Genomic DNA, 57,671 nt, shown 5'->3' with positions numbered 1-57,671 from the left:
TGGTGTTTCGCGTTTTTCAACCAAGGAACTCCAACAGGAACTGGAAGATCTAGGCATAGAGACCATCGCCTGCGACCTGCTGAATGAGGAAGAACTCAAAAAGATTCCGCAGGTTCCGAATGTCATTTACCTCGCAGGACATAAGTTCGGCACCACAGGAAATGAAGATTTCACCTGGGCAATGAACACCTATCTTCCCGGAATGGTAGCTTCTCATTTTCGAGACTCCAACATTGTTGCTTTTTCTTCGGGTAACGTACTGCCCTTTGTGCCGATAAGCAATGGCGGCGTTTCCGAGGAAAGAACGCCCGAGCCTGTCGGTGAATACGCGCAATCCTGTTTGGGTAGAGAGCGCATATTCGAGTATTTTTCGAAGAAAAATGGTACACCTACCCTGATCTACCGATTGAATTATGCGGTGGATTTTCGCTACGGTGTCCTCGTAGAAATTGCCAAATCGGTCAAAGGGCAGCTCCCAATAGATTTGACAACCGAAAACGTCAATGTCATCTGGCAGGGAGATGCCAACGAAATTGCCTTAAGATCATTATTGCACTGTCAGTCTCCGGCCAAAATACTGAATGTCACGGGGCCTGAAATTCTTTCTACACGATGGATCGCAGAGCGCTTTGCTGAGCATTTCAACACTAGGCCCATCTTTGTGAATGAGCCCGCCGGAACTGCTTTACTAAACAACGCTTCCGAATGCCATCGTTTATTTGGCTACCCGAAGACAACCATACGGGAAGCGATAGACATTACAGCCAAATGGTTGATCCAAGGTGGCGAACTATGGAACAAAGACACGCACTTTCAAGAACGAAAAGGAAAATTCTAATGAAAACTTTAGACAACAAATTACAACAGTTGCTTTGGGAAGGGACGGTTATTCCGGCGCACCCCCTCGCCCTCAATGAGGACCGCAGCATTGACGAAGCACATCAACGACTCCTGACCCAGTATTACATAGCCAGTGGAGCGGGCGGAATCGCTGTCGCTGTACATTCAACCCAGTTTGAAATCCGGGACCCTGAGATCAATCTTTTTGAAACCGTATTGAGATGGGCTAGCGAAGAAGTCGATAAAGCTGAGCTCCAACGACCATTTATCAAAATTGCGGGCATCTGCGGCGCCACAGAACAAGCGGTACAGGAGGCAAACACGGCACTTCAATACGGTTATGATATCGGACTTTTGAGTATGGGCGGACTCCAAAGCTGGACTGAAAATGCAATATTAGATCGAGTCAGAGCAATAGCAGCTATTATTCCTGTTTTTGGTTTCTATCTTCAACCTGCCGTTGGTGGCCGTATTTTCTCTTATTCCTTTTGGCAGCAGTTTGCCGAAATCGACAACGTCGTCGCCATCAAGTGCGCCTCCTTCAACCGCTACCAGACATTAGACGTTATGCGTGCTATAGCCAACTCCAGCCGGCGAGATCAAATTGCCATGTACACGGGCAATGATGACAATATTGTCAACGATCTGATGAGCGTGTATAATTTCCCTGTAGCTGGAGAAAACGTCTCCATAGAATTTAAAGGTGGCTTACTAGGTCATTGGGCCGTTTGGACGGCAAAGGCCGTTGAGCTCCTTCGGGAAATAAAATCATACAAACAGAACCCCAATAACCTCCATGCGAGCCATCTCCTAAGCAAAGCAATTGCTGTCACAGACAGTAATGCCGCATTTTTTGACCCAGCAAATGCATTCCATGGCTGTATACCAGGCTTACATGAGGCGCTCCGTAGACAAGGTTTGATGAAAGGTATCTGGTGTCTGAACCCCGACGAAAATCTTTCCATCGGACAGCAAGAAGAAATTGATCGTGTATATAAAGACTACCCTGACTTAAACGACGATGAATTTGTCAAGGAGTTTCTTAAATCTAGATCCCAATAGTCGCTTCCTTTTATAATAATCGGTTCCCTCTCAAAGGTCTCATCACCCGGGCTAGCCATAGCTAACGAGGTGATGGGACCTTCCTTTTTGCTCCAGTTCATATTTTACCAATCAATGACTGACCGGGAGGAATCTCGCGCAGAACAAAAGGTTTGATTTTTATAACTTTGCGTCATGACAACTTCTGAAAATATAATTGATTTCTATCAACGGGTATTTCGAGAATCCAATTACCCAATAGGCTCCTCGCCAGAACAAATTTCTCATTTTAACGTATTTTCTCGTGAGCATTGCCCCTTAAAATCACCGTACAATAGAAAAGATTATTTCAAAATATCCCTTATGATCGGCGTGGGTCAACTGCATTATGGCGATCAATGGATCCCTATTGACCGTCCAGCGCTTGTATTTTCAAGTCCGCTTGTTCCCTACTCTTGGGAAACAGACAATCCCGATCAAAAAGGATGGTTCTGTCTTTTTACGCAAAAATTCATTCAGGAGGACAAACATTACAACCACAACATCCTCGAAAGCCATTTTTTCAATCCGAGTGGTAGCCCCGTCTATTTCTTAACGGACGAACAGGTCGATCTTTTCGATCACATTTTTCAGCGCATCAATGTGGAACTGCTATCTGATTTTTCGTTCAAATATGAAATTATCCGGAATCAGTTGCAGTTACTCGTTTTAGAAACATTAAAACTAGCGCCAAATGAGGGAATATCACCTTACCAAAACGCCAATCAGCGCATTTCCCATCTTTTCTTAGAGCTACTGGAACGCCAATTTCCGATTGACACCGAAAATTTGCTTCGTTTTAAAAATGCAACGGATTATGCACAGCAGCTCAACATCCATGTCAATTCGCTAAACAGGGCTTTGAAACAAAATACAGGAAAAACCACACAAGAACTCATCGCGCTACGCATCACACAGGAAGCAAAAGCCCTCCTCCAACATAGCAGCTGGAATATCAATGAAATCGCTTATGCCCTGGGTTTTGAGGAACCCGCAAACTTCAGTAATTATTTCAAAAAACATGCGGGCATACCGCCTTTAGCTTTTCGCAACAGGCCTGTTTGATTTTCACAATAATTTGTTTGAATTCTATATCTTTTGAAACAGGCAATGGAGCTACTTTTGTCCACATCATATTTAGCAGGTCAAAGAGAAAAAAGTGGCTGGCTGCATGAACGTCCATAGAGACGCGAAATTTAAAAAATTACAGGATGGAAAAAAACACTAAACCACAGCAATCTTTTATCCCGACGATACTAGCATTTGCACTTGTTCCGATTACGGGACTTGCCACCGATATTTATCTTCCGTCGATGCCACAAATGGCCCAGGAGCTTGGCTTGAATGAAAGCAAAATCCAGCTAACACTTTCGCTTTTTCTAATCAGCTATGGTGTTGCTCAGTTCTTTACAGGAGCATTGGTTGACGCTTGGGGAAGATATCGCATCAACCTGATATCACTTTTCCTTTTCATTGTCAGTTTCTGGATTACAGCAAGCACGCAAGATATTTGGGTTATTTACCTGATGCGTATCCTACAGGGCATCTTATCGGCATTTGTGGTCATCTCAAAAAGAGCCTATTTTGTGGATGTCTACGAAGGTGAACAGCGCAAGCACTACCTCAGCATTATGACCATCGTCTGGTCGATCGGTCCGATTGTCGCTCCTTTTATTGGCGGCTACCTTCAGACACAATTTGGTTGGCGTTCTAACTTTATAGTTCTGGCCGTTTACAGTGCTGTACTTTTCATCCTTGAACTGATCTTTTCTGGCGAAACAATCAAACAGAAGAAACCTCTCCATATCAACTACCTGATTGGCGAATTTAAAATGATGCTTAAAAGCAATGATTTTACCTTCGGTATAGTCATGTGCGGTATATCCTACGGTCTTGTCATGTTCTACAACCTCAGTGGTCCCTTTTTTATTGAACACCAGCTGGGCTATAGCGCAATCACAACCGGTTATACCTCGCTAATTATGGGCTTAGCTTGGATGTGTGGTGGTTTTATTGGTAAAGCCCTTATTAAAAGAGCCTTGGTTCCGAAGTTGAGAATCGCCAACTTCATTCAGATCAGCCTGATTGTAGGTATGCTCTTGGTTTCACCTTACCTGTCAAATCTCTATACATTGACATTTTTCGCATTTGCTGTACATTGTACAGCAGGGTTTATTTTTAACAATTATTTCAGCTACTGTTTAGGGAGGTTTCCATTGTCGGCAGGTATCGCCGGCGGATTGGTTGGCGGAATTACCTACCTGCTGACCTCTTCACTCAGTTACATCACGGTAAGCTTGGTAAACCCTTCTTCGCAGTTTCAGATTGGATTAGGTTATGGCATATTTGCACTGTTGGGATTGACTACTTTATACGTTATTCATAAGTTGGTCAAAAGCGTATAAGCTATGGGCAGGTTCTTCCAGCGACAGGGCAACATTAACCTGTAGCTGGACAGCTACAAAACTATACTTAAAAGTTGAATTATTTTTAAAATAGTATTAAAAACAACTATATTTGTTGCATCATAATTTAGGTTTATAATTGGTTATTGAAGGTTTTCATTCTCCCCGTTTGAAAACCTTTTTTTTTGACCGAAAAAAAATTCAGTCTGCTGTCCTCGCTGCTGCTGACCAAATCACGAAAACCCTTGCTTATTTTTCTAAATTACTACTTTCCTTTACACCGAATTTTTCAACATAGGTACGTGGACTCTCCTTATAGAATTTCTTAAATGATTTGCTAAAATACTTTGGATCATTGAACCCGACCTGATAAGCCACCTCGCTGATACTCAAACCTGTATCGTTCACCAAAATATAGGCTGCTTTCTTGAGACGGACCATATTAATAAATTCAACCAGATTCAGTCCCGTTTGCTGCTTAATCTTGCGGTACAAAACAGAGCGGCTCACACCGATGGCTTTTGTAAGATCAAGCACGCCAAAATCTTCGCAGCCCAGATTTTCTTCAACAATCTTCAATACCTGATCCAAGAAACGAGTTCTTTCGGGCAGATCTGTTCCCTGCGCTCCAAGAAGATAATGCTGTACAAATTTTTCCTCCAACCTTTTCCGCGTCTGTAAGATGTTAGAAATTTTCTGAATGAGGTGCGGCATACTGAAGGGCTTGGTAATGTAATCATCTGTACCGATTTCAAATGCCTCTGTGATATAAGGATCAGCTGTGCGGGCTGTCAAAAGAATCACCGGAATATGATTTGAACTGCTATCATTTTTAATCTGCTGCAAAAGTGTGATTCCGTCACAGTTGGGCATCGTTACATCCGAAATGATAATATCGGGCTGTTTTGTTTGCACCAATTCCAAGGCCTCAATACCATCGTTGGCTTCCAAAACAATATATTTTTTTCGTAAATTTTCACATAGAAAACAACGTAGCTCCACATTGTCCTCGGCAACAAGTATGATGGGTTTATCTTCCTCCGCCGCAGGACGCTCAATTGCTGTTTTTGTAATATCCACATAGGGCATATCGGCATCTGCTGGGTCAGCGCATATCATCCCTGGAGTATCCGTTAAGACCGGTAGCTCTTCGATGACGACAGCGCTCTGGGGCAGGCTGATCCGAAATACCGTATTGTAGTCTGTCGTTTCCTGTGCCATATTGCTTTCAACAGTGAGTTTCCCGCCGTGCAACTGGACAATGGAGCGGCAAAGTGCCAAACCTATTCCACCGTTGGTAGCCGACAAGCCTTTTGTATTGGCCTGATAAAATTGTTCAAATACAAAAGGAATATCTTTTGGTGGGATTCCACGCCCGGAATCCCAAACGGAAACAAGCAATTTCTCCAACTCACCTTCCACTTCTAGCTCAACCTGTATCTTTATTTTACCCCCCTTATCCGTAAATTTAAACGCATTATAAATTAAATTGACAAGGACTTTTTCAAATTGTTCCGGATCGAAACCTGCAACGTAATTAAGACTTACCTTATTATCCAGAAAAAACTGAATATTATTTTTTTCGGCAATAAAGTGAAAATTCTGGCGAATGTTTTCCAAATACGTAGCAAGATGAACCTTTTGGCAAAACAATTTCATCTTTCCGCCTTCATGTTTTCTGAAATCAAGCAGCTGATTAACCAGATTCATCAACCGATCGGCATTTCTCGTCGCATAACCAAGGTGCTCCTGTGCATATGCTGAAAGCGATCGATCGCCTTTTAATTGATTTAAGGGGCCGATAATTAATGACAATGGCGTACGGAATTCATGGGAGATATTGGTAAAGAAATTCAGTTTTGCTTCATGGAGCTCCTCCTGTTTTTCCGAATCTATTTGCCGAATCAAAAGGTCCTGTTTCAATTTATTCCGGCCGTGGAAAAATCGGATAACCAAAAAACCGGCCGCAGCAAAGAGAAGAAAATAGCCGCTATAGGCCCACCATGTCTTCCAGGGTGCTGGCAGCACTTTAATCTTCAAAACCGTTGCCTTTTCGTTCCATACCCCATCGTTGTTGGCCCCCTTTACCCAAAGCTCGTAGGTACCAGGGTCTAAATTGGTATACGTAGCCACGGGATTGCTCACATAATTCCAGTCTTGATCAAAACCTTTCAGATAATACGCGTATTGATTTTTCTCCGGATGGACATAATTCAACACACTGAATTCGAGACTAAAAACATTTTGATTGTGATCAAGTATCAATTCATCCATCATGGATATATCTTTGGGAATAACAGCATCAATACCTGGGAGAACTGTTTTATTGAATAATTTCAGCTCTGTAAACTGAATGGGGGGAATATAATTATTGACACTTAAACTATCCGGATTAAATAGGGTGAAGCCGGAGAAACTTCCAAAGGCAAGTTTTCCGTCCCGCAACATTGCTGCTGCATTTTGAATATATTCGTTGCCAGGAAGACCATCGGTCTTCGTATAGGTGCGTACATGACCCGATAGGGGGTCGAAACAAGAAATCCCTGTATTTGTACTCAACCACAATTTGTTTTTCAGATCGCTCAGCATCGCAAAAACATTGTTGATCGGCAATCCATTTCGTTCATTGAACCTTTTGAATGCTTTCTTCTCCGGAAGATAGCGATTGAGCCCGCCCATATAGGTACCGATCCAAATCTGTCCTTTTCGATCTTCATGGATACTCACAATATCATTTCCGCTAATTGAAAGAGAATCTTTCTTGTCATTTAGAAAGGAAACAAATTTATCGGTACCGGCTAGTTTTAGATTTAACCCATTGGAAGTACCGATCCATAGATTACCTTTTGAATCCTCTAGCAAAGCACGCACCATATTGGAGCTCAATTGCTTTCCTGCAACATCAAATGTCTGGAAAGATCCCACTTTCTGGTTTTTACGAAGCACCTGTAGTCCGCCACCGAACGTGCCAATCCAAATATCGCCATTGCGATCCTCTAAGATTGCATAGACATTATTGTTTGCCAGGCCATTACTTACATTGGGATCGAAACGAAAATGTTCATAGCCTTGTTGCCCCTTTCGTCTTAAATTCAATCCACCGTCATAGGTACCTACCCATAAGTTCCCTCCCTTATCTAGACAGATGGACTTCACATTGTTATGACTTAGGCCATTCAGGTTATTTTTATCGTGACGTTCACTAAAAAACGAATTCGTACGCCGATTAAAATAATTCAATCCTCCACCCTCAGTTCCAATTACAAGTTCTCCCATTCCATTTTCAACAAAAGCGCTCACCACATTGTAACTTAAGCTATTGCGTTTAGCTTGATGGGTAAAATTCTGAAAATTGGGAATATCCTTGTCATAGATATTGACCCCTCCAAAATAGGTTCCGATCCAAATAGATCCCCTCTTATCTTGAAATATAGGACGAATGGAATTATTGCTTAAGCTATTGGGATTTCCATCGTCTGCCTGAATAAAAAGCAGTTTTCCATTTTGATAAACATATAGGCCATTGAATGTTCCGATCCAAATCTTTCCATCAACTGTTTTTTTTAAGGACCGTACATCTTGACTGGCCAAACCTGTATGATTGCCCGCTTCAGTTAACGAGGATATTTCGCCTGTATGCTCATTGATAATCCGAATCCCATTATATTTCGTGCCTACCCAGAATATACCTGGACTAACCTCCAATACGGCCTGAAACCGTTGATTAACTTTATTATCTACTGATTTCTCTTTGAAGTAAGTTCGTAGAACCTTTAAGCTATTTCCATCTTTCGATGCGGCCTGCATGAGTACAATGGCATCATCAGTACAAAACCACAATCGCTTTCTGCGATCCTCATACACGGTTCGAAAATTACGATAGTATTCTTTTCCCTGGCTTCTTTCAACGGTAATCTCATTGAAGACCAATTCCGCTTCGAGATGCCGGCCCTCTTTAATCTTATACAAGCCTATATTTGTCGCAATCCAAATCTTGCCGTTGGAATCCTGAAAAATCTGATGAACGTTGACATCCATTTTTCCACTGCTACTCTCCACGGTAGGTAAGGGTATACGGATGAAATTGTCTGACGCACGATTGTATAAATTCAGTCCTGTCATTGTCCCTATCCAAAGCCGCCTTTTGTTATCTTCCGTAATCGCTTGAATAAAGTTGTGCTCTAAGGAAAGGCTATCTTGCGGATTGCTGCGGTAAATCGTAAACTTTCTGGCGTCGTACTTATTTAAGCCATCACGGGTACCGATCCACATAAAACCCAAATAATCTTGAGCAATAGCGAAAACGCTGCCCTGAGACAAACCTTCATTGACATCCAAGTGTAAAAAACGATAGTTTTTTTCCTGCGCATGCAAAACAGAAATTAACGCTAAGGCACAGCAAAAACAGCGCACAAAAACACGTAGTGGCATCATAAGGTATATAATTGAAATGGATGATAAAAATAATCATTCCATTGAATAAACACGAACAAGAATCACTTTAATCGATCTTTTAATTGTTGCTCATAAAGCGAGCCGATCGAAATTATCCGGTTTTGATTTTCCCAATAACCAGCGTTTCTATTTTTCAATCTTCCAGCTACTTTTTCTCCCTTTACGCCTATGGCAAAATTTTGCCCAGAAGCCCAGGGCTGTTGTACTGCAGCACTTTTGACCGTACAATTCCATAAGACTTGTGTCACCCCAGCCCAACCGTGTCCACTCCCCCAGTTACCCCGATCCTGCACATTAATTTCACCATCGGTTACGATTTGATCGTATAAGGTTCCAACAGCCCATCGATGATGTGGACCAATATCCGCATGTGTTCGTTCCGCGCTAGAAAGGCTAAAAACGTTCGGACCGAGGGTCCTGGCCCCCGTTACGTAATCATGACGACCTTCCGTCGTATAAAGTTCTTTAAATAAATTAAGCTGACCGTCATTATTGAACGAATACCTCCGCCCGCCTGTAATTTGAGATTTTCCATCCAGACACCGCGACTTCATTACTGTAATCTGTTTGGCAAAAGCACCAAGACTCACCGCCGCATAGCCAAAATAACGCGCGGTGATATTGCGCACCCAACCATTCGTTATTTTATCCATATCAATTGCAATCCAGCCGTGATTTTCGTCCGTATCACTTACAAAATCAGACTCGAACCGTATATTTTCGATCCCAACTTCACTTATACGCCCGTCGAAGGTGTAGGGAATGACGGCCACTTTTCCGTACCTCGGATCTATCGCCATCACCAGAGGATTATCAAAAAATACAGAGTCACCTCGAATGGCTAAAATCGTACGTTCAAAATTTAGCTTGTATTCCCGCGCTGTCCACTGTTTCGTCCCTTCTCTTTTTTCAATCTGGTCCATGTGAAGCGCTTCAATCCAGGCATCGTTCATTTCATACGAGAGCAGGACCTGCTCGCCCACTCTCCATTCGTTCGTATGATCGACCAGAACATAGTTAGCCCCTACAGGTCCATAACCAGGCTTAACAAACTGTTGTCTAGCCTGGTCCACTGTATAATTACCCGTACCGGAAACTTTCAATAAGCTCCGTTGGTGCTGGCCTGCTGCTTTAAGCAGGGTTTGTCCTTCAGCATCCCCCTCACCTCTCAACACGACACCGCTGGCATGAATTTCCAAACTCCCAGGTATAGTGTACAGGCCTTTTTTTAACAAAACAGCACCTCTATAACCGTTTTTATCAGGTGGTTTTGCTGCTACGGCATCGATAGCCTGCTGTATAATTTGCTGATCATCGCCATTTACGCTGGGTTTTACCGTAACCACGACAGGAACATTGGGCAGCTTTTGATCACCTTGATGATAGCCCACCCGACTAAAGTCGGGGATGACGTTTCCTTGTGCATCCGGAAAATAGATCAATTGTCCCGCTGGATTTTTCCGGACCAGATCCGATTGCACTTTTCCGGACTGCAGCTCTTCTTGTCGATGCAGTGCTTCCAAGAAATAATAATCGGCATAACTCAAAGGTTTATCCACTTCGGTATTGGAAGGTTTCGATCCCGTACTGTGTAATAATATAAAACCGCGATTTTTATTTGGTGGCGACATGTAATGGTCTATCAGGTTAGCCAATATGGTCTGTGCTTTTGCACGATAATCTTTCCCTTGGTTGCTATACGTGCTTAATTCCAACAGCCCCGATGCAATGACTGTCGCTGCCGACACATCCCGTGGTTCATTTGGTATATGAGGTGCATCGAAATCCCAATAAGGGATCAAGTCTTTCGGCATATTGCGATGTGCAAACAGCCAATGTGCAACTTTTTCGGCTTGCTGCAGATATTTCGGATCGCCGGTTTCTCTGTAACACATCGTATAGCCATACAGTGCCCAGGCCTCACCCCGCGACCAGGTCGATTCATCACTTAAGCCCTGATGGGTGTTTTTATGCTGCACTGCTCCTGTTTTCGGGTTGTAGTCTATCACATGATAGGTACTGTAATCCGGTCTAAAATGATTTTTTAGCGTTGTGTTGGCGTGGCTCACCGCAATCTGATAATAAGTAGAGTCTCCAGTGAGTTTGGTTGCTTCAAACAGCAATTCTAGATTGAGCATGTTATCAATGATAACCGGAAAGTCCCAGCGGTGGCTATTGTGGTCCCACGAACGTATACAGCCGACTGTTGGATTGAAGCGGGTTGCCAGCGTTTTGGCTGCCTGTATAAGCACCTCCCGGTACTGTGGATTTGCGGTTAAGCGATAACCATTTCCAACACTACAGTAGATCTTAAAGCCCATATCATGGGTCTTACCATTAAATTGCTCCGCTTCGATCGACCTTGTTGCTTCTGAAGCGAGATCCTTCCATTGTTGTTTTCCCGACTTTTCGTAGAGAAACCATAGGACGCCAGGAAAAAAACCACTGGTCCAGTCCCCCCTTTTCACAGCAACCAGTTCGTTATCTGTGGAAAGCGTACGTGGCGAAACCAAGGATGAATCCCTTTTTTTCAAGAGCTGCAATTCTTTATAAAGTAGTTGAGCTTGTTGATCTGCAAGGCCCCACGCTTTTTGCAGCTGCCTGGTACTCTGTGCCTCAACGTGTTGAAAAGCGCACAGAATTCCCGTCAAAAATAGTGCTTTGGCAATGGATGGCCTTTTTAAATTTCGAAAGCGCAAAAAGAGGGTATATCTTCGCAAAGACGTCGCATTAACATTCATGTTATCTGTAGGTTTTTAAGGTGAAATGGTTAAGTTATTTTATAAAGAGCCAGGAAAATCAAAGCCATATAATCGGGTTGCGAATGGGTAAATTTCGAACAACCTCTTCTTGTTCAGGTGCATGATCAAGCTTTTTCCAAAGCTGCAGATAGTCTTTATTCTGGAAAGCTTCTGCCGAAAATACGAGTGCCGGATGCGCAATTGGCCACTGATCCCAATACATGACATCTTTCGGATACGGCCATTTTTCTTTATCTGCAATATAAGGGACCATAAAATCAACACCCGTTTTTATTGTCCGCCCATCAGACAATGTATACTGCCAAAGGGAGGTGTTGGTCTTGGACAAAATCTGGCAGATCATGGTCATCGCATCCAGATTAAACAACGCGTATCCATAAGGTTTTGTCCGCTGCAATTCTCTCGGAAAACTGCCATTAGACTCCATTTGATTCGGCAATAACACGTGCGCATAGCGATCTGCACATCTGTTGAGTAATACCGTGTCTTGCACTAAACTCGAAAATGCAGCGACCTGCATCACCCAACAGGTACCATGGTTATTGGCAGAATTCATTTCATCGATTCCATATTGATGCGTTGTAAGCCAGCGTAGATAGATTGCAAACCAGCGATGTATGGCATCCTTAGTAGCCTGTGGAAAATTGGGGTCGTCTTCAAATATCTTTACGCCCTGTGCAACTTCCATCAGATGAATGGTATCAATAATGCCTATTCCTCGCCCTGTAAAACGCCCTTGTATAGCCTGAGCATAAAGAAGATTCGGATTCATCATCGTCTCTGCATCCACGAACCAAGCCTTTAAATGGCGAAGGGCCTGCTGTACGTATTTTTTATCCGGATTCAAACGATAGGCTGAGGCCAGTGCCCCCACAATTCGGCTGAAGCGGATCATCGCTTTACGATGTTCAACGAAATTGGCCGGATTAGTCATGCCATCCCGTTGAATATAGGGCGCAGCGGGATCTTTGGGATCGGGCCACCAATAATCACCTTCAGAATAAAAATCATGAATACCCCCGGCACTCCGAACTGCCTTATAAGCTGTCACAGTCACTGGTTTCTGCTTCATCGCCCATTTGGACTGCTTTAGGATAACAGGGCGCAGCGTCTGGATGATCTCCTGCTCAAAAATACCTTCCTTCATTTTTGCCCTCAAGAATAAGGGGAAAATTACGATCCCAAGGAGACAGCCCATGACGCGAACAATTGATGTAGATTTCATTTTTCCTGGTTTTTGAATTACATTGGAACAATACGGTACCGTTTACCTTTTATGGTCTCAAATTGAACTTCGAATGTTTTTGTAGATGCTAACGATGGCAATTTGGACGGATCAGCTACCGTATATGGAAGTTGTTCCGGTTTATATAATAGCGCATTGTCTGTGACAGCTGCCTGATTTGATTCGACACCGACAACTTTAACGGGTAAAGGTGTACGCAAACGACAAACACCACCAATATTGGACACGATCATTGCTTCGGTCAATACGTTATTTTTCCAGGCAATATCTACGGTAAAGTTTCCTCTGGCCTTAATTCCTTTTATCGTCCCAGCAGACCATTCATCAGGTAGGGCCGGTAACAAGTGGATGGCTCCATCATGACTCTGCAGCAACATTTCAGTCATTCCCGCCGTAGCACCAAAATTCCCATCTATTTGAAAAGGTGGATGTGCATCAAATAGATTCGGATAGGCTCCGCCACCGCTCATCTGCGCACGGTCCAATTTGGGATCAATAAAATTTAAGGCATCCTTGAGGATTTTATAGGCATGATTTCCATCCTGAAGCCTCGCCCACCAATTTGTCTTCCAGGCCATCGACCAGCCGGTACTCACATCGCCCCTTAAAAGCAATGAACGCTTGGAGGCCGCAGCCAAAGCCTTGTTTTCTGCAAGGCTGATCTGATTGCCCGGGTATAATCCAAATAGGTGGGAAATATGCCGATGCTGGTCCTTTGGATCATCCCAATCTTTAAACCATTCCTGCAATTGCCCATATTGCCCCACCTGATAGGGATAAAGCTTTTCCTTCGCTTGTTCTAGTGCTGATTTAAATTCAGGATCAACGTTCAGTATAGTACAGGAGTGAATAACAGCTGTGAAAAGCTCCCGAATGATCGCCATGTCCATGGTAGAGGCCATGGTCAATTGATATTCCTTACCTGCTATTTTAATTGTATTTTCAGGTGAAGTGGACGGATTGGTGACGAGATATTTATTTCCGGGATCCGCAATCAGCCATTGCAACATAAATTGGGCTGCCCCTTTCATCAAGGGGTAGGCCTTCTCCTTCAAGAACGTTTTGTCGCCCGTAAAACGGTAGTGTTCCCATAGATGTGTGCTCAACCAGGCACCGGCCATAGGCCATGCCGACCAGCGCGGCATTCCTTTGGGATCCCAATCGTAGCCGCCCGGAGGGGAAGTTTTGGCCCATAGATCGGAATTATGATGAACAACCCAGCCCTTATCGATATTGTAATTTATCGATGCTGTTTTGGCCCCATTGATAGCCAGCTCATCCATAAAATCAAACAAGGGTTGATGACATTCTGCAAGATTGGTATTTTCCGCGAGCCAATAATTCATTTCTGTATTGATATTGGTCGTGTAATTACTTCCCCAGGGCGGCTGCACATGATCATTCCAGATCCCCTGTAAATTAGCTGGTCTCCCTCCTTGTCTGGAACTGGCAATCAACAAGTACCGTCCAAAATGATAATACAGTGTCAGCAGCCCCAAATCGGCCGGTCCTTTGGAAAACTGTATGATACGTTGATCTGTAGGCAATTTATCATGCGCAGAGGTACCAGCCAGCTCAAAGGCTACTCGATTGAATAGTGCTTGATAATCTTTTTGATGATCGGAGAGTATGGTCTGAAAATTCTTTTTGGAGACAGTATGCATGCGGTTTTTTGCGAGCAGCGTGGCATCTTTACCTTCCTGACTCGGCGACTTATCAAAACCGTTAAAGCTTGTCGCTTCCGTCAAAAATAAAATCACCTCATCGGCGCCTATGATCTTAAGCTTATCCCCCTCTTTTTTTACCACACCTCCGATATTCTTTACGCTTACCTGCATCGCAAAAGCCATCCCTTTTCCGCCAACACTATCGTACACCACCTGTTGGGGTTCATAATCCCTATTGGCAACAAAACTTGGTGCTTTACCCTGCAAGGTCAGCTGATTATTCCCTTGCGCTGAAACACTGTATTTTAGCTTACTGGTTAAGGAAAGGTCGAATGTAATTGATTTTTTCTTGTCGGCCTTCAGTCGAACAACCAGTGCTTTATCCGGAAAGCTGACAAAACTTTCTCTTAGGTATTGAACGCCTTGATAGGAATAGCTGACCCGATTGATCGCTCGCTCCAGATCCAGCTCCCGTTTGTAATCTTTTACCTTTTTTTCGTCCTGATGAAAATCCAACCATAAATCGCCCATAGGTAAATACCTGGCAGAATAAGGTCCCTGCATTTTCTTCCAAAGAACTGCTGCCTCTTCATATTTTCCAGCAAAGATGGCTTGGCGTACCTGGGGTAGAATTTGCGGGCCATTGGGATTATTGCCCGCATCGGGTTCACCCGACCATAGGGTATTATCGTTAATTTGAAACCTATCTTTACTTAACCCACCAAAGACCATCGCTCCTGTAGTGCCATTGCCTAGCGGTAGTGCCTCCTCCCAGAGCGAGGCCGGTTGATTATACCAAAGCTTGAGCTGCGGCGAATTGCCTTGTGCACGGCATGGCGCAAGCGCCCCCATAAGGCCGAGCAGTAAAAAGAAGTTCAAATGATTCGTTGCTTTTAACATCTTGTGTTATTTTTCTATCGTTAACAAGGTACTTTTTGATCCTTCCATCCGGCCTGATACCACAGCGCTTCCCGAAGGCAGTCGAAGCTTAATCAAAGCACGACCATTGTAGGCCTGCACTTTTTTCGACCCCGTAGAAGTGCCTTGGTCGACGATCAACTGACCATCGCCGGTCGAACCAAAATAGATCCAATTCTTTGCATCGAGACAGGGGGTATTGGTATTATCCACAATTTGAGCTTGCACAGTGATCATATCGCCTTCCGTGGCAATCTTTTCCACAAGAAGTTTTGCCGGTTTACCCCACTTTTTTGTCTGATACTGCTGTTCAATTTCATCCACGAGAATTTCCCGGCCGTTTTTCGCGACAGCTTTAATCTGATTGCTTCCTTCGTTCAGTTTCACCATCCAGCGCAAACCTGCCGCTGGAAAATCTTGGCTATTTCTTTTCTTTAGTCCTTGACTTTTGCCATTGACAAAAAGCTCAACCTCCTTGGCATTGGAATACACCTTGATCATTTTCGACTCGTCTTTTTCACCCCAACGGACCGGCCAGCTATGGCCATAAATATGCAACATTGGCTTCTCGGTCCAATACGACTGGAATACGTAGTACGATTCTTTTTTGGTAAAATCCCGTTCAACAACACCCTTCTGATTGACATAAGGCACAGGATTGTCTGGCCGGACCGGAGTTGAAAAATCTTTAAATGGCCAGTAGGCTGTTCCCGTGAGCCAAGGCATGGTTTCCTGTTCCTTTAAGTGCCAATCGATGAGATTACAGATGTAGCTTTCACTCCAATCGCCATCTTTAGAAACGCGTGCTGCTCCACCAATGAGCGACGCATCGCCTGCCCGTTCATCTGTTGTACCATCACCTTTGATTTTAGCTAGAGCACGGTCAGGGTCCTCTGCATGTCGTCTTGCATGACTATCCCCGCCCCACTCCACATGAAGGAAATGCTTTACCTTTTTCATTTCTTCCTCGGAGGCTGCTTTATAGTCGGTATAAACGCCTCTATACCAACCCGCCCAAATGGACGGCGAGTAAACATCAACAATATCTTTACAGAAATCACAACGTCGTATCGCTGTTTTCCGGCTTGGGTCCAATTGATGAGCTAAGCCATTGAGTTCACTCATATAAGCTCTTATCTTCGCCTGATCAAACTCCGTAAAATCACCGGGCCAATCATTTTCGTTGCCGAGGCCCCAAATAATGACCGATGGATGATTATAATGCTGTTCAATCATATTGGTTAACATCCGTTTTCCCTGAAGCTGATAGACTTCTCCACCTAATCCACCTCTGCACCATGGAATCTCTTCCCAAACCAAAATACCCAGACTATCGCAGGCCTCAAGCACTTTACGACTCTGCTGATAATGTCCCAAGCGTATAAAGTTTACACCCATCTCTTTCATCAGGGTCATCTCCTGTAAGATCTGATCGTCAGTCATTGCTGCAGCAACTCCGGCATGGTCTTCATGACGATGGGTACCGCGAAGTAAAAGTCTTTTCCCGTTCAGCAGAAAAGGACCTTTTTCTTTAAACGCTACATGTCTAAAGCCAAAGACACTCTCTTCCTTAAATACTTGTCCATTGCTTTTGATTGTCGTAACTAAACGGTATAAAGCCGGTTGATCAGGGCTCCAAAGCTGTGGCTTCTTGACCATGAATTGTCCAAATTCAAGATTTAATGCTCCCTTATTAACCTGTGGTTGCTGGGTTTGCACGATTTTTCCAGCGGGGTCGTAGAGCCGCATTTCGACTTCAAAATTAGTCTGAGCCGAAAATGGCATCAGTCGTCCACGGACGTTGGCTACCCCCTGCCTGCCATCAGCCCCTACTGACGCCTCAACAAATACACGTTCCAAGGCTGTCTGCGGAACATATTTCAGGTTTAGATGTCTGTAAATACCGCCATAGACGTTAAAATCAGACAGATTGGAGGGGATCATTTCTAAATCACGCGAATTATCCACACGAATTGAAAGCGGTATTTTACCCTTAAACTGTTTTTTAAAAGCAGCTGTTTTTTTAAACTTTTCAACCGCATCCGTAATGTCCACAGTCCATTCGTCGTATCCACCAACGTGCTCCCCAACTTTAACGGTATGGATATAAACAGCTGTCTTTTGTCCGGCTCCTTCAAAATGAAGGAGAGTGTGACCATTTAAATAGGGGTTGTCGATCTCCAGCGATTTTCTATACCAACTGGGTCCCTGATAATAATTGATAGCTGGATCAACAGCGTCCAGCGCATTATAACAATGCGGTAGATCTACCTGCTGCCACAATGGAACAGATTCGGGATTACCGGCTCCCACCGGTCTTACAGCTTCCCAGATTCCACCCAGATCGCTCTTTAAGAAATCCCAGCCATGATCAATCCGCTTAACTTCCTGAGCGTGGAGCTGAGCAACTCCAAAAGTCAACAACAACGCAATTATTTTATTCAATCTACTTTTCTTCATTATGCTATTTTAGTATCTGCTTTCCATCTTATCGGCCTTACTCGTCCAAAGCTCCAGTTTTCATGTTCTTTGCTCCGGGCCCTTTTTCGCGCTTAAATTTGCCAGCCACTTCGATCTTAATCACCGTAGCAACAGAATCAATGGCCTGCTCAGGCACGGCAATCTGAATACCATTGGCATTCGACTTTACCTTTAACACTTGATTATTGGCTAAAAGACTAGCTTTTAAAACTTTATTTTCAATCGGAAGTTCAACTATTCCATTTTTTGGCCAGTCAAATACCGAGACATACAAATAAGTCCGCTTTCCATCTTCCTTTAGGGTACACCGCCCCCATTCAAATGGCTGTAAAGGACTGCTCTTGGTTGCGTAGATCGCTTCACTATTGGCTTTCATCCATTTGCCAATTACAGCCAGACGTTCTATACTCTCCTGTGGAAAGGATCCGTCGGGTTTTGGGCCAACGTTCAACAGGTAGTTTCCACCTTTGGAAGCAATATCAACGAGATTGCGGATCAAGGTTTCGGCAGACTTCCATTTATGATCCGATGTGCGGTAGCCCCAAGTACCGTTCATGGTCATACAGGTTTCCCAATGTTTGCCTTCGAGTTCACTCCAATCTGGAATTTTTTGCTCCGGCGTTTTGGTATCGCCGGGGAAATTAGGCCGTTTCAATCGATCATTTGTGATAATATTGGGTTGTAATGCCAATTGCTCCTGAAGCATATTTGCGGCTTCGTCGGTCATATTGGTTGGCGTATCCCACCATAGCACAGCAATATCGCCATAGTTACTCAACAATTCTTTGACCTGAGGTACGGATACGTTTTTGATATAGTCACTAAAACTCGCTGTTTCTTGTTTGGGGTCCCAATGGCCATGATGTGCTAGCGTGTAGTCATCTATACGGGTTGAATCTGGATTAGGCCAGCCTTCTCGCATTAACTTACGAGCAGCCGACCCACCAGGGTTATTCCAATCCTGCGCCTGTGAGTAATAAAAGCCAAGCTTCAGTCCATATTTTCGGCAGGCTTCGGCCAAAGGTTTCAAGACGTCTTTGCCATAGGGCGTAGCGTCCACCATATTCCATTTGCTCGCTTTTGTTTCAAAGAGTGCAAAACCATCGTGATGTTTGGCTGTGATAATCAAATATTTCATCCCCGCATCTTTCGCCATGCGTACCCATTCGTCTGGATTATAGGCGATGGGATTAAATTGTTTCGCCATAGCCTGATATTCATCAACTGGAATTTTTGATCGGTTCATAATCCATTCTGCTCCACCACGTGCCTGTTCGTGTCCCTTATAAACACCGCCGAACTGCGCATATACTCCCCAATGGATAAACATACCAAACCGGGCTTCCTCCCACCATTTCATGCGTACACTATCTGGTAAGCGATTTACTTGCGCATACAATAATCCCGTACTCATTCCCATGATAAGGATAAGTGCCAGCAACATTTTATATATAGCTTTCATACCTAAAATTTTCACAGTTCTTCATTTAGAAACCTGGTGTTTGTTTAAAATTGTCATTACCTAAACTTTTGGCCATATCTACCTCAGATTGAGGGACTGGCCATAAGGTATCTCTTGCCATAAATAACCGTGAAGCGCCATCTGGATCCTTGGTTTTATCCATCACCTCTTTGATTATCCCCCAGCGTTTCAAGTCAAAATAACGTTGACCTTCCAAAGCCAGTTCAATCCGCCGTTCATGACGGATAATATCGCGGAATTCATTTTTTGTCAAGGAACCGCTAAACTGTACGAGCGGCATTTTCACATCAGCCCTAGATCGTACTTTATTCAATGCATCGACAGCTGTCTGATCGGGCCCTGCACTTTCATTCTTCGCTTCTGCATACATCAATAAAATATCGGCATAGCGTAAGAATACCCAATCCTGATCGCTTTGTGTCGCGTAGCTTGTTGGCCATTTCGATTCGTTGATATACTTTCGCGGTAAAAAACCACCCAAAACGCCTTCGGCAACGGGATCAAACGCAGAAGATGCTGTAGTTCCGCGCCATACACCGCGGTACATGATTGTCGACTTCAACCGTGGATCTCTATTTTCGTAAGGGTTTTTAGCATCGTAAACTGTCGATTCTTTAATGTCTTTTCCATCGATGGCATAATAAGAATCCACCAGATAACCCAGCGGTTGTATGGTCTTCAGATAAGAATACATCATATCTGCCGGGCTATACATATTGGGTGGTAAAAATCGAGCGGAGAACATGATTTCGGGATTATTATTTTGTCCCGGCTTTCGGAACAGATCGCGGTATCCACCCTGATAGATCGAAAACTTGTTTTCATCCATAACAATCTTCGCCGTTGCAGCTGCCTCAGCCCATTTTTTCACCGTCAACAACACCTTTGTTTTGTACCCAAGTGCAGATCCCCGCACAGCATGTCCTTTATACCCTGTATTTGGCAGTTTTTCACTCGCATAATCTAAATCTGCCAAAATCGCTTCGATAATGTTGGTTTTAGGTGTTCTACCGAGCCGGATACTCGCATCGTCCATACCTAGGGGTTCTAAAGTCAATGGCACATCACCGTACAGATTAGTCAACAAAAAGTAGTAATGGGCGCGGATAAAACGAGCCTCTGCTTTATAGCGGTCACGGTCTTGCTGGCTCATGCTTGTAATACGGTCAATATTGGCAATCAATTTATTGCATGCTGCAATGGCCTGATACGAAATCTCATACCCCTCAGATTGCATGCCGCCAGTTGTCGAGGAGATTCCGGACCGCGAAATAATATTGAAATTATTGGAGGTACTGGATACAAAGGCATCGTCTGAAAGCCCATCCCAAAACATACTTGCTCCACCCCAACCACCACGTGCATTGGATGAAGACGTCGAATTGTATCCTCGGCACAGAAATTCATAACAGCCCGATAGTGCCAAATCAGCATCAGTCTGCGTTTTCCAGAAGGTTGATTCCGAAATTTTATCTGTTGGATTTTTATTTAAAAAATCTTTTGTACAGCTACCCAGTGAAGCTAGCGCTGCTAAGCTTAGGTATAGATATGTTTTTTTTACGCTATTTTTCATCTTTAATTTTTTTAGTTACCCCTAGATTAGAATGTGATGCTCGCTCCAAATGCGAATACTTTATTCTGAGGATGAGTCACATAACGCCCTGATGTTGCACCACCGCTTGACGAAACGCCACGTTCGGGATCTAAACCGGGGAACTTGGAGAATGTGAGCAGGTTATCCGCCGCAAAATAAATGCGAAGGCCAGAAATACCAGCTTTGGATAAGGTGCTTTGTGGAATAGCATAACCTACCTGAATATTTTTTAGACGCAAGAAGGATCCATCTTTTAAAAAGAAAGTCGATGCAGTCCGTACGTTATTTGCCGCAGGCGTATTTTCAGCACCCACTATTGGAAGCGATGCATTCGGATTCTCTGGAGTCCAAGCGTTCATCCAGTCGCGAGTGAACGTTCCGCCTTGCCTAAAGGGCACGATTCCCCACTCACTCACAAATATTTTTTGTCCCTGGGAACCAAAGAAAAAGGCTGTAAAATCAAAATTCTTCCAAACAGCCGTCGCATTAAAGGAATAATCGAAATCTGGATACGCTCCGGGCACGACAATTCGATCATTATTGTCCACAACTTTATCTCCATTAACGTCAGCAAATTTCAGATAACCTGGTTGCGCCGGAATCTGTTGCACTGGAGAAGCTGCCACCTCCTCCTTCGAACGGAATATGCCCGTGTTCTCCAAAAGGTAAAAACTACCATAAGGTAAACCTTCCCGGATAATGGTATTGCCCGAGATACGTTCGGCTCCATATTTCATCACCTTGTTGCGATTGGCCTGAATATTTCCATTGAGGGTCAGCGATACCGCTCCAATTTTATCACGGTACTGAAGACCGAGCTCTATACCTCTGTTACGCAATTCACCATAGTTTACGGTCGGTGCAGTCAGCCCAATATAAGAAGGGAAAGCCGTGGATGCGGATAAAATATCGGATGTTACTTTGTTATACCAATCAAAAGAAGCGGTCAATTTGTTATTCCATAAACCGATATCTACACCGAAATCCAAGACTTTGGTACTTTCCCATTTGATCCGGTCATTGGCCATTGCGACCTGACGAGCTCCCTGTTGGAGCGTTTCATCAAAAGGATAAGCAAAAGAGGAATTGTAAACAATCTGATACGGATAGTTACCAATATTTTGATTACCCAATGTTCCAATGGAGGCTCTTAACTTTAGTTCATTAACAACTTCTTTCAATTTTGGACCAAAAAAGTTTTCATCCGAGACTTTCCAGCCTCCAGATAATGAAGGGAAAAACGCCCATTTTCTATTTTCAGGAAAACGTGAAGAGGCGTCATAACGCGCATTCCCTTCGAGTAGATACTTGCCTTTGTAGTCATAGTTTAACCGACCATAATAAGACCTCAATGACCACTCATTGGTGACACCGTTATTTGATTGTTGTCCAGCTCCGCCACCATCGAGCTCAAGCAGGTCATTGTTGGGAAATTGCAACCTACTTCCGAACAATTTTTGTGTTTTATTATATTCTGCCTGGGTTCCTGCCAGTACTTTCAAGTTATGATTTCCAAAAGACTTATCGTAAGTCAATTGCGTATACCCTACTGGATATACATTGTTGTCGTCTGTTACTTCTAGCCCCTGACCACCTACATCAAGTTGTCTGGCAGGTAGGTCATCTGGTTTGGCGAACCACATGTATTGATTAATCACAGGTTTGTTGGTATAGTTTTTTGTAAAACCATACGTCAACCCACCGCTCGTCTTCCAATCCAGTCCATCCAATATTTTCACATTTAAAAAAATATTGCCTTGCATAAAATAATTGTTCAGTCTTGTAAATGCATTTTCAGCAACTGCAACAGGGTTTTTATTTGGGGATTGAAAAGGATATGCCCTAGACGAATAACGACCACTACCATCTGGTAATACAGGTCCATAAAGTGGTGATTGACTAATGGTAGACAAAAACTGATCTTCACTACCATTTCTAGGATATTTCCGATCCCCATAATTCAAGGTAATACTTGAACCAAAACTTATCCGATCATTTATTTTAGAGCCTAGATTAAGCTGTAGATTATACTTTTTAAAAGAAGTCCCGATCATAATATCAGGCTGATTGACGTAACCCAATATAACGTTGTAATTTGTTCCTCCGGCACCACCGCTTAAGCTTAAATTGTGCGTTTGCACCGGGACAGTTCTAAAGACAGCATCTAACCAGTTAAAATCGGGATATAATCTTTTATCTGTTGCATTTTTGTAGGCATCAATCATCTCCTGGCTAAAGGAAGCATTTGGATTTGTGACACCCGAGTTTTTATTTGCCTGATTATACAAGGTCATATAATCAACGGAATTATATACGAGGTCTGGAAGAGCTGAGGCCTTGGTAATTCCGACATTATAATCGTAGCTCAGTTGTGTTTTTCCAGCTTTACCCTGTTTTGTCGTCACAAGAATGACTCCATTTGCTGCTCTTGCCCCATAGATAGCAGCTGAAGCGGCATCTTTCAATACGGTGATATTCTCGATTGCTTGGGGATTCAAATTTTCCAAACTACCAGGGATACCATCTACGATAACCAGTGGAGCAGAAGAGGCACCGTAGGAACCCAATCCCCTTACCTGGAGATTCACATTTTCATTCCCCGCTTCTCCCGATCCTTGGGTAACACGAAGTCCGGGCATGCGACCTTGCAGTAACTGCGTTGGATTTGTAGCGATACGTTTGTTAAGCACCTTTCCATCGACAGCAGCAACAGCACCCGTTAGATTACTTTTTTTCTGGGTACCATAGCCTACTACAACCACTTCGTCAATCAGGCTACTGGACTCCTGCAGTACAAGATTAATGTGATCTTTCTTATCGACCTGGACTTCGGTTTTCTCTTTGCCTACCAGCGAAAATACCAGGACATCAATGTCTCGCGCAAGAATCTGATAATTGCCGGCCCCATCGGTTACAGTGCCGTTTTTCACCCCCTTTATTTGTACGGTAACCCCCGCAAGAGGCTCGCCTGTTGAGGAGCTTACTTTTCCGGATATCTTTATTTGCGACTGGGCAAGCACCGCCGGTGCTGACATGCTCATCAACGAAAATAAAAGCAACCCCTTACCTACCGTTTTGGTCATCGGTGTTATCATAGTTGTTTTGGTTTATTTGGTTATTTAACGAAGTAAATGAACTCAAATATCAAAAATCGTTCACAGCAAAAGGAGTATTTTTTGTTCAAATTAGTGGAATAAATGGCTTCATTCCTGATTTTCAACACAATTAAATGGTTTTTAAAAAAAAAGAAAAATAAACCCCTTGGCAGCTGCTAATTTTTCTTCCAACAATCGATCGGTTGATCTTCAAAATAAGCTAACGATCTGCCAGAGCATCCTACAATGCTAGAGATTATCAATTTTGCAATAAAATCGATATATTGCCCACAAATCAATTTAAAGTGAGGGAGTCGATGACAACAAAAAAATATAGGAACGTCTATATCTTTTGGTTTTGCAGCATGTTATTTTTTTTACTGCCCGAGGGTTACTGTCAAACAATCATACCCACAGGTACGCCTTTTGTCAAACAATACAAAAAAGACCAATACAAGGCTGGAAATCAAAACTGGTCTTTGGCAGTCGACAAAGATGGTCGTATTTATAGTGCCAATACCGAAGGCCTATTGCAGTTCGACGGACAATATTGGCGCATCTTTCCGCTTCCTAATCATTCCACGGTAAGAAGTGTCGCAATCGGTAAAGATGGCAAGATTTACACCGGTGGAAGAGGTGAATTTGGCTATTGGACTTCCAAACCCTTTGGAAACTTGACTTATCAAAGTCTCTCTAAGCTGGTACAGGACAAAACCTACTTTCCAAACGAAGAAATCTGGAAAATCATTGTAGAAGACCAACGGGTATTTTTTCATACATTTTCGAAATCCTATATCTGGGAAAACAATCGTATACGGCAATTAACGGCTAAAGGTGAGCCTTTTTTATTTCCACATCAGCTCAACAATAAATTATTTTTTGAACAGCTGCCAAGTGGCCTGCATGAATTTAAACAGGATAAATTAATTCCTGTAAAAGGAAAAGATGTCTTGAAAGACAAAAATGTACTTGCCATCTTACCTTTCGACGCAACGACATCACTTATTGCCACCTCGCGAAACGGCCTCTACCTGATGAAAGCCGATGGAACAATCCTACCCTGGGCTGCTCCGGCAAATCAGCTCTTAAGCCAGTCACAAATAAACAATGGCTTATACCTCTACGATGGACAATATGCTTTTGGCACCATCCAAAACGGTGTTATTATCATCAATAAAAATGGGCAGGTCATTCAACATATCAATAAAAACAATGGTCTCCAAAACAATACTGTACTCAGTATTGTCAAGGACAATCAGAAGAATATCTGGGTGGGACTGGATAATGGTATTGACCGTATTGAAATCAATTCCCCATTATCATTCTACACTGATTTTGTCGGAAAAATAGGTACCGTTTATACATCGATAATCTATCAGGGAAAAATCTATCTTGGTACTAATAAAGGCTTATTTTCAAGTGAATGGAAGGGATTGACCAATTACAATTCATTAAATTTCTCTCAGATTCCAAATTCGAATGGTCAGGTTTGGACATTAGCACAATTTGGTGATGAATTAATCTGTGGGCATAATGACGGAACCTTCAAATTAGTTAACGGGAAGCTTGAAAAGATCTCGCAGATTACCGGAGGATGGGTTTTCAAACCTATTTTTGGAACAAAAAATATTCTTCAGGGGAACTATACAGGCTTATCGAAATTCACGTTCGATGGTATACACCTAGCGTTCGTTCAGCAGTTCACAGGCGTTAAAGAACCGGTTCGATTCTTGGCGCAAAAAGATAACCATGCCTTTTGGATTGGCGATTGGGGACAGATACAACTACTCGGACTTGATGCGAATTTCCAGCAGGCAAAGATTTTATTTTCCTCCAAACAGGATAGTATCGCTTCAAAGAGGCAATTTACGGGGATTTATACCTTAGAAAATAATCTTGTATTTGCTACAGACAGCGGATTTCTCCAATTTGACAATATTGTGAAAAAATTCAGCTATGCCGATGAATTAAACACAGCGTTAGGCAGCTATAAAAATTCAAATAAGGTCATACCGATCAATACAAACAGCTACTGGTTTATTCAGAAGACTAAAATTGCTAAAGTAGATTTTGACAGTAAGGGCGAATTGCATATTGACTCCAATCTGCTCAGTCCCTTACAGGATCGAATGATGAATAACTATGAAAACATTCTCCCGATTGAAAACCAATACTATCTCATTGGTTTAGATGATGGATTTGCGATCTATCGTCATGCCGATAAATCACAAAAATATACGTTGCCACTTCCGCAAATAGCACAACTTGTCAACTTGACAACAGGCCAGGCTATTATCCCAGATTCAGCGTTTAAACTATCATCATCGGACAATAATCTTAGAATTAGCTTTTCAAGTTCATATTATTCGACTTCGCCACTTCAATACCAATATTATCTCGAAGGTTACTCAGACAATTGGTCCGAATGGAGTGAAACTGCCTATCAAGATTTCACAAATCTACCTTATGGAGAGTTTCAAATTAAAATCAGGGCGAAGGACAACATGGGGTCAGTTTCGGAAGTCCAGACATTTTCGTTTACCATTCGGTATCCATGGTTTCTTTCTTGGTGGGCGAAGTTATTTTATACACTCGTCCTGATAACGCTCATCTATTTAGCTTACAGGTTTAATCTTCAACGGGAGCGCAAGCGTCAGTTTCAAATACGGCGAAAATGGCTAGAAGAGAAAAAGATTGCCTTGGAACGCGAAACAGAGCAAAAAGAAAAGGACTGGATTAAACTTAAAAACCAGCAATTAGAAGATCAGCTTCAATTAAAAAATAAAGAACTTGCCAATGCGGCACTCAATATCGTTTACAAAAATGAGATGTTGAACAATTTACACGCCGAGCTCAAACAGCTTAAAGATGCTGATGGCAACAAGCTGAGTTCGGATGAATTGAAAAAGATAAACAAGCTTATCGATGATGCCCATAACGACGATCGTGACTGGCATATTTTTGAAAGAAGCTTTAACGAATCACATGAGAATTTTTTCAAGAAATTGAAACAAGAGTTTCCTGATCTCGTCCCCAACGATCTGAAACTATGTGCCTATTTAAGGCTCAATATGTCGAGTAAGGAAATTGCCTCGTTACTCAACATTAGTACACGCGGTGTCGAGATTAGACGCTATCGATTACGCAAAAAGTTGGGCATTCCAACAGACAAAAACCTTTCTGAATTCCTGATGGAACGTTAAATTTTCATCACAGCCACTACATCATTACCACACACGAGCTTTAGTGTATAAAACACACTAAAGCTCGTGTTATTTCAGTAAAAATAACAACACAAAATACTGATTATCAAAAATATAAAATACAATAAAAGGTAACCTGAGCAAGCCAAAATTTCATGTAGTAGTGATGTGAATATGTTAAATTTTGGCAAAGTTGTACTACATCAACATATTTGCTTCAGGGAAATAACCAACGTATTTTAAACAAACACCAAAAATTAACGATATGAGGAATCTATCCGCATTATTTTTGACATCCATGGTCGTATCGGTTGCCTATGGACAAACTTCGGTACAAGGAGTGGTCAAAGATGGCACAAGCATGATATCCATGCCTGGCGTCACCATTAGTATCAAAGGGAAAGCAGTATCTACAAAAACCGACGCAACGGGGAAATTTCAAATCAATGCCTCTCCTACCGACTCACTGGTCTTTAACTTTCTGGGTTATCGCACACAAACGGTATACATTGGTAATCAAACGCAACTCAATGTATTCTTAGAAAATCAAAATCAAGCATTGGAAGAGGTTGTGGTTATCGGTTATGGTACACAAAAGAAAGCAGATCTGACAGGATCGATCAGCTCCTTGAAATCATCCGATATCACGAAGCAACCTGCCATGTCGGCGATGCAATCCATCCAAGGTAAAGCTGCAGGTATCAATATTATTGCAAATGAAGCACCGGGTTCCTCTCCCAATGTCATTATCAGGGGCTTAGGAACTGCATTATCCGGACGGAATCCACTCTATATTGTCGACGGAATTGCACAAACAGATATTAATAATATCAACCCATCCGATATTGAATCTATGGATGTTTTAAAAGATGCATCCTCCGCATCTATTTACGGTCTTCGGGCGGCTAATGGCGTCATTATCGTGACGACGAAGAAAGGTAAAACCGGAACAACAAACATCAATTATGAAAGCTTTGCGGGTATAAAAAACGTACTGAACCGCGTGAAAATGGCCAACGCTGATCAGTTTAGAATATTTGCAAATGAATACCTCACCTCGACCAATGGATCTTACCGCTTAGCAGAGAATCAAAAATATAATACAGATTGGTATGACGAATTATTACGTACAGGTTCTGTATTTAATAATGCTGTTAATATTTCTGGTGGAACTGAGAAAGTTGATTACTTCGTATCAGCAAACAATTATACCGAAAATGGTATTCTTGATGGCTCCAAATTTGTAAGAAATACCATACGCAATAACAACGTATATAAATTTTTAAACAATCGCCTAAGGTTCAGCCAAAATTTAAATCTTACATTAACAAATGCAACACCTAAGCCTTATAGTGCTTTCACCACGGCTTACCGTCAGTCGCCACTTGCGCCCGTTATGTTTGATAATGGCCGTTACGGTTTAGGTCGTGTAAATACAACAACAGGTGTCGCTGGCATTGAGGCAGCACCAGGCCAAGCCATCGGAAATCTAAATTCTATTGGAAATCCAGTGTATGAGGTTTTACGCCAAAATGAAAGAACAAATACGCTACGCTTACAAGGAAGTTTTGAGGGAGAATTTAAGATTACAGATTATCTGAAAATCAATTCGCGTATTGGCGGGAATAAATTTTATTCGAAACAACGGATTTTTAATAATGTAAAAGATCAATGGTTAAATGCTAATACTTTATTGAATGAATCTGATTTCATCAAATTAAAGGAAAACAATCCAAAAGCGCTTGATTATGTAGACAACAGCTTGAAATATGAAAATCTGGAACAATTCCGCTGGTCTATCGAGAATTTCTTAACATTTAACAAGAATTTCGACAAGCATCATATTGAGGCGGTTGTGGGGATGTCGCGTGAGAAATACGACATAAACAGCATGAGTAGCCAAACGGGTTATAATGTACCTGAACAAGAGCAATACTGGAATATTAATCTTGCAAAAGGAACAACCAATTATGGTATTGTTGCGCTACAAACCTCTTATACTCCGAGGGCCTTAGCTTCCTATTTTGGACGTTTGCAGTACAATTACGATAGCAAATATTATTTAACGGCAACATTGCGTAGAGATGGATCAAGTGTTTTCCGTAATACAGGAAAATACTGGGGCACATTCCCATCGGTGGGATTAGGTTGGACGGTAACCAACGAAAGCTTTATGAAAGATGCCAGCTGGATTAATTTATTGAAAGTGCGCGGAAACTGGGGTAAATTAGGTAACCAAGATATCCCATTAAATGTTTCCACAATTTTAACAAGTCCAGAAAGTTCAAATTATAACTATGTTTTTGGTCCTGAACAGAATATGGTTTACGGAAGTGCATATGGTACTCCAGCCGTAAATCTAACCTGGGAAGTAACCAGAGAAACAGGCGCTGGCGTAGACTTTGCGTTTCTAAACAATCAGCTTTCAGGATCCATTGACTACTATCATAAGCTGAATACCAATACTATTCTTGATGTCACACCGACTTACACCTCTCCATCCGAGAAAAACTTCTATGCTCATGGTGCTAAAGTATTAAACCAAGGTGTGGAAGTGGCCTTAAATTGGAACAAAAGCATAAGTCCGGAGTTCAGTTATACATTCGGTGTTAATTATTCATACAATAAAAATAAAGTAACGGAAGTGGTTCCGGCTTATGACCGTGCTACAGGAGGAAGTTTAAATAATGGGGAGATTACCAAACAGCTTCGCGTTGGACAACCGATCTATGGCTGGTGGATGTTTGAGGCAAATGGTGTCTTTCAAGATGCGGCAGATGTAAAAAATTACCCATCGTTTGGCGCTGCAAAACCTGGCTATCTGAAGTACAAGGATCAAAATGAAGATGGTGTCATCGATTCCCGCGACAAGGTTTTCTTTGGATCATTTTTACCGACTTCAACATATGGTATCAATGTTGGTGTTAATTATAAAGCTATTGATTTTAATGTTTCCGGATATGGTGTCGCAGGCAATAAGGTTTACAATGGTTTAAATAGCGTTCGTTCAAATGCAGGTGAGAACATCGCGTTATCAACTTTTGAAAATCGCTGGACTGGCGCAGGTTCAACCAATGAGCATCCTGGCGCAGAAAGAGCATATTGGGCTTCGAGTTATTTCCTTGAATCGGGCGCTTATTTCCGTATCAATAATATCACCGTAGGATATACTTTCAACAACTTATATAGCTCGAGATCTAAACTAAGATTATATGTTACTGCTCAGAATCCATTTATGTTTACGAATTATAGTGGTTTCTCTCCTGAACTTGCAGGCGACGGTAGTCCAAATTTAACTTCTGGTATTGAGCTTTCAGCTTATCCAACGACACGTAATTTCTTATTTGGACTTAACATGCAATTTTAATCACCTTAGTTTTGAAGACAATGAAAATTAACAAACTTTATATAGCAATTCTTCTAAGTGGGGGCATTGCATTGCAAGGCTGTAAAGACAACAACTTCTTAGATGTACCTTCTAAAGAATATGTTGAAGCCGAAGATAGTGAAGAAATCTACACACCCGAGCAATTTGTCAATGGTGTATATGGAATGTTTACTGACTGGGATTATTCTTTCTCTTACATTGGTATCACGGACATGCTTTCCGATAATGCGGATAAAGGTAGTTCAGCTACAGATGCCGGCGGTGACAAACTAAGTTTAGACGAGTTGACTTACACTTCAACAACGGGTTCCTTTCTTTCCATGTGGACACGTTGGTATAAATCCATAGGACGGGCTACACAAGCTATTGCATACACAGAAAAATTTGGACTGACAGACGAAGCTTATAAAAACAGATTGATTGCCGAAGCTCGTTTTCTGCGTGCATTGAACTATTTCTATCTTGTCCGCGGATGGGGCGACGTTCCTATCCAAGAACGTGATTTAATAAAAAGAGAGCCCGCAGCTGAAGTTTACGCCTATATTGAAGCGGATTTACAATTTGCGATCAACAATCTTCCACTCAAATCTGCCTATGCTGCAAAAGATTTAGGTAGAGCGACCAAAGGTGCCGCACAAGGGTTATTGTCGAAAGTCTATTTGTATCAAAGCAAATGGCAACAAGCTGCCGACATGGCTAAAACTGTCATCACATCCGGAGGATACAGTCTCGAACCGGATTACGCAACAATTTGGCGCTTAGCTGGGGAAAATGGTCCCGAATCATTATTTGAATTTCAAGCAAGGGGTACCTCTATCGCACACGGTATCCAACAATATAGTCAAGTACAGGCACCCCGTGGTGGAGCGGTCAACTTAGGTTGGGGTTTTAATATCCCAAGCCAAAACTTATTGGATGCCTTCAATGCCGAAAAAGACAATATCCGTCGCGATGCAACAATTATTTTCAGGGGCGAAACCCTGTACGATGGCCGTCTGATTGACAATGGTGTAGAAAACCCAATGTATAATGAAAAAGCATATTCCTCAGCAAATGGAGGTGCCGCTGACGGTGATAAAAACGTACGTTACCTCCGTCTGGGTGAAATTTATCTTATCCTAGCCGAAGCAGCAAATGAAGTTGGCAATAGCAGCGAAGCACTAAATGCATTGAATGCGGTACGGACACGCGTAAAATTAGCCAACGTAACAACAACCGACCAAGCGCAGCTCCGTCAATTGATATGGAAAGAAAGACGTCTTGAATTGGCATTTGAACACGACCGTTGGTTTGATTTGGTGCGTACAAAACAGGCAAAAACAGCTATGGCAGCCAATGGAAAAAATTTCCAGGATAAAATGATGCTCTTCCCGATTCCAGAGAATCAACGTATCCAGACACCGGAAATGCCTCAAAATACCGGTTGGTAATCCTTTTTACAAAATAACTCCGTTCAAGCGGCCTTGCGCCGTTTGAACATTTTTTCAAGAATTAAACAACATATCCATGAGAAAACGAATAGCATATTCAGCACTTAGCGGTATAGCTTTGGCGCTTATTCTCAGCAGTTCGTGCCAAAACACTGTTAATAGCAGTCCAGACAGTCCCTCAAAAATTGATTCGATCAGTGGAAGCAAGATCAATGAAGATTCGTTACTGACCACTATTCAACAACATACCTTTCAATATTTTTGGGAAGGTGCCGAACCTACCTCTGGTCTCGCCAAGGAACGCATCCATATGGATGGTGTCTACCCGCAAAATGACCGTAATGTTGTGACCATAGGTGGCAGCGGCTTCGGACTCATGGGTATGATTGTCGCCATGGAGCGTGGATTTATCAGCAAAGAACAGGGTATCCAAAAATTGAACCACATTATGGATTATCTAGGCAAAATCGAGCGGTTTAAGGGAGCCTGGGCACACTGGTATGATGGCGATCTGGGCACAGCGAAACCCTTCAGTGAAAAAGATAATGGTGGCGACATTGTCGAAACGGCTTTCTTAGCTCAGGGATTAATCGCTATCCGGGAGTATTTAAAAAATAAAGATGAATCCGCTCAATTGGTCGCTCAAAAAGCAGACAAACTATGGAAAGAAATCAATTGGAATCACTATACAAATGGACAAAATGTCCTTTATTGGCATTGGAGTCCAAAATTTAACTTCCAGCAAAATCATCCCGTCAGAGGATACGACGAGTGTCTTATTACCTATATTTTAGCAGCCTCCTCGCCTACTTATCCGATTGCACCCCAGGTATATCACGAGGGTTGGGCAAGATCTGGTGCAATTAAAACCACCGCTACAAAATATGACATTCCTCTCGTGCTGAAGCACAATGCCAAAGAAGGTGAAGTGGGCCCGTTATTCTGGGAACATTACTCCTATTTAGGATTGAGCCCCAAAGGATTAAAAGACCAATATGCAGATTATTGGGAAGCAACAAGCAACCACGCCAAGATAAATTTGGCATACGCCGATCTGAACCCGAAAGGCTATACAGGTTACGGTTCAACGAAAGGCTGGGGCTGGACGGCCAGCTATTCCATCAACGGCTACGATGCACACCACCCCGATAACGATCCAGGTGTTATCTCACCTACAGCGGCTTTATCGTCTATGCCCTACACCCCATATGAAAGCATACAATTTGCACAATATTTAAACAATCAACTAGGCAATAAAATCTGGGGTAAATATGGCTACTATGATGCCTACAGTGAAACGGCAAATTGGTATCCACAACGTTACTTAGCCATCGATCAGGGGCCTATTATTGTCATGATCGAAAACTACAGAACCGGAAAAATCTGGGACCTATTTATGCAGGCCCCAGAAATTCAACAAGGACTAAAAAAACTCGGTTTCACCAGTCCTTATTTAAAATAGTGGTCTATGGAATCATTTTCAATCCGTCACACGTTGAAAATGGTTCCTTCCACGAAAATAACAGGACATCCGATCAAGAAAACTCAGGGATCATCTTGAACACTTAACATAAACTACCCTATTGCGCGGAAAGCAAAATCCATGCGCACAAAAAAAATAATACGATGAAAAAAGTAGTAGGTACTTTCCTTCTTGCATTGCTAGCCTGGCATACGAGTCCAGCGCAATCCAATCCCAAAATGGACAGGTTCATTGATCAACTTATGGCTAAGATGACTGTCGAAGAAAAGATTGGGCAACTTAATTTGGTAACCGGTGGCGAAGCGACAACTGGAACCACTGTATCCACCGATGTGGATACGAAAATTAGAAACGGTCAAATCGGTGGTATTTTCAGCATGAGCACACCAGCGAAAATTCGCAAAACGCAAGAAATAGCCGTCAAGCAATCCCGTTTAAAAATACCCATCATTTTTGGGATGGATGTCATTCACGGTTATCGTACGGTATTCCCAATTCCCTTAGGTCTTGCTGCTACCTGGGATATGAACTTGATTCAACAATCGGCACGTATTGCCGCCGAAGAAGCTACCGCCGATGGAATTAATTGGGCATTTTCGCCCATGGTCGATATCTCGCGCGATCCACGCTGGGGCCGTATTTCCGAAGGTGCGGGTGAAGATACCTATCTAAGCTCGCGGGTTGCCGAAGCCATCGTCCGTGGCTTCCAAGGGGATAACCTGGCAGCACATAACACCATGATGGCCTGTGTCAAACATTTCGCCTTATATGGTGCAGCCGAAGGTGGTCGTGATTACAATAGCACGGATATGAGCCTTCATCGCATGTACAACGAATATCTACCTCCTTATAAAGCAGCGATAGATGCGGGAGCAGGAAGTATCATGACTTCTTTTAACGATATCAATGGTATCCCTGCCTCGGCAAATAAATGGTTAATGACGGATGTCTTACGTAAGCAATGGGGCTTTAAAGGATTGGTCGTAACTGATTACACTGCTGTAAACGAATTAACAGCACATGGCCTCGGTAACCTACAACAGGTCTCCGCCTTAAGCCTGAATGCTGGCGTTGATATGGATATGGTTGGTGAAGGGTTTCTGACGACACTAAAAAAATCTTTAGATGCGGGCAAGGTCAAAATAGCAGACATCGATAGGGCCTGCCGGTTTGTTTTGGAAGCCAAGTATAAATTAGGCTTATTTGACGATCCCTACCGCTATTGTGACGAAAAACGGGCAAAAACTGTAATCGGATCGGCTGCCAATCATGCCAAAGCCCGGGAAATTGCAGCAAAATCTTTTGTCTTGCTGAAAAATGAAAACCAAGCACTTCCATTGAAAAAAACAGGTACAGTTGCTGTCATTGGTCCATTGGCCAATTCAGGTCCAAATATGCCCGGAACATGGAGTGTCAGTGCTGAATTGGACAAAACAGCCTCTTTAGTTGAGGGAATGAAAGCCGTGTTGGGTAATCAAGTCAATATCCTTACACACCTAGGCAGCAATCTGTTGGAAGATCCAATTTACCAAAAGCATGCAACCATGTTTGGCCGTACCATAGCACGCGATTCGCGAAAAGAAGAGGAGATCATCGCAGACGCCGTAAAAGTTGCTCAACAATCCGATGTGGTAGTGGCTGCTCTTGGTGAATCATCAGAAATGTCGGGTGAAAGCTCCAGTCGCTCCGAATTGGACATCCCGAAAAATCAACAGAACCTGTTAAAAGCATTACTGGCAACAGGAAAACCAGTTGTATTGGTGTTATTTACGGGTAGACCACTTACGCTTACCTGGGAAGATGCTCACGTACCAGCCATATTAAACGTTTGGTTTGGCGGAACGGAAACAGGAAAAGCAGTAGCCGATGTCTTATTCGGGGACGTCGTTCCCTCAGGTAAGATTACGGCCACCTTCCCACGAAATGTCGGTCAGATTCCGATCTATTATGCGCACAAAAACACCGGTAGACCCTACGGAAACTCGGGCGATTTTGAAAAATTCAAATCCAATTATCTCGATATAAGCAATGCCCCACTCTACCCTTTTGGTTATGGATTAAGTTATACGACGTTTACCTATGGTGAAATTCGTCTTGACCGCAACACAATTGACGATAAAGGTACGCTGCAAGCAAGTATCGACATCCACAATACAGGAAATTATGATGCGGAAGAAACCGTGCAGCTCTATATCCAGGATGTTGTTGGTTCTGTCACGCGTCCTGTAAAAGAATTAAAAGGCTTTCAAAAAATATTTCTCAAAAAAGGAGAGCAAAAAACGGTAAACTTTAACATCAAAGTAGATGATCTCAAATTTTTTGACAACAATCTGAATTACGTTGCCGAACCAGGAACTTTCAAAGTCTACATTGGCCCCAACAGCCGTGATGTAAAAGAAAAAGAGTTTGAATTGCTTTAAATCTATTGCATCTCTATAAAAAAACAAGGCGGCACTTCGAAAATAAGTGCCGCCTTGTCTATGTTTAACGATGTCTATGTTTAACGATGTCTATGTTTAGTCATTGCTATTGCTAGCTACTTCATATTCCCATCAAAGCTTTCAAATAATAAACGCAATTCCGCTGCTTTTTCTGGATATTCCGTTAAAATATTGGTTCTTTCACTTGGATCCCAGGCAATGTTATGTAATTCTTCAATAGCATCATAAGGTTTACCCGAAATCTGATTGACTCCACCCGCTATCCGACGATACTTCCAGTCACCTGACCGAACCGCCTCAACATGTCCATAATTCACCAAAAATATCGGTCTATGTGCTGTTTTTAAATCTTCCGATTTGCCGTTTAACAAAGCATCGATCGCTTGACCATCAATGGATTTCTTCGGCAAGGATGCACCGGTCCATTTAGCGATGGTCGGCAACACATCCAAGTTGCTAATTGCCTGTCGAAGAACTTTCCCTTCTTGAGCATAACCTTTTCCATAAACAATGAACGGTACACGGACACCACCTTCTGTTGTTTCGGCTTTTGACCCTTTGAAGACACCTGCAGTACCCACGTGCCAGTTCTTTGTAGCGTGATCGTCAGACATTCGCGATGGATAAGCTATCCAGGGACCATTATCACTTGAAAAAATTAAAATGGTGTTATCGGCGAGGCCTTTTCGCTCAACCGTTTTCCAGAGCTCCGAAAAATTATGATCCAGCTGTTGCATCACCGCACCAAGAGGGCCTGCGTTTTGTTGATCTGCAAATCGGTTCTTTTTATTGGCAAATGCCAAAGGAAGATGCGGAAAATTATGCGCATAATATAAAAAGAATGGATGATCTTTATCTTGATTTTCAATAAACTTCACTGTTTCTTTGTGATAAAGTGCGCTCAGGTCCGAATCGTCGGGTGCCAGGACTTCAGGTTTCCGATTCCGGAAGATCTTAATGACAGAGTCGGTCTTTACATAAGGATCGCGGTAGTCGTGGCTATACAGCATGCCATAAAAAGAATCGAAGCCTTGCTGATTAGGATGATGGTAAGTTTGTTTATCTCCTAAATGCCATTTTCCGACCAATGCTGTCCGATAGCCTATCTTTTTTAATAATTCGGCAATCGTTTCCTCCTCATCAGGCAAGCCTAAATCTGAGCCTGGACCGATTGGTGCTGGAAGATTATAACGTGAAGCATATCTCCCGGTTAATAAAGAAGCTCTTGAAGGTGTACACGAGGGCGTAGAAACCATAAAGTTTGTTGCTCTCACGCCCTTACTGGCGATCGAATCCAAAAAGGGGGTTGAAATATTCGGACTTCCATAACAGCCAATGTCGCTATATCCGAGATCATCGGTCAAAATTAAGATAATATTAGGCTTTTTTTGCTGGGCATTGGCAAAAGTCACCAGTAAAAATAAAGCCATAGCGGTCATAAATTTAGTGTATTGCATCATAGTTGTATGAGTTAATTGGATTCGTGCCACAAGATAACAATTTTTACCAATTTGGATTCTGTTTTAAATTCGGATTGAGGTTAATTTCCCGTTGTGGAATGGGCCAGAGATAATGCTTTTTCGCATCAAAAACACGGCTTTCGGAGGCTGCTTCAACGACAACAGTCTCTCCGTTATTGTTTTGATACGTGATGCCATATACTTTACCAGGAACAACCTTTTCGGCAGTTTTCCATCGTCTTATGTCCGCTAGATGCAATCCTTCAAATGCCAGTTCCACTGTACGCTCCCGACGAACCAGCTGACGAAGTTGTTCCTGATTTACTTGATTACTTACTATTGGAAGTTTTACATCCGTTCGCGAATTTCTAATTTGGTTGATCACATCGTAAACACTGGCATCGACCTCCCCGAGCTCAATCTTTGCTTCCGCATAGGTCAATAATATTTCAGCATAACGTAATAGTATAATATTCAGACCACTTTTAGAAGGGTTTGCCAAATCCTTTTTATCAATATACTTCTTTATATTGAAACCTGTTGTGGAAGCAATATAGGTGCTCCCCACAGCATCAGCAGTCCCACTATTGGGTGCGGGATGAAAAGTAGCCCCATTCGGAAGCGGATCGCCGTCCAAAAAAATTGAGAAAGCAAGCCTCGGATCGCGATTTTTATAGGGATTTTTGGAATCATAACCACTATTGGCATCCGTAATTAAATCCCCTTTAGATGTGGTATAGCTATCGACCAAGGCTTTGGTAGGCACATAGGTACTCTGCCCATTTTGCTGGCTATAGGGGGCCAAGAGGTTAAAGACACTTTGTGTGTATATATTTTCCAGAAATTGCTTATCCAACAGCACCTCTTTGTTATTTTCAGCTGCATACGTAAACAGATTTGCGTACGAAGGGTAAAGCTCGAATCGTTTGCCATCGATAATCGTTTTTGCTGCCTTTGCTGCTGCTGCAAAACGTCCTGCATATAAATCCGAGCGGGCTTTCAGGCCCAATGCGGCCCAACGGGTTATGCGTCCGATATCGTTACTCGAGTAGCTCTCAGGCAAACTTGCCACAGCAAGTTCCAACTCGCTGTCGATAAAATCATAGATTTCAGATAGCGTCGCTTGTTGTACTTCTCTTCCTTCCTGTAGTGTCAATGGTGCCTTTACCAGAGGAACTGCACCGAATAAATAGGCCAATTTGATATATTGATAGGCTCTTAACACGCGGGCTTCGCCGATATATCGAGCAATCAATGTTTCATCTTTGCTGCCCTCGATTTTACCAACATTCGCCAAAAAGTAATTGGCTGCACCGATTCCTTTATAGGCACTGCTCCAGGTGTTGTACAACCGGGAACTTGAAGCATCATAGGTACCCAATTCAATATAGGCATCCACAGCGAAAGGCTGATTGACATGGGCTATATCCGTCAGTGCATCGGAATAGAAGATTTCTGCTCCATCCAGGTCGTTGTAGAGCGCATTTACAGCTAGCTCCGCATCGGCTTGGCTCTTCCAAAATATATTTTCCGACAGGCGGTCGGTAGGTACAGCATCTAACAGATTCTTATCACAGCTAATCAGCATAAGCGAAAACAGTCCGAAACTGAAAATCAGGTTTCTTTTTTGATATAGATAGTTGTAAAATTTCATTCGTTTTCAATTATATATTATTAACAATCACACTACAGCGTCAAATTGACGCCCAGTGTATAAAGGCCGGTTTGCGGATAATATACCGCTCGTCCAGATTCCGCTTCAGGATCCAGGTTCCATTCATTCAATTTTGAAATTGTCCATAAATTCGTCGCGGATAGGTATACCCGAAGTTTGTTGATTGCTGTCTTTCCGATAGCATGTAGTGGCACTGTATATCCAACCTGTATGTTTTTCAACCGCAGGTAAGAACCGTTAACCACTAAACGGTCCGAGGTTGCGACATTACGCAAATCATATTTGACCACGCGCGGAAAGCGTGCATCCGTATGTGTTGGTGTCCAATAATCGTTTGTAAATATTTCGTGTGTAAAGCCTTCCTGATTTCCCATCTCAGCCAATGCTCCTGACAACCGGGTATCGACTTTTGCTGCACCTTGAAAGAGCAGATCAAGATCAAAGTTCTTAAAGGTGAAACTCCCATTTATTCCGAAGGTATATTTGGGGAAAGAGTTGCCAACAGCGGCCATGTCATTTGCATTGATCACCCCGTCGCCGTTCAAATCCACATATTTCACATCTCCGGGCTTCGTATTTGTAGCATACGTAGCACCATAAGCTTTAATTTCCTCCGCAGACTGAAAGAGACCATCGGTCTTATATCCCCAAAGTGTGTTGATCGGAAGTCCTTTCGCAATAATATACCTTGGGTCAATATCCGATCCGGCAATGTAGGGTCCAGTACCTTTTAGATCGGTTACTTCATTATGGTTGATACTTAAATTTGCATTCAGCTGGTAAGCAAAAGCCCCAGGCACACTTGGTCTTTTCTGATAATTTGCGCTGAATTCCCAACCGCGATTCAGTACTGTTCCCGCATTTTGGGGTGAAGGCTTTAATCCCAAAACGGCAGGAATATCCAGATTCAGTAGAATATCGTCAGTTACCTTTTTATAGTAATCCAAGGTAAAAGTCAAACGATTGTTTAAGAAAGCGGCATCCAAGCCCAAATCATACTGAATCGTAGATTCCCAGCCCAATTGCTGATTGGCATAACTGTCCAGTCGATAACCCTGTACAGATTTACCCCCAAAATCATATCCTGCCGCAATGAGGGCAGAATAATAACTATACAAATCTACCGATTGGTTTCCTGTCTTGCCCCAGGAAGCACGCACTTTGAATTCGTTCAACGAATTTCGAATAGGTTCCCAAAAGTTTTCTTTGGATAAGAGCCATCCTGCTGATGCCGAAGGGAAAAAACCATATTGCTTGTCGCCCGTAAAACGGGATGAACCATCATAACGCCCATTCACTTCGAGCAGATACTTGCCATCCCAATCGTAATTTACCCGACCAAAAAACGAACGCAAGCCATACTGCACATCATATCCATTATTGTTTTTGGTCGCATCATCGGCTCCTTGTCCGATAGAGGTGATATCATTATTGTAGAATCTTTCGCGATAAGCCGTTAAGTAATTTTGATAATTGTGAATCTGTGAATAGCCAACAAGTGCCTTAATATGATTTGGCCCAGCCGCCAATTGATAGGTCAACAGATTGTTCCATGTATACTCGCTGCTATTATCACGAATTTCGTTTAATGAATTGATCGGAAAACTTTTTACAATACCTGTATTTCGGTCCTTATTGTCAAAAGCGTTCAAAAAGGTTTTGGTATTATTTAGGTTCACTCTTACACCAAATTGGGACGTAAATAACAAATTTCTCCACAATTGAATGTCGGTTTTAACGATGGAGCTTAAGTAGTTTTCATTAACCTTTTTAAAACCACTTTTCTCAATCAGCATTAAAGGATTATTTCCTTGTGTACTTAATCCGTAAGTACCATCATCATATTTAGGCACCACCCACATCGAGCCATGGAGAAAGTTATTGATCGGATCACGTCCGGGCTCGGCGGCTTTACTATATCGGTAGTTTATACTTCCCGTAAAATTGAGCCAAGAGCTTGCTTTATAATCGTTGTTTAGCCTAATATCCGCCAGTTCAGCGCCATAATGATCAATAATACCATCCTGTTTATTATAACGAACCGCCAATCTAGAACGTAGAATGTCATTTCCCCCTGCGAATGACAAGGCATGGTCCTGCTGCGGAGCAGTTCTCAACAATGTATCAAACCATGTATTGGGCAGTGGATATTTTTCACGGTCCGTGGAAGTCCGATATGCCGCTATTGATTCGTCAGTAAATCGCGCCGGCACCGCCAGCCCCGCGTTACGGTAGGCGTCCTGTTGCAGTTGGAGGTAGGATACGGCGTCCATCTGCTTTGGGGTGTTGATTGATTTTTGTAAGGCGTAATAGCCATTATAATCAATCACAACATGGCCAGATTTTGCACTTTTGGTGGTTACAATAATTACACCGTTGGTCGCACGTGATCCATATATCGCCGTGGAAGCCGCATCCTTCAGGACTGAAATTGAAGCGATATCATTGGGGTTTAACTTGGACCAGGGTTGTTCAATTCCGTCCACGATAACCAAAGCATTATTCTTGCTGAGATCATATCCACTGGTGCTGCTCGAATTGGTATTAAATGTCGTCAGTCCTCTGATTCGAATATTGGCAGCCGATTGCCCTGGTTTTCCACCAAGGTCTTGAACAGTCACCCCCGGTAGTAAGCCCTGCAAAGCCTGCTGTGTATTTGAGACAGGCCTTTTCGTCAGTTTATCACCTTCAATACTGGCGATTGAATTGGTCAACGAGATCTTCTTTTGTGTTCCATAGCCAACAACGACCACCTCATCCAGGTCCTGTGTAACTGGCTCTAATTCAATTTTTGTGGGAGATTCGGAAACTAACAAGGTCTTTTTCTTATAGCCAATGCGCGAGAGTGTAATGGAAAAGGGTAATTTCTGTCCCGTTACAATTTGAAAAAAACCTTTTTGATCTGTTGTAACAACATGCGTTACAGCTTCGAGTTGAATGGTTACGCCTTCAAGAGGCTGCTTACGCTGACCATCATATACATAGCCTGATAAGGAAGCATTGACAATCGGTTTAACATCTGTTTGTGCATATACCTGATGCCCAACGCCAGATAACAATAAACATAGCGACAAGGTAGAATACCGGAGTACCCTAAGATTTTTCATAGATAAAGTATTAATGGTGAATACGAACAAGTGCCAACGCCAATCGAAAACTTGTTTTTATTTTGAAGACATGAGGGGAAGCGAGCGCCTCCCCTGCTGTCAGTTTGAGAAAAGATAAGGGAAATTATCCTATAAGGCACATTCGCATCTTTCTTACATCAGGGGATTTAGCCTTCAGAGACTTTGCAGTAATACTTACGAAAAATGTGCTTTTACTAATATTGATATGTTCCATAATAATGTGTTAATACGTCACGCTGAAAAGTATGCTATACTTTCAACAGCGACCTGTTATCTTCTCACAAATATAGAAGTAATTTTAATATAATCTACCAATTCTATAGATTTTATTAAAATAAATGTACGAGACATGCAGAGGGATAATATAAGCAAACTGTAGATGTAAAAGATTGCCGACCAAGGATAAGCAAAGGGCTGTTATTTTAAAGTTTTTAGATAGGTTTTAATCAGCAGGATGCCTTCATCATGCAGTACAGTGGTTCCCTTTTGAGGCATATGCATCTCTCCCAATGTAGACATCCGTCCAATAATCTTCGCTTGTTTCAACCAAATTCCAGTTTCATGCATGGGGCTTTCATAACGAAGATCCAGCATGGTCATGTAGGCTGTCCCTTTCGGATTGTGACAATGGGCACAGTTGATTTCCAAATAAGCTCGCGCACGACTTGCAGTTGATTGCGCAAGGTCATCATAACTCGGTAAATTCGTGAAGCTTTTGAAGGACTTCAGATCGAGAGCCCCCTGTTTGGTCAACTGCACCAGTTGCTGAATGCTGTCACCATCGTGACCGATTATCCGGTTCAGATTTCTGATCTTTGGACCTATCGGAAACAGCTGATTTCCTTGTCGATGGCATGCCATACAATCGTTTCGTGAAGGAATAATATAATTTGTTTGTCGCTCGTCACCTTTGCTGTCCAAAAACGAAACATGCACGGAAGCACTGTCCATCAACAACAAAGCTTCATCTTGGGCTGCATTCCATTGATAGGTTGCTGCATTCCACTGTCCGTCTTTATAAATCAACAGCCGTGTTTCAAGCAATTGCTGTCGTACATCTCCGGCCGCATCTTTTTGCGGATAAAAAAATGTTTTGGCAATTAGGGTACCGTCGGGGAAGCTGGGCAAACCATCATCTGAGGCGATCATTTTTTTTCCCCTGGGAAGAAAGATGACGCGCTTTTTATCGGTATAGTCTGTAAATAAGGTGGAGGCTAATTCATAGGAAATTCCCTGGTCGTTTGGAACAAGATCAGCAATTTTGCCTTTGAATAAATTGTATTCAGATAATTTATCTCGAAACACGATATTATCTTTAGCGACTGTTCCCCTTCCCGTATTATTCAGTATAATAAAAAATATTGGTATCAATAAAATACCCATCAAAATTAGTACTTTCTTCATTTCCCCAATGCTCTTTTCTCCTGTTCAAGTCCATCTTAAATTGGGACGAAGATAAGACAAAAAAGAGATTACGCTGATTGATATCTGCTATTGAGGTTCAGATTTTACAATGCGTACAGAAAACAATAAAAACCCCGTTATTTTATCAAAAAATAAAACGGTTTCATGGATATATACGCAAATAAAAGGTTATATTTAGCTGTCTTTTAACCAAAACTTCGGCTACATGGAAGATATGATTCTCTATAATCGACTTCAGTTCGCATTTACGATTACATTCCATTACTTATTCCCTCAATTGACCATGGGTTTATCCCTCATGATCGTCTATTTCAAATGGAAATTCCTGCAAACACAAAACGAAGATTACAACCATGCATCCAAATTTTGGATGAAAATCTTTGCGCTTAACTTCACCATGGGCGTTGTAACAGGCATTCCCATGGAGTTTCAATTTGGCACCAACTGGGCTAAATTTTCTGAACTTACGGGTGGTATTATCGGACAGACCTTAGCCATGGAAGGTATGTTTTCCTTTTTCCTAGAGTCATCATTTCTGGGGATGTTTCTTTTTGGAGAGAAGTTGCTCGGGCATAAGCTCCATTTTTTATCCGGACTCATGGTCTTTATTGGATCTTGGGCCAGTGGTTTTCTGATTATCGCCACACATTCCTGGATGCAGCACCCTGTAGGGTATGAGATTCTTGAAAACGGCAAATTTGTACTGAACAATTTTAGTGCATTATTCAGTAATCCATGGTTATGGCCATCTTATTTACATAATCAAGCCGCTTCGTTGGTGACCAGTTCCTTTTTTGTGGCTTCTATTGGATCTTTCTATCTCCTAAGTGACCGGCATAGTAAGTTTGGAAAGATATTCGTTAAAAGTGGCGTCATCTTCGGCGCCATTTCATCGGTTATGTTGGCATTTCCTACGGGAGACCTTGCCGCCAAAAACGTAGTCAAATATCAACCCGCAGCCTTTGCCGGCATGGAGGGCATCTTCAAAACGGAGCAAGGCGGATCCGAGATTATCCTGGTCGGCCAACCCGACATGGAAAACAAAAAGCTGGACAATAAAATAGCGGTGCCGAATGTCTTGAGCTTCCTCACCTACCAGCGCTGGGACGCAGAAATCAAGGGATTAAATGAATTTGACCAGTCCTTGCATCCAACCAACGTACCCGGACTCTATTACAGCTATCACATCATGGTAGGGCTGGGTACCATATTCATCGGCATTATGGTTCTTGGAGCGCTACTGCTTTGGCGGAACAAATTGTATCAAACCAAATGGTTATTGTGGATCATCATGTTTATGATTCCATTTCCATACATCGCGAATACTGCAGGTTGGTATACAGCTGAATTGGGGCGGCAACCTTGGCTTGTTTATAATCTCATGCGAATGGTAGACGGTGTATCCCCTACCGTATCTTCCGGAAATACATTATTTACCTTTCTCGGCTTCGTCGGTTTATACATTCTTTTGGGTTTGTTATTTCTGATGTTAGTCTTGAAGATCATTAGAAAAGGTCCTGAAACGACAGTTGCATTAACCTAATTAGCTATGGAAATATTCTGGTTTATCGTATTAACTTTTATGCTGGGAATTTATATCGTACTCGATGGGTACGATTTTGGAGCGGGAATTGTCCATCTATTCTTTGCTAAAACCGAACAGGAGAAAAAAGCTGTTACCAACTCAATTGGGCCGTTTTGGGATGCCAATGAAGTCTGGCTCATCGCTTCTGGTGGCGTCCTATTTTTTGCTTTCCCCACACTCTACGCCTCCTCCTTCAGTGGTTTCTACCTTCCCCTAATGCTTGTACTTTGGTTACTTATTTTTAGAGCAATAAGTCTTGAACTCAGAGGTCAGGTTCACCATCGTCTTTGGGAAGCTTTGTGGGATAAGGCTTTTGGCCTGGCAAGCCTGTTGCTGGCACTTTTCTTTGGCGCTGCGCTGGGCAATGTCGTTCGCGGAGTAAACCTGGGTATGGTAGAGAATGGTGTATCCACCCAAGAGCCGCACTATTTCTTCTTGGCACTTTGGAACCCGACATTTGACCCATTAGCCCAACATCAAGGCATCATAGACTGGTTCACTATCATTTTAGGTTTAGTTGCCGTCGTTACATTAACCATCCACGGCGCAGGCTGGGTCATTCTGAAAACATCCAGCACATTAAACACGAGACTAAAGAACATTGTTTTTAAGCTCAACTTTGTCTTGCTTATTCTTGTCATACTATCGGCCTATGTATGGCATTATGTGAAGCCCATCTCACTAAACAATCTTCAAAATCATTATTGGCTATGGATATTCCCTGTGATTGCTGCCACTGGATTACTTGGACAATTTTGGATCAAAACCTTTAAAAAAGACGGTATTGGCTTCCTATTTTCATCGCTGTTCATCCTAGGGAGCTTTGCGACGACCGTTGCTTCCATGTTCCCGATAGTATTGCCTTCAACGAATGACGTAAACCCCTCCTTGACGATTCAAAATGCTGCTGCGCATGAATATGGTCTTTCCGTAGGTTTAGGCTGGTTTATGTTTGCCACAATTCTGGTGATTGCCTATTTTATCATCCAATTTAGGGTCTTCAAAGGTAAGCTGGATGACGTCGGTTACGGTGAACATTAAGAGCGGTATCTATTCGAGTCCCAACAACTTATGTTTCATTGCCAGCTGTACGAGCTCAATCATATTTTTAACTTTGAATTTGGTCAGGAGATTGCGCCGATGCGTTTCAACCGTAACTGGACTTAAAAACAACTGTTCAGCAATTTGGTTCGTGGTAAGTCCCTTGGAGATCAACGTCAAAATCTCTTTTTCACGCTGTGTAAGCCGAGGTAGACCGCTGATCGTCGAAATTGCACCACGATAAAGTTCTTTTGCCCGATCACAAATGGCCTCTTTGCCATCGAGCCCGAGCTCTACACAGCGCAAGAATTCTTCGTTGGTAACGTCCTTTAAAATATAGCCATTTCCGCCAGCCTGCATAAACTGAAAAATAAGGTTTCCATCGGCTAAATTGCTCAATGCAACAATGGGAATCGTCGGAAACAGTTTCCTCACCTGTGTACAGACATCCACCCCATTTGTCTTCAACAGCTGCATATCCATCAGGATGAGATCGGCTCCTGTGACCTTTAAAAATTCAATTAACGCAATCTCTTCCAAAAAGGGGTATACGAGATACCCATCCTGATTATTGAGAAAAGAAGCGACACCTTCCAACAATAAGGGATGATCGTCTAACACTGCAATTATCTCCATGACTCCGCTTATTTAAACAGTTACACCAATTTCGATCTGCGTTCCAGATCCAAGCTTACTCTGAATATCAATTGATCCATTGATCCATTTCACCCTGTTGACCATATTATTTAAACCCAATCCATAATTTAACACAGCAGAATCAAAGCCTTTGCCATTATCCTCAACGAGGATATGGAGTACTTCGTTCGATTTACTTACCTGAACGATAATTGAATCCGCATTGGCATACTTTAGTGCATTTGAAATGGCCTCCTGAACAATTCGATACAGGGCCAATCCCTTTTGAAAATCCACATTCAATTCAGGCTCGTAGTTCTCAAACTGGATCGAAACGTTACTATTTTTCATCGCCATACACAATTGCTCCAATGCTGCTATCAATCCAAACTGACGCAGCGATTCGGGCATCAGGTTATGGGATATCCGTCTTACTTCACCTAAGATGTCGTTCAACTTCTGCGGCACTTCATCTGTCAAGAGTGTACTCTTTGCCACATCGCCGGCAATCTTAAATTTTAAACCTGTCAACATGCCACCTATGCTATCATGCAGATCTTGGGCAATACGATGACGCTCCTGCTCCTCTCCTTTTAGCATCGATTCCGAAATTTGCAACTGCTTTTCCTTTTCCATTTTGTCCAATGCGATTTCGTGATTGAGCTGTATCTGTGTATTGAGCTTCCGTTGTTTTCGATAGGAAAAATTAACAAATAGTACAATAAAGAAAAGCAAAACGGCAATACCCAAAACGAGGAAAATCCGAAATTGGTTGCGTTCCTTTTCTGCGCGCAGATTCAGAATCTCTTTTTCTTTTTCTACGGTTTTATATTTTGCTTCCATCTCATTCATTTTCTCCAACAATTGGACCTTCTGAATACTGTCGGATAGTGTATTTGCCTTATTGGACATCTTCAGCGCATCCTGATAATTACCCATCAGCTCATTTACAGCTGCCAGTTGACTGTACACAATTTTACTGTTGTAAAGATCTCGCGTTAATAATCCATTTTTAATGATTTCCTCCAACTGCAGTTTAGCATCAGCATACTTTTTCTGCAGGAGATACACATTAAACTTTCTGAACCGCATCATCTGGAATAATTTCCAATTGTTCATTTTCACCGACCAATCCAACCCGATATCCAGCAGACGAAGGGCTTCATCAGTCTGTTGCTTTGTGGTAAAATAAAGCGCCTCATTGTAATAATAATTGGGTAATTGCGAAGAATTTGGATAATCTTTCAAGAGCTGTTTGACTTTATCCAGTAGCACTCTTGCTTCTTTGGATTTCACCTGATAGCAATAATTGCTGACTGTATTGAGATAAGCCACCACAAGTGCAGCACTCGGTGGTTGCTGCTCGAGTTGCTTGATGGCCAATTGATGGTATTCATCAGCTTTTGTAAGCTGATTGGACGACATAAAGGTCATGCCGATCATCGTATTTATACTACCTTCCATAATGGGGTCATGTGCTTTGGCATAAGGCAAGCACTTCCCGTTTAGGATATCCAGAAAATCAGCAAATCCCTTTTTTGGAAACCGAACCAAGCCCAGATTATACCAAGCTTTAGCCAAAAGGCCCTGTTGAAAAGGTTTTTGCGCATTTCCAAGGAGGTCTACACATCGTTGGGCTTCAACTCCGGCATTTTTACTATCCAGAAATTGTCCATAATAAAAGCTTTTGCAGAGTGCCCCCATCGCCTGTAAACTCCGGAATGGTTTGGCGAAACGCTCCCCCTCCCGCATATGATCCCAAAATTTGGTCGTATCCCTAAATCGATAGTAATCTGCCAAATAAAAATACTGCATTGCCTTCACACTGTCATCCGAACTCGACAGCAATAACTTTTCCGCATCAGATCGATATCTATTCTCATCCAATGGCAGAAAACTCTGTGCAGTTACAAGATGCACAGTAAAGTATACTATAAAAAAGGCAATTATCTTCGTTAACTCTTTCAACTGAAACATTATCAATCCAATTTATTAATCACTTAAACAATTAAACTAAATGGGGCCTTTTCAGCCAATGGTTTCATAATATGCAACAACAAAGTCTGACGGTGGTTCAAGACTTTTCTCCACGTCTAAATTTGCGGTCGATTAGACTTCGTCAAAGTCGACAGTAGAAAATATAGGTCGGAAAACCGCATAGTCAATTAGCGGTTTAAAAAACAAAGATATATCTCCGCGATGAATTGCTAAAGACATTCTTCTACTTTTTTTGAAATTAATTACCAGCATAAGATTAGTCTAATCTATTTAAATATAGGCTAAAACATCTTCCGTTGATAAAAAAGCCTCTCGAGCGCTCGAGAGGCTTTTTTATCAACGATATTCCTTGCTCTTTTTCGTAGCAATATCGATCAGCAAGTCAAGCTTACATTGGTAAGCCGAAGATACCACATTTGGATTATCCGGCTCAAAAAGAGTAGATTTCATGATAGGAACACTAAAAGGCAATGTCCAGGCGCGGAGCGACTTCGCGATAGCATCCATTGCATTAATACCCTGAAGCGCGTGCACGCCATCGGCCCAACACACTAGTCCGATATGTTTATCCGTCAGATAAGCCGGTTTATTTTTAGCACTGACTTCAAGCCAATCCAAACAATTTTTCATCACACCGGGAATACTTCCATGATAAAGCGGAGACAACCAAAAATGTACATCTGCTTCTAGAAACTGGGTATTCATAATCTTGACGGCATTGGGTATCCGATTGAGACTCAAATCAAATAAGGGTATTCCACTATCCGACAGGTTAAAAATCGTATTTTCAATACCTCGTTGGTTTAGTTGGTGGGAAAAATAGTGTGATAATTTTCCTGATGTCGATTCTTGCCTTCTTTCCAAGGCGCCATTGAATATTAATGCTTTCATTATACTTTCCCTTTTTTAAAAATAACTTTTGGCATACCAACCTCACCATACATCAAGGTCTGCACAATAGGAATCAAACGTTCCGTCGCCAACATATAAAGTGACGCCGGGATATTCGGACGGGCCCGTATGACAACTTTTTGCTGCTGAAAATGCGACAGATCCATTGCTTGCAAAGCCTGTATCCACAAATCTATTTCCAAAGCCTCTACCGTCTTAAAATCGTAATACGCTGCAACAGGATGAAGTTTTTCCGCCAGGGTCATATAGACCCAAGGCGGGATAATTGCGTCGACAGAACAGCTGATAGCAACCGCTTGATTTCGGAAAGCAGACCAGTCCACCGCGGTTAAAGCTTCTCTGAATTCCTTTTCTTTCACGATTGCTTCCCGATACAACAATGTTTTGATGTCAAAACTTTGGATGGCGAGATTGGACTTAAAATCAATCAGATCTAAAGCCAATATACCCGTGTTTTCAACTTTATTTATAAACATATCAAACCAAGCCTGCAATTACGGCATCGTATTTTTGTTCAACAACAGACCAATCCAAAAGCGACCAAAATGCATCTAAATAATCGGCCCTTTTATTCTGATATTTCAAATAATAGGCATGCTCCCAAACATCGACACCCAAAATAGGGAACCCCCTGCCGATCGATTGTGTATCCATCAGCGGATTATCCTGATTGGCTGTTGCGACGACAGCTAAGGCACCAGAATGCTTGACATAGAGCCATGACCACCCCGAACCGAACTGCCCAAGCCCAGCATTTTTGATATTGGCTTTGAGCTCTTCTAAAGAACCAAAGGCAGCGTTTATCTCATCCGCTAACTTCCCTGTAGGTACCGTTTTTGGATTAGGCGATAAGATTTCCCAAAATAACGTATGGTTAAAGTGACCGCCGCCATTATTGCGGACTGCTGGGCTATATGTACTTATGCTTGTGAGTATATCCAACAGCGTGTCACCTTCGCTTTCCGTTCCTTCCAATGCCTTATTTAGATTGTCGACATAAGCTTGATGATGCTTTTGATGATGAATCGTCATGGTCTCGCGATCAAAATAGGGTTCAAGCGCCGCATAGGCATATGGTAACTGGGGTAATTGAAATTTGTGCATAGTTTTATTGTTTTTTATGATAAGTCAAAACTAGAGAATCAATTTTAATAAAACAACTAAATAGTTGTTTTATTAAAGTCATAAAACTAAATTCAAAAGGACTAAACCTGCATCTGAAACACATTTTAGAACAAAAAATAAAAATGCTATCTTTGTTGGCAGTACATAAAACAACTTTTTTATTGTCAAATGCAGAAAAGTCCAGCTGATCGAATATTGATGTTATTAAAAATGCGCCGAGAAGCCACAGCAGCTGTGATTGCAACAGCGTTGGCGATAACAAAAGAAGGCGCCCGTAAACATTTATTGAACCTCGCGAATCAAAAACTGATCGTCTCCGATGCCCGTAGCGAAGGTATAGGCCGCCCCTCGACTTATTACAGTTTGTCACCACAGGGCATGGCAAAATTTCCAGATAGTCACGCCGACATTACAGTACAATTGTTGCAGTCAATTAAACAGGTGCTTGGCGAGAATGCGTTGGATCTACTGATTAGTGACCGGGAGTCTAAGGTATACCAGAAATATACTGAAGTGCTATCAGGTATTGAATCCATTGAAAAAAAACTTGAAATTATAGCCGAAAAAAGAACAGAGGAAGGCTATATGGCTGAATGGAGGAAAGAAGCTGACGATTATCTTCTCATTGAAAATCACTGCCCCATATGTGCAGCAGCAACCGAATGTCAGGGATTCTGTCGTTCAGAACTGAATAATTTCCAGCAACTCATCGGTCCGGCCTATCGCATCTGTAGAACAGAATACATCATCGAAAACGCGCCTCGCTGTACCTATCGCATTTCAAAGACGAAATAAAACCAATTTCTAAGACATTCCTGCACAAATTACTAATATACCAAAAAGTATTTTTTATATTTGCATTAAAAGAACAGGAATAACATGTCAAAAGCAGAACAGACTCGGCAATATATCATTGAAAAAACTGCGCCCATTTTTAATAAAAAAGGCTATTTTGCGACTTCGCTCTCGGACATCTCGACAGCGACAGGATTAACAAAAGGAAGTATCTATGGTAATTTCAAGGACAAAGATGACCTGGCTACTCATGTGTATACCTATCAGAGCAAAAAAATCGCTGAAGCCGTTAATCAGCAGATTATACAGCAAAAAACAGCGTTAAAGAAACTCTTGTCTTTTCTAGATTTCTACAAGGAAAATTTCAAAAATATCGCAGCTTCAGGAGGCTGTCCTATGATGAACGCGGCCGTAGAGGCCGATGACTCGCTGTCTTTTCTAACACCTAAAGTCAAACGCTCTTTTGACCTTTGGAAACAGCGATTAATTCTAATTCTTGAAGAAGGAGTTGCTAGCGGCGAATTTAAACAGCATATTTCTACCGAAAATTATGCCATTACGTTTATGGCTATGGTTGAAGGCGGAATCCTGCTTTCCAAGATTTCCGGCCGAGCAAAAGATCTTGCCATTGTATTGGATAAAATGAAGGATATGGTGGATCGGGAGATCAAGGCATAATTTTTTTTACAAAAACAAATACCAATTGGTATATTAATAGATTTATATCAAAAAAAGAGATGAAAAGAGTAGTAATAACTGGCATGGGAACGATTAACCCGCTGGGAGAAAATATAGACATATTTTGGGACAACATTTTACGGGGCGAGAACCACACAACGCTTATTAGCCGTTTTGATGCCTCGTTGTTTCGAACACAGATTGCAAGTGAAATTAAGCATTTTCAACCCGAAAAATACTTAGATAGAAATGAGATTAAACGAAGTGATCTCTTTACGCAATATGCTTTGTACAGTGCAGCGCAGGCGATGGAAGATTCGGGTCTAGATCTCGATACCATGGATCCATTTGACATCGGTGTTATCTGGGGGGTTGGTCAGGGTGGAATGGAAACTTTCGAAAATGAAGTTGAGGCCTACGTAACGGGAGATTATAAACCGAGATTTAGTCCTTTCTTTGTTCCCAGACTTATCGTCAATATGGCTTCAGGCATGATTTCAATGAAATACGGCTTAAAAGGAATCAATTACACCACCGTATCGGCTTGCGCTACATCCAATACGGCCTTTATGGACGCCTTTAATTACATTAGGCTCGGCAAAGCCAAAGTCTTTATTAGCGGCGGTTCCGAAGCCCCCATCACCCCGGCTTCAGTTGGCGGCTTTTCTGCGATGAAAGCCATGTCGAGTCGGCATGATAGCCCACAGACTGCAAGCAGGCCCTTTGACCGCGATCGTGACGGTTTTGTCATGGGTGAGGGAGCTGGAGCACTCATCTTGGAGGAATACGAACATGCCAAGCAAAGGGGTGCAAAAATTTACGCAGAACTTGCTGGAGCTTCAATGACCGCAGATGCTTACCATATGACCTCTCCCCATCCTGAAGGGATAGCGGCAGCAAAAGCCATGTCACTGGCTTTGGACGAAGCAAAAATCAATGCAAGCCAGCTCGACTATTTAAATCTCCACGCGACTTCAACGCCTGTTGGTGATATTGCCGAACTTAAAGCCGTGCAACGGGCTTTTGGCAACTCAGGCAATCTTTGGGTCAGTTCTACCAAATCAATGACAGGCCATTTACTAGGAGCTGCCGGCGCTATCGAAGCAATCATTGCCATAAAATCCATCAACAATAATGTAATTCCTGCAACAATTAATATCGAAAATATTGATCCCGATATTCCCGAAGGAATTCATATTGTCGTCAATCAGCCCCTGGAAAAAACAGTTCAGACCGCAATGAGTAATGCTTTTGGTTTCGGTGGGCACAATTCGAGTATCGTCTTCAAAAAGATTTAATTTTTTTTGAAATAAATCTTGACAAAGTGTAATAAACACACTATCTTTGTAGTATCATAATTTAGGTTTATAATTGGTTATTTAAGGTTTTCATTCTCCCCGTTTGAAAACCTTTTTTTTTGCCTATTTTTTTTTCGTCAATTGCAAGTATAGATCTGCTTTTTTGAATCGCTATTCCTGTTTGAAGGTCTTTAGGTTTATTTCCAGAAGTCGAATGGGTAGACAATTAGCATCACATCCACATATCAACTTAGAGCTAATCACAATTTTCAATCAATTTTTAGACAGTGCTTGTTCACTAATTATCCAGTCACTACTGAGCTATCACTGAACGAGCACTGAACGAGCACTGAACAAGCACTGAACAAGCACTGTCTAAAACTATAATATAATTCCTACTTGATCCACAGTTGATTCGAAAAAAATTAAGGCGAAAAAGATAAGAGAAGACATTCTACCTGTCTTACACGTCCATTTGAATTCAAAATGTCGTAAACAAATATCTATTACTGACGGGATTTAAGGGTTATAAAAAAAGACAGCGAGACAACGGAAGTTGCCTCGCTGCGTAAAAATAAACATATGAAACTAAAATTTTCCTGTCCGTTTATCCCACCACATCTGTTCACCCCACACAAAATCTTTTACTTTAGTGGCTGCCGCTTCCACGTTGAGTTTATTATTTTGATATTCGCTATTAGGATAAGGAGCTCTCCATGGCTGATCATTATGCGCTGAACCATATACTGAGTTCAAAGAAGGGTAATTTGTTGTCGGCACACCTGTTCTTCGATACAAACTCCAAGCCTCATAATTTTCTTTAAAAAGTGCTACCCATTCATCCCACCAAATACGTTCTTTTGTATTATTCCATTTTCCAGCACCGGCTAGGTAGGTATCTATCCCGGTCTGAGAGACGCCATTTTCTTTCATAGAAAGATTTACCGCTTTTTCATAAGCATCTTTTGCTGTGATACCCACATTATAACCTAACATTGCTGCTTCAGCCAAACTATAATACGTTTCACAAGATTTATAAAAAGGAATAAACCCTGCAGGATCACCCATATATTTCTCTCCAATCCACGAAACAGACCGCAATACCTCTGGTCCTGATTTCGCCCCATTTGGATATCCTTTATAAGTATCTGCATCTGTCTTCTGAGCGATAGCAGCTATCCGCGGATCATTTGTGGTAACCATATGATCTATAAAAATATCTGACAATGCCCAGTTATCAATTCGCTTTCCATAGATACCCGAATTATACCAAGGTTCAAAATAAGGTAATGCACCAGGAAAATCAACATAACAATTTTCATCGTTACTCACGATTAATGGATATTTAGTTGGATTACCTGCGATTTCTTCTACTGTAGATTTAGCTAAACTGGAAGAAACCCCAGAGATACGGATTGCCATTCTCAATCGCAATGAATTACAAAATTTTTTCCACATCGCCATATCCCCGCCATAAATAACGTCGAAATCGCCTACATCGTCAGTCCCTATTCCTGCAGCCATTTCATCTGAAATCTTTTTCAGGTCAGCCATGATGGCAGGGTAGATATCTTCTTGTTTATCATATTTTGCGAGCAAGATACTTCCTTCATTTGGAAGCCCCTTAAGTGCTTCGGAATAAGGAATATCGCGCCAGCCTTCTGTCAACAAAAACCACATGTAATTCTGCCAAATTCTACCGATGGTCCGCACGTTTTTAAATGCTTCGGCCTTATCTTCGGTTTTGGCCAGCAGATCTTTGATCTGGGTATTATTATAATAACAATTATACCAACGATTCCCGTAGGTATTATTCGTTGGGATCAAGCCGGACATATAGTCCATATATTGAATTTTCACAATATAGCCCGCAAACGTTCCATAACCATCCACATCCCCTCCAAAGGATTCCGCAGTATTTCTTAATACATTGGTCAACATATTTCCTGGGGGTACATTTGGCAATGCATCTGGATCAACATTGATCTCATCAAAACTCTTGGTACACCCCGAAAAAAACATCATTGATGCCAAGGCAGGTATACTTAATTTTATAAATAAACTTTTCATAGTTTCTATCTTATCCAGAGTAATTCTATACGAGTTACTTTTTAATTACACTAAAATGAAAATCCTAATTTAAATCCAATACTTCTTGAAGAAGGCACTGTAGCCTGTTCAAAACCAACACCGCGGCTATCGCTTGACACACCACTGGTTTCAGGATCCAAACGCATTGTATTTGATTTGTGAACCCATAACAATGCCAAATTCGATCCAATCAACGAGACGTTTGCGCGTTTAATCCCTTTAATCTTACTGTAAAGATGTGAAGGAATCGTATAAGTCAAATAGGCTTCGCGCAATTTGAGGAAAGACCCATCAAACACGTAGCTTTCTGCAATACCTCCTGATTCGAACCAATCTTGCGCATTTGTTTCAATAGTATTGGCAATCCACCCTCCTTTACCATCGGACATTGCAAAACGCTCATTACTCATGACGTCTTTACCAGCGACAATAGCCCGTTCACGTACGCCATTGGCGGCGGTGATTTCAGCAACCCCTGTTGTATATGCATGACTCATCGTTTGTGACCAAATATCTCCACCTTTTCGGAAATCAAGCATAAAACCAAAGCTAAAATCCTTATATCTGAAATCATTCCGCATACTTGCTAGATAGTCTGGCGTAACATTTCCAATAATCTGATTAGGTTTAGACATAACCAAACCACTTTCATTTACTTTGATAGCACCTTTCATAGCTCCATCTTCCACACGGTCATATCCAGTACTTCTCAACGCGCCCCAAGCTTCTCCAACAGTTGCAGTATTTGCGATACCCCAAGTCCAACCTAATTGATAGGTTGTTAAATTTAACTGAGGATACAATTCCAAAATTTTATTGCGATCTCTTGAATAGTTTATGGTTGTTGTCCAATTCAGGCCATTTTCATTTTTTAAGATATCCCCTCTCAACTGCAGCTCGACCCCCTTACTTTCAATGTTACCAGCATTTAATACCATACTACTAAATCCGACCACATTGGACGTTGTTACGGGAAGGATTTGCTTCTTCGCATTCTTATGGTAATACGTGAAATCGGCATGAATCCGGTCATTTAAAAATCCAATCTCTGTACCGGTTTCCCAAGAATAAATTGATTCAGGCTCCAAATTATTAATTGCATAGGTCATACTTTTATACATCTGGGCAATACCGTTAAAAGCATTTGCTTGTGCATAGTAATAGTTCCCATTTCTATACGGAGTTGTTGCATTTCCAACTTTAGCGATATTCAGTCGAAGTTTCCAGAACGACAACGCGCTTCCCTTTAAATTGGCAAAGGACGTTGTTGGAATCCAACTTAAACTTGCTGAAGGATAGAAAAACGATTTCGTAATTGTTGAGGACCAATCATTACGCGCTGTCGCATCAAGATAAAGCTGGTCTTTCCAACCAATAGAAGCCTGGCTATAAACAGAATTGGAGCGATTATGCGCGTGGTCCATATTTGTTACTGCATCCCCTATTTTGTTGGTAATCGTATACACGCCTAATACGTTTAATCCACTAGCGCCTAAACTGTTTGATTCAAACTGATTGTCACGGTAATTGGCTCCTACGATTGCTAAAATATTGAAATCGCCAAACTGCTTATTGAAATTAGCTAAGAAGTCCGCATTAAATTCCGAGTTGCTGCTCTTAATTTCATTGAAACTTCCCAGTGGGTGATCAAAATTATAATAGTTCCGTTCGAAGATATTCGTATGGTAATAATCCAATCCTACTCTTCCTTCAAATTTTAAAAATTCATAAGGTTGATAGTATAGGGATGATTTTCCAAAAATCCGATTGGTTTTCAATGAATTTAAAGAATTGTGCATGGTATAAAAAGGATTCATATGATAATTGGAATTCCAATTATAATAGGTATAATT

The 57,671-nt window shown here is 42.1% G+C and carries 33 protein-coding genes (2 of these 33 cut by a window edge); 14 read left to right on the top strand and 19 right to left on the bottom strand.

The window, feature by feature from the left end:
* The 4 genes from AAH582_RS08875 to AAH582_RS08860 form a co-directional block, all read left to right on the top strand.
* A protein-coding gene (locus AAH582_RS08875) for an NAD-dependent epimerase/dehydratase family protein (protein ID WP_115048011.1) crosses the window boundary here: on the top strand, window positions 1-838 show its 3' portion. Its footprint begins 185 nt before the window's first position; 838 of the gene's 1,023 nt are visible here — the last part of the coding sequence; its start codon lies off the left edge, out of view; its stop codon occupies window positions 836-838.
* Window positions 838-1,902: a dihydrodipicolinate synthase family protein gene (locus AAH582_RS08870; RefSeq protein WP_343321871.1), complete on the top strand. Its 1,065-nt coding sequence runs from the start codon at window positions 838-840 to the stop codon at window positions 1,900-1,902. Before AAH582_RS08875 ends, AAH582_RS08870 begins: the two co-directional genes overlap by 1 nt.
* 174 nt (window positions 1,903-2,076) lie before the next feature.
* A complete protein-coding gene (locus AAH582_RS08865; RefSeq protein ID WP_343321870.1) occupies window positions 2,077-2,985 on the top strand; it encodes a helix-turn-helix domain-containing protein in 909 nt (302 codons plus the stop codon).
* 146 nt (window positions 2,986-3,131) lie between these two features.
* A complete protein-coding gene (locus AAH582_RS08860; RefSeq protein ID WP_343321869.1) occupies window positions 3,132-4,325 on the top strand; it encodes an MFS transporter in 1,194 nt (397 codons plus the stop codon).
* Between the two features lie 249 nt (window positions 4,326-4,574).
* On the opposite strand, the gene AAH582_RS08855 is transcribed toward AAH582_RS08860, so the two are convergent.
* From AAH582_RS08855 to AAH582_RS08820, 8 genes are all read right to left on the bottom strand, one after another.
* On the bottom strand, window positions 4,575-8,759 hold the full coding sequence (locus AAH582_RS08855) for a hybrid sensor histidine kinase/response regulator transcription factor (RefSeq protein WP_343321868.1): 4,185 nt from the start codon (window positions 8,757-8,759) through the stop codon (window positions 4,575-4,577).
* A gap of 62 nt (window positions 8,760-8,821) precedes the next feature.
* Window positions 8,822-11,521, bottom strand: a complete 2,700-nt coding sequence (locus AAH582_RS08850) for a glycoside hydrolase family 88 protein (RefSeq protein ID WP_343321867.1) — start codon at window positions 11,519-11,521, stop codon at window positions 8,822-8,824.
* Between the two features lie 58 nt (window positions 11,522-11,579).
* Complete coding sequence (locus tag AAH582_RS08845; RefSeq protein WP_343321866.1) at window positions 11,580-12,767, bottom strand: alginate lyase family protein; 1,188 nt, start codon at window positions 12,765-12,767, stop codon at window positions 11,580-11,582.
* Between the two features lie 17 nt (window positions 12,768-12,784).
* Entirely contained in the window at window positions 12,785-15,355 is a 2,571-nt protein-coding gene (locus AAH582_RS08840) for a glycoside hydrolase family 95 protein (protein ID WP_343321865.1), read from the bottom strand.
* 6 nt (window positions 15,356-15,361) lie between these two features.
* On the bottom strand, window positions 15,362-17,833 hold the full coding sequence (locus AAH582_RS08835) for a glycoside hydrolase family 2 TIM barrel-domain containing protein (protein WP_343321864.1): 2,472 nt from the start codon (window positions 17,831-17,833) through the stop codon (window positions 15,362-15,364).
* Window positions 17,834-17,870: 37 nt separating this feature from the next.
* On the bottom strand, window positions 17,871-19,316 hold the full coding sequence (locus AAH582_RS08830) for an alpha-L-fucosidase (RefSeq protein ID WP_343321863.1): 1,446 nt from the start codon (window positions 19,314-19,316) through the stop codon (window positions 17,871-17,873).
* Between the two features lie 25 nt (window positions 19,317-19,341).
* The gene (locus tag AAH582_RS08825; protein WP_046675753.1) at window positions 19,342-20,910 is read right to left on the bottom strand and encodes a RagB/SusD family nutrient uptake outer membrane protein; all 1,569 of its coding nucleotides are present in this window, start codon (window positions 20,908-20,910) and stop codon (window positions 19,342-19,344) included.
* Between the two features lie 26 nt (window positions 20,911-20,936).
* A complete protein-coding gene (locus tag AAH582_RS08820) occupies window positions 20,937-24,026 on the bottom strand; it encodes a SusC/RagA family TonB-linked outer membrane protein (RefSeq protein WP_053003921.1) in 3,090 nt (1,029 codons plus the stop codon).
* A 365-nt stretch (window positions 24,027-24,391) separates the two neighbouring features.
* On the opposite strand from AAH582_RS08820, the gene AAH582_RS08815 reads away from it, so the two are divergent.
* From AAH582_RS08815 to bglX, 5 genes are all read left to right on the top strand, one after another.
* Window positions 24,392-27,229: a helix-turn-helix and ligand-binding sensor domain-containing protein gene (locus AAH582_RS08815; protein ID WP_343321862.1), complete on the top strand. Its 2,838-nt coding sequence runs from the start codon at window positions 24,392-24,394 to the stop codon at window positions 27,227-27,229.
* Between the two features lie 265 nt (window positions 27,230-27,494).
* The gene (locus AAH582_RS08810; protein ID WP_046675751.1) at window positions 27,495-30,596 is read left to right on the top strand and encodes a SusC/RagA family TonB-linked outer membrane protein; all 3,102 of its coding nucleotides are present in this window, start codon (window positions 27,495-27,497) and stop codon (window positions 30,594-30,596) included.
* Between the two features lie 20 nt (window positions 30,597-30,616).
* Complete coding sequence (locus tag AAH582_RS08805) at window positions 30,617-32,047, top strand: RagB/SusD family nutrient uptake outer membrane protein (RefSeq protein ID WP_046675750.1); 1,431 nt, start codon at window positions 30,617-30,619, stop codon at window positions 32,045-32,047.
* Window positions 32,048-32,123: 76 nt separating this feature from the next.
* Window positions 32,124-33,509 (top strand): glucoamylase family protein, encoded by a 1,386-nt coding sequence (locus AAH582_RS08800; protein WP_343321861.1) that lies wholly within the window; start codon window positions 32,124-32,126, stop codon window positions 33,507-33,509.
* Between the two features lie 164 nt (window positions 33,510-33,673).
* Window positions 33,674-35,950 carry a beta-glucosidase BglX gene (bglX, locus tag AAH582_RS08795; protein ID WP_343321860.1) on the top strand — a complete coding sequence of 759 codons (2,277 nt, stop codon included), beginning with the start codon at window positions 33,674-33,676 and terminating at the stop codon, window positions 35,948-35,950.
* 116 nt (window positions 35,951-36,066) lie between these two features.
* Here bglX and AAH582_RS08790 read toward each other — a convergent pair whose 3' ends face one another.
* From AAH582_RS08790 to AAH582_RS08775, 4 genes are all read right to left on the bottom strand, one after another.
* The gene (locus AAH582_RS08790) at window positions 36,067-37,431 is read right to left on the bottom strand and encodes a sulfatase-like hydrolase/transferase (protein WP_343321859.1); all 1,365 of its coding nucleotides are present in this window, start codon (window positions 37,429-37,431) and stop codon (window positions 36,067-36,069) included.
* 43 nt (window positions 37,432-37,474) lie between these two features.
* Complete coding sequence (locus AAH582_RS08785) at window positions 37,475-39,085, bottom strand: RagB/SusD family nutrient uptake outer membrane protein (protein ID WP_343321858.1); 1,611 nt, start codon at window positions 39,083-39,085, stop codon at window positions 37,475-37,477.
* A gap of 32 nt (window positions 39,086-39,117) precedes the next feature.
* A complete protein-coding gene (locus tag AAH582_RS08780; RefSeq protein WP_343321857.1) occupies window positions 39,118-42,213 on the bottom strand; it encodes a SusC/RagA family TonB-linked outer membrane protein in 3,096 nt (1,031 codons plus the stop codon).
* 438 nt (window positions 42,214-42,651) lie between these two features.
* Complete coding sequence (locus tag AAH582_RS08775) at window positions 42,652-43,638, bottom strand: hypothetical protein (RefSeq protein WP_343321856.1); 987 nt, start codon at window positions 43,636-43,638, stop codon at window positions 42,652-42,654.
* A 226-nt stretch (window positions 43,639-43,864) separates the two neighbouring features.
* Here AAH582_RS08775 and AAH582_RS08770 point away from each other — a divergent pair, with 226 nt between their 5' ends.
* Complete coding sequence (locus AAH582_RS08770) at window positions 43,865-45,202, top strand: cytochrome ubiquinol oxidase subunit I (RefSeq protein ID WP_343321855.1); 1,338 nt, start codon at window positions 43,865-43,867, stop codon at window positions 45,200-45,202.
* A 6-nt stretch (window positions 45,203-45,208) separates the two neighbouring features.
* Window positions 45,209-46,285, top strand: a complete 1,077-nt coding sequence (gene cydB, locus AAH582_RS08765; RefSeq protein ID WP_343321854.1) for a cytochrome d ubiquinol oxidase subunit II — start codon at window positions 45,209-45,211, stop codon at window positions 46,283-46,285.
* Window positions 46,286-46,294: 9 nt separating this feature from the next.
* Here the strand turns inward: cydB and AAH582_RS08760 are convergent, their stop codons facing one another.
* The 5 genes from AAH582_RS08760 to AAH582_RS08740 form a co-directional block, all read right to left on the bottom strand.
* On the bottom strand, window positions 46,295-46,921 hold the full coding sequence (locus AAH582_RS08760; protein ID WP_343321853.1) for a response regulator transcription factor: 627 nt from the start codon (window positions 46,919-46,921) through the stop codon (window positions 46,295-46,297).
* Between the two features lie 12 nt (window positions 46,922-46,933).
* On the bottom strand, window positions 46,934-48,898 hold the full coding sequence (locus tag AAH582_RS08755; RefSeq protein ID WP_343321852.1) for a sensor histidine kinase: 1,965 nt from the start codon (window positions 48,896-48,898) through the stop codon (window positions 46,934-46,936).
* A 357-nt stretch (window positions 48,899-49,255) separates the two neighbouring features.
* Window positions 49,256-49,810, bottom strand: coding sequence for an NADPH-dependent FMN reductase (locus AAH582_RS08750; RefSeq protein WP_046675741.1), 555 nt, complete (start codon window positions 49,808-49,810; stop codon window positions 49,256-49,258).
* A complete protein-coding gene (locus tag AAH582_RS08745) occupies window positions 49,810-50,307 on the bottom strand; it encodes a DUF2480 family protein (RefSeq protein ID WP_046675740.1) in 498 nt (165 codons plus the stop codon). The genes AAH582_RS08750 and AAH582_RS08745 overlap by 1 nt, the downstream gene beginning before the upstream one ends.
* Window position 50,308: 1 nt before the next feature.
* Window positions 50,309-50,935 (bottom strand): superoxide dismutase, encoded by a 627-nt coding sequence (locus tag AAH582_RS08740; protein WP_046675739.1) that lies wholly within the window; start codon window positions 50,933-50,935, stop codon window positions 50,309-50,311.
* A gap of 189 nt (window positions 50,936-51,124) precedes the next feature.
* On the opposite strand from AAH582_RS08740, the gene AAH582_RS08735 reads away from it, so the two are divergent.
* The 3 genes from AAH582_RS08735 (at window position 51,125) to fabF (ending at window position 53,727) form a co-directional block, all read left to right on the top strand.
* Window positions 51,125-51,751, top strand: a complete 627-nt coding sequence (locus AAH582_RS08735; protein ID WP_343321851.1) for a helix-turn-helix transcriptional regulator — start codon at window positions 51,125-51,127, stop codon at window positions 51,749-51,751.
* Window positions 51,752-51,835: 84 nt separating this feature from the next.
* Entirely contained in the window at window positions 51,836-52,429 is a 594-nt protein-coding gene (locus tag AAH582_RS08730; protein WP_046675737.1) for a TetR/AcrR family transcriptional regulator, read from the top strand.
* A 59-nt stretch (window positions 52,430-52,488) separates the two neighbouring features.
* Complete coding sequence (gene fabF / locus AAH582_RS08725; RefSeq protein ID WP_343321850.1) at window positions 52,489-53,727, top strand: beta-ketoacyl-ACP synthase II; 1,239 nt, start codon at window positions 52,489-52,491, stop codon at window positions 53,725-53,727.
* 588 nt (window positions 53,728-54,315) lie between these two features.
* Here fabF and AAH582_RS08720 read toward each other — a convergent pair.
* Both AAH582_RS08720 and AAH582_RS08715 read right to left on the bottom strand, forming a co-directional pair.
* The gene (locus AAH582_RS08720) at window positions 54,316-55,797 is read right to left on the bottom strand and encodes a SusD/RagB family nutrient-binding outer membrane lipoprotein (RefSeq protein ID WP_046675735.1); all 1,482 of its coding nucleotides are present in this window, start codon (window positions 55,795-55,797) and stop codon (window positions 54,316-54,318) included.
* A 50-nt stretch (window positions 55,798-55,847) separates the two neighbouring features.
* Window positions 55,848-57,671, bottom strand: partial view of a SusC/RagA family TonB-linked outer membrane protein gene (locus AAH582_RS08715; RefSeq protein WP_046675734.1) — the 3' portion only. It continues 1,404 nt past the right edge of the window; 1,824 of the gene's 3,228 nt are visible here — the last part of the coding sequence; its start codon lies off the right edge, out of view; its stop codon occupies window positions 55,848-55,850.

It is taken from the genome of Sphingobacterium multivorum, assembly GCF_039511225.1.
GTDB lineage: Bacteria > Bacteroidota > Bacteroidia > Sphingobacteriales > Sphingobacteriaceae > Sphingobacterium.
This window is presented reverse-complemented; position numbering and strand designations above follow the sequence as displayed.

Excerpts from the sequence above, each read along its gene's own strand:
- AAH582_RS08870 (WP_343321871.1), top strand. The coding sequence starts at position 838 with ATGAAAACTTTAGACAACAAATTACAACAGTTGCTTTGGGAAGGGACG.
- AAH582_RS08865 (WP_343321870.1), top strand. The coding sequence starts at position 2,077 with ATGACAACTTCTGAAAATATAATTGATTTCTATCAACGGGTATTTCGA.
- AAH582_RS08860 (WP_343321869.1), top strand. The coding sequence starts at position 3,132 with ATGGAAAAAAACACTAAACCACAGCAATCTTTTATCCCGACGATACTA.
- AAH582_RS08855 (WP_343321868.1), bottom strand. The coding sequence starts at position 8,759 with ATGATGCCACTACGTGTTTTTGTGCGCTGTTTTTGCTGTGCCTTAGCG.
- AAH582_RS08850 (WP_343321867.1), bottom strand. The coding sequence starts at position 11,521 with ATGAATGTTAATGCGACGTCTTTGCGAAGATATACCCTCTTTTTGCGC.
- AAH582_RS08845 (WP_343321866.1), bottom strand. The coding sequence starts at position 12,767 with ATGAAATCTACATCAATTGTTCGCGTCATGGGCTGTCTCCTTGGGATC.
- AAH582_RS08840 (WP_343321865.1), bottom strand. The coding sequence starts at position 15,355 with ATGTTAAAAGCAACGAATCATTTGAACTTCTTTTTACTGCTCGGCCTT.
- AAH582_RS08835 (WP_343321864.1), bottom strand. The coding sequence starts at position 17,833 with ATGAAGAAAAGTAGATTGAATAAAATAATTGCGTTGTTGTTGACTTTT.
- AAH582_RS08830 (WP_343321863.1), bottom strand. The coding sequence starts at position 19,316 with ATGAAAGCTATATATAAAATGTTGCTGGCACTTATCCTTATCATGGGA.
- AAH582_RS08825 (WP_046675753.1), bottom strand. The coding sequence starts at position 20,910 with ATGAAAAATAGCGTAAAAAAAACATATCTATACCTAAGCTTAGCAGCG.
- AAH582_RS08820 (WP_053003921.1), bottom strand. The coding sequence starts at position 24,026 with ATGATAACACCGATGACCAAAACGGTAGGTAAGGGGTTGCTTTTATTT.
- AAH582_RS08815 (WP_343321862.1), top strand. The coding sequence starts at position 24,392 with ATGTTATTTTTTTTACTGCCCGAGGGTTACTGTCAAACAATCATACCC.
- AAH582_RS08810 (WP_046675751.1), top strand. The coding sequence starts at position 27,495 with ATGAGGAATCTATCCGCATTATTTTTGACATCCATGGTCGTATCGGTT.
- AAH582_RS08805 (WP_046675750.1), top strand. The coding sequence starts at position 30,617 with ATGAAAATTAACAAACTTTATATAGCAATTCTTCTAAGTGGGGGCATT.
- AAH582_RS08800 (WP_343321861.1), top strand. The coding sequence starts at position 32,124 with ATGAGAAAACGAATAGCATATTCAGCACTTAGCGGTATAGCTTTGGCG.
- bglX (WP_343321860.1), top strand. The coding sequence starts at position 33,674 with ATGAAAAAAGTAGTAGGTACTTTCCTTCTTGCATTGCTAGCCTGGCAT.
- AAH582_RS08790 (WP_343321859.1), bottom strand. The coding sequence starts at position 37,431 with ATGATGCAATACACTAAATTTATGACCGCTATGGCTTTATTTTTACTG.
- AAH582_RS08785 (WP_343321858.1), bottom strand. The coding sequence starts at position 39,085 with ATGAAATTTTACAACTATCTATATCAAAAAAGAAACCTGATTTTCAGT.
- AAH582_RS08780 (WP_343321857.1), bottom strand. The coding sequence starts at position 42,213 with ATGAAAAATCTTAGGGTACTCCGGTATTCTACCTTGTCGCTATGTTTA.
- AAH582_RS08775 (WP_343321856.1), bottom strand. The coding sequence starts at position 43,638 with ATGAAGAAAGTACTAATTTTGATGGGTATTTTATTGATACCAATATTT.
- AAH582_RS08770 (WP_343321855.1), top strand. The coding sequence starts at position 43,865 with ATGGAAGATATGATTCTCTATAATCGACTTCAGTTCGCATTTACGATT.
- cydB (WP_343321854.1), top strand. The coding sequence starts at position 45,209 with ATGGAAATATTCTGGTTTATCGTATTAACTTTTATGCTGGGAATTTAT.
- AAH582_RS08760 (WP_343321853.1), bottom strand. The coding sequence starts at position 46,921 with ATGGAGATAATTGCAGTGTTAGACGATCATCCCTTATTGTTGGAAGGT.
- AAH582_RS08755 (WP_343321852.1), bottom strand. The coding sequence starts at position 48,898 with ATGTTTCAGTTGAAAGAGTTAACGAAGATAATTGCCTTTTTTATAGTA.
- AAH582_RS08750 (WP_046675741.1), bottom strand. The coding sequence starts at position 49,810 with ATGAAAGCATTAATATTCAATGGCGCCTTGGAAAGAAGGCAAGAATCG.
- AAH582_RS08745 (WP_046675740.1), bottom strand. The coding sequence starts at position 50,307 with ATGTTTATAAATAAAGTTGAAAACACGGGTATATTGGCTTTAGATCTG.
- AAH582_RS08740 (WP_046675739.1), bottom strand. The coding sequence starts at position 50,935 with ATGCACAAATTTCAATTACCCCAGTTACCATATGCCTATGCGGCGCTT.
- AAH582_RS08735 (WP_343321851.1), top strand. The coding sequence starts at position 51,125 with ATGCAGAAAAGTCCAGCTGATCGAATATTGATGTTATTAAAAATGCGC.
- AAH582_RS08730 (WP_046675737.1), top strand. The coding sequence starts at position 51,836 with ATGTCAAAAGCAGAACAGACTCGGCAATATATCATTGAAAAAACTGCG.
- fabF (WP_343321850.1), top strand. The coding sequence starts at position 52,489 with ATGAAAAGAGTAGTAATAACTGGCATGGGAACGATTAACCCGCTGGGA.
- AAH582_RS08720 (WP_046675735.1), bottom strand. The coding sequence starts at position 55,797 with ATGAAAAGTTTATTTATAAAATTAAGTATACCTGCCTTGGCATCAATG.